The organism is Acinetobacter guerrae (genome assembly GCF_009372255.1).
In the GTDB taxonomy this organism is placed as follows: Bacteria; Pseudomonadota; Gammaproteobacteria; order Pseudomonadales; family Moraxellaceae; genus Acinetobacter; species Acinetobacter guerrae.
Map to the genome: position 1 here is coordinate 115343 of NZ_LXGN01000001.1, position 57671 is coordinate 173013.

The window sequence follows — 57671 nt, forward strand, 5'->3', positions numbered from 1 at the left end:
ATCACGATGGTTGGTACGTTCAGCAATAAATTCATTAATTAAATAACCTTCTGAACCCATGATCTCAACACCATCATAACCCGCGTATTGCGCAAGTTTGGCGCAATTGGCAAAGTCATCAATGGTTTGTTGCACTTCGCTTGAACTGAGTACTTTAGGTTTAACTGGATTAATAGGTGCTTGAATTGCGGAAGGTGCAACATTATTTGCCTGATATGAATAACGTCCAGTATGCAAGATCTGCATCGCAATTTTGCCACCTGCATCATGCACAGCTTGAGTAATTACTTTGTGTTTTTCAGCTTCTTCAAGGCTATCGAGTTTAGAACCGCCAGCAAAAGTCACACCATCGTCATTTGGTGAAATACCACCTGTTACGATTAATCCCACATCACCTTTAGCACGTTCGGCATAAAATGCAGCCATACGCTCATAACCATGCGGTGCTTCTTCCAAACCAATGTGCATAGACCCCATCAGTACACGGTTTTTTAAAGTCGTAAAGCCCAAATCAAGGGGTTTTAATAAATGTGGATAAGCTGACATATTTTCTCCTTTGGCTCGCAATCTGCTTGCTTAATGCAACTTGTTGCATAAATATATAATCAAATTTTATTTTTTATGCAACTTATTGCATAATCTTATCAGTCACAAAATGTTTGGATTGCCATGTCACTGTCTCACGTTTTACTCACCAGCTTATTGGAAAAACCAAGTACAGGTTTTGAGTTAGCACGTCGTTTTGATCGTTCCATGGGCTTTTTCTGGAATGCAAGTCATCAGCAAATTTATCGTGAGCTGAATAATATGTTAGGCAAAGGCTGGATTTCGACAATTGAAGAAGAAAACGAACATAGTCGTAAAAAAACTTATCAGGTTGAGCAACCAGGACGCGTTGAACTGGCAGATTGGTTGATTCAAAAAAGTGAACCTGCCCAATTACGTGAAGATCTTATGGTTCGATTACGTGCCGAAGCACAGTTAGGTGGAAATCAAATTATTTTAGAACTAGAACGCCATTTATTCTTACATAAAAATAAACTGGAAATTTACCAAACTATGTACGATAAAGACTTCAAAAATCAGACTAAGCAAGATCGAGTTTTATTTATTCATAAAAAAGTGCTAGAACTTGGAATAAACTTGGAAAAAGGCTGGATTGACTGGCTTGAAGATGTTATTCCACAACTTAAACAATTTGAAAATATTTAAATTCGATTTTTAAATACGAGGAATGCAATATGCCTTTTTACACCATGCCTGATCAGGAACAGTTATTCGTGCGCCGTATTGGGCGTGGAGAACCTGTTTTGGTATTATCTGGGCTTGGCATGGTCAGTTGGCAGTGGCTGCCTTTTATTTTCACCAATTTAAATAAATACGAATTTATTATTCCTGACTGGCGTGGTTTCGGACGCTCTAAAAATTGTGCTATTCCACAAAATCTTGATGCTATTTCCAGTCATTGGCGAGATATTGAAGCATTAATAGAACAATTAAATCTTCAACATTTCATTTTAATTGGATACTCCATGGGCGCAACCACAGCCATGCATGGTATGCAACATGGCAATCTGGCACAGCATTTGAAAGCGTATTTACATATTGATCAAACACCCAAAATTGCAGTTGACGAATCTTGGCAATTTGGTCTTTTTGGATCAAGACATGATAATTTTAAATCATTATTGAGTGCCTTAAATGACTTGCTAAATCACTATCCAGATGCGATTTATTTAAATGATCTGCCTTTTGCGCATCGTCAGCAATTGGTTCAGCTCTGGTCAAAATTTATTGAACTGCAAAGTAGCAATAAATACAGCCCGATTGTCTTTAAAGTTGCCTTAAACAAGCCACCTTTACAAAAGTATCTACTGCCAATTCAGCGCATTGATTATTTACACTGGTATGTAAAAAATTATCTGAATCACCAAGAGGATTATCGTCAGGCACTTGCCCGACTTGATTGCCCAACCACATTTTTTATTGGTCAAAACTCTAGTCTGTATCCTGAGACTGGTCAAACGATCATTGCCAAAAGCGTTAAAAAATCTCGCCCCGTTTATTTTAAACGTTCGGGTCATACGCCCTTACTTACTGAACCTAAAAAATTCAGTCAGGAAATCCGTAACTTTCTGAATAGACTGGAAACCTCTTAAAAAAGCGATGCCGATTAAAATCTAAATCGATGTATTCAGAGTCTCATCCAAATCATTTATACAAAGCTTTACCTTTAGTTAATTCTAAGCTAAACATTCAACACGATGCTTTATTATTCAAATAATTTGTGATTAAAGAAAATTCATAAATTAACTTAAGATTTTGTTTTTTATTGACTATTTTTACAACAACCACCCCGTTTTATTTTGAATCCATTTAAATTGTAATTTATTACTATGGATTGCAACTCTGTAACAGGAGTATTCTTAAATAGCTATCTATATATATTTTTATTTTTTAGGGCAGAAGCTTTGTTTACAAAGTAAATGATATTAGGAATAAATGGACATAGGATATTTATATGAGCGAAGTCGTTTATACCAAAGAAGAGAAGAAAAAACGCGTTTTAGGGATTGTTGGTGCATCCTCTGGTAATTTAGTTGAATGGTTCGATTTTTATATCTACGCTGTATTTGCCATGTATTTCCAGCATGCATTAACAGCACCAGACATGAGCTCCACTGCGCAAGGCATTTACGTATGGGGTGTATTCGCCGCAAGTTTCTTTATGCGACCAATCGGTAGCTGGTTATTTGGTCGAATTGCAGATAAACATGGTCGAAAGCAGTCTATGGTTATTTCGATTGCTCTCATGGCAATCAGTTCATTTCTATTTGCATTACTACCCACCTACGAGCAGGTTGGTATGATCGCACCATTCTTATTACTGTTGGTTCGATTGTTACAAGGCTTATCCGTTGGTGGTGAGTATGGAGCCGTTGCCACTTATATGAGTGAAATTGCACTTAAAGGTCAGCGTGGGTTTTTTGCATCTTTTCAGTACGTGACCCTTTCAGGTGGTCAATTACTTGCCAGTTTAGTAGGCGTAATTTTACTTGCGTTTATGAGTGAGCAACAACTCATGGATGGTGGATGGCGTATTCCTTTTGTGATCGGTGGTATTGCCGCCATTATTTCTTTATTAGCTCGAAGTAAACTTGAAGAAACGCTTTCCCATGAAGACAGTGAAAAGAAAGAATCAGGTTCTTTGCGCGAGCTTTTCAAAAAGCACTGGGGTACGTTTTTACTTGTTGTTGGCTATACTTCAGCAGGTTCACTCACCTTCTATGTTCTGACTGTTTATTCAAAAACTTATATTACCAGTTTAGGAATTGATGGTAAGACTGTTGGCTACATGATGACCTGTGCACTGTTTGTCTACATGATTGCCCAGCCTGTATTTGGTATGATTTCAGATCGAATTGGCCGCCGTGCATCGATGTTGGCTTTTAGTGCGGGCAGTGCAATTTTGATCTATCCTGTCATGGTCATTGCGATGCGCCATTTTAGTTATTCACCTGTAATCGTGACTTTGCTACTCATCTTCCTAATGATGTTCTTGAGTTTCTATACCTCCATCAGTGGTTTGATTAAAGCTGAAATGTTCCCTCCTCATGTACGTGCGCTAGGTGTTGGTTTCTCTTATGCCGTGGCTAATGCGATCTTTGGTGGTTCAGCACCTGCCGTTGCCTTACAGTTTAAACAGGCTGGTGTTGAAAATGAATTTTTCATTTATGTCATTGTAATGCTAATCATCTGTTTCTTCTGTAGTTTTAGACTTCCAAAAGAACCTGAATATTTACATCATGACAAATAAGTGATTAAGTAGGTGACTAAAATCCGCCTTATTGGCGGATTTTTTCTGCATAAAATCTGACTTGAATATTCATCTTCTTCTTTATACCTTTATATATTCCAATTCAATGTGGATACAGAGGAAAGAAATATGAAAAAATTGGTCGTTTTCTCTGGCGCAGGCATGAGTGCAGAAAGTGGCATTAGCACCTTTCGTGACAGTAATGGACTTTGGGAAAATTATCGGATTGAAGATGTTGCAACACCTGAAGCATGGCAACGTCATCCTGAAATCGTCCAGCGCTTTTATAATGAACGACGTAAAAGTATTTTAGATGCCGAACCTAATACGGCACATCTATATATTGCCCAACTTGAACAGTATTATCATGTTCAGGTCATTACACAGAATATTGATGATTTACATGAACGTGCAGGCTCAAGAAATGTACTACATTTACATGGCAATATTCGTTTAGCAAAAAGTTCTGGGCCAACAGCACAATTTACTCAAGATTATTATCCAATTGAAGGTTGGCAACTTGATTTACAGCGCGATCAATGCCCTGAAGGTTATCCGCTTCGCCCTCATGTTGTGTGGTTTGGTGAAGCTGTTCCCGCTTATGAGGATGCGATTCAAAGTTTACAAGACGCTAATATTTTTATTGTGATTGGTTCGACTTTAAGTGTTTATCCTGTGGCAGGTCTCATTCATGAAATTCCAACCAACTGTGAAGCATTTTATATTGATCCCAAAGCTGATTATTCGAGAGTGCCATCTCAGTATCATTTAATTGCAAAAACTGCATCTGCGGGAATGAAACAACTTTATGATCAACTCAAATAGGGTTAATTTCTTTTTTTTAATGAAAATTACCTTCTATTTTCAATTTTCATACACCTTTTGACTATTATTTCAGCAATACAAAATAACATTATCGTTCATATTATCGGCACAATGATGGAAATTTATACTATCTCTGCTTAATTGATCATCTATTCTTAAAACACAATCAAGAAAAATTTTCTAATATATTGAAATTTAAAAGATATTAAACAAAAAATTTAGACAAGTTATTTTTACACAAAATTACATAAAATATACTTAAAATTAACAGTTATTATTTTGGCATCCATGTTTGAATCAACGCCTTATTTTTAGGCAACCAAATTTTTTGATCGGACTGGTTGATTACTCGCGTAAATGCACATAAGGATAGGTCCCCACACATGAATTCTATCAATCCAACCATTATCACGTTTATATTCTACATCGTGGCAATGGTCTGTATTGGTCTCTATGCTTACAGAGCAACAAGAGACTTTTCAGATTATATTTTAGGTGGTCGAAGCCTCGGTAGCTTCGTTACTGCATTATCAGCTGGCGCGTCAGATATGAGTGGCTGGTTACTCATGGGTTTACCAGGCGCGATTTACCTGTCTGGACTTTCAGAAGCTTGGATCGCCATTGGTTTAATTATTGGTGCATGGCTCAACTGGTTATTTGTCGCGGGTCGCTTACGTGTACACACAGAAGTTCAATTCAATTCATTGACTCTCCCAGATTATTTTACCAATCGTTTCAATGACACCAAAAAATTATTACGTGTCTCTTCTGCTCTCATCATTTTGATTTTCTTTTCAATTTACTGTGCTTCAGGCATGGTTGCAGGTGCGCGTTTATTTGAAACCATTTTTGGTATGGATTATCACACCGCTTTGTGGGTCAGTGCGATTGCAACAATCAGCTATGTCTGTATTGGTGGCTTTCTGGCGATTAGCTGGACGGATACTTTTCAGGCTGGCATGATGTTTTTTGCATTGATGCTCACTCCTATTTTTGCTTATCTCGCTATTGGTGATGGTCAGCAACATGTTGCTCAGTTGATTGATGCCGCTCGTCCTCATGCTTTTAACATGGTTTCAGGGGTGAGTTTTATTGCCATCATTTCTGCAACTGCTTGGGGCTTAGGCTATTTTGGTCAACCACATATTCTGGTTCGCTTTATGGCAGCAGACTCGGTGAAATCTATTCCAGCGGCACGCCGTATCGGCATGTCTTGGATGATTTTATGTCTAGGTGGTGCAGTTGGTGCAGGCTTCTTTGGAATCGCTTTTTTTCAGGCCCATCCAGAGCTTGCAGGCAATGTCGGCAAAAACTCAGAACTTGTATTTATGGAGCTAGCACAGATTTTATTTAATCCGTGGGTCGCAGGCATTATCATGGCAGGTATTTTATCTGCGGTCATGAGTACGCTAAGTTGTCAACTTTTGGTGTGTTCAAGCACCCTAACCGAAGATTTTTACAAAGCTTTCTTGCGTAAAAATGCCTCTCAAAAAGAATTGGTTTGGGTCGGTCGTTTGATGGTTCTGGCGATTTCAGTGTTTGCCATTATTTTGGCAAGTAACCCTGAAAGTAAAGTTCTCGGTTTAGTGGCTTATGCATGGGCTGGTTTTGGTGCTGCATTTGGCCCATTGATTATCTTGTCATTGTTCTGGAAACGCATGACTTTAAACGGCGCTTTAGCTGGCATGATCGTTGGTGCTGTTGTGGTTATTGGCTGGAAAAATCTATTTGCTTCAACCGGTATTTACGAAATTATACCTGGATTCATTTTAGCAATGATTACGATTGTCGTGGTGAGCTTGTTAGGTAAACAACCTGGCAAAGAAGTCACTGACCGCTTTGAAGAAGCAGATCGTCTGTACCATGAATCCACATAATCTTTAAATTTTTTATATTAAAATCAAGGGACTTTAGACAGTCCCTTTTTTTATATTGCGTTTGGGCAATTTGATTTTAGAGGTTTCTTTGACGACTTGCATTACAGGATAACTGCGAGTTTCCTTCACCCCTGGTAACTGCCACAGTGTTTCTCCTGCGAACTTTCGATATTCATCCATGTTGGCACTACGGACTTTCATCAAAAAATCAAAACCACCACTGGTCATATGACATTCCACAATTTCAGGATATTCCAATACGGCTTCAATAAATTCGTTTAAGCCATTGGAAGTTGTTTTATCCAGTAAAATTTCTACAAACACGAGAAAGCTTGCATTGAGCCTCTCTGGATTGAGTTTTGCCTCATAACCAATGATAAATTCTTCTTTGGTCAGTTTTTGCACCCGTGCCATAACCGCCGTTGCAGAAAGATTGACCATTTCAGCCAGTTTTGTATTAGAAATTTTTCCATCTTCTTGAAGAATATCAAGAATTTTCAAATCCACGCGATCCAGCGACATAAACCCTCCTCAAGACAAGATATTTCACTAAAAAATAGCAATATTATAGTGAGTTATTCGGTAATTATTTTGCAATGATAAATTATCTAAACCTATCTCACAATATTGGAGTGAGATCGTCATTGGAATTTGACATGAACATCATGGATACCGACCCTAATATGGACACTGCAAAACCTCATTTCGGATATATCACTGAATTTAAAGAAAAAAGTGAAATAGAAGAACAGATTAATACTGCATGGCGTCGTCCTGAACCTGAAGCTGTAGAAACGCTATTTAAAGCGGCAGCTATTTCAGATGAACTGGACCATAAAATTTACGAGTTGGCGTTCGATTTGGCCAATGCTTTACGTGAACGCAAGACTTCCTCAGGCAAAGCAGGTATCGTTCAAGGTTTATTACAAGAATTCTCGCTTTCTTCTCAGGAAGGCATCGCCCTCATGTGTTTGGCTGAGGCTTTGTTACGCATTCCTGATGCCGCAACACGCGACTTACTCATTCGTGACAAAATCAATCAAGGCAACTGGAAAGACCATGTTGGTCAAAGCAGCCTGATGTTTGTCAACGCCGCAGCGTGGGGTTTAATGCTCACAGGCAAACTCATGGAAACGCCGAAACAAGGGAGCTTGTCTGGTTTACTCACCTCAATTCTTGCGCGTAGTGGTCGTGGTGTGATCCGTAAAGCTGTGGACGTTGCCATGCGGATGATGGGCGAACAGTTTGTCACAGGTGAAACTATCGAAGAAGCCTTATCCAATGCCAAATCGCTTGAAGATAAAGGTTTTCGTTATTCATACGATATGTTGGGTGAAGCCGCACTCACTGAACATGACGCCGAGCGCTATTTTAAAGATTATACGCAGGCAATTCATGCCATTGGAAAAGCTTCCAATGGTAAAGGTGTATATGATGGCCCTGGTATTTCCATCAAACTTTCTGCACTACACCCGCGTTATCAACGTTCACAAATCGCTCGTGTGCATGATGAACTCTATGGCAAAGTATTAGAACTGGCACAACTTGCAAAAAAATATGACATTGGTTTAAACATTGATGCTGAAGAAGCAGATCGTCTTGAAATTTCACTGGAATTATTAGAGCGTCTTTGCTTTGAGCCTGAACTCTCGGGATGGAAAGGCATTGGTTTTGTGATTCAAGCCTATCAAAAACGCTGTTTCTATGTGGTCGATTATGTCGTTGATCTAGCTAAACGTAGCGAAAAACGCTTGATGATTCGTTTGGTGAAAGGTGCATATTGGGATAGCGAAATTAAGAAAGCTCAAATCGATGGTATGGATGACTACCCTGTCTTTACTCGTAAAGTGCATACTGATTTGTCTTATATTGCTTGTGCTAAAAAATTACTGGCTGCACCTGAGCAAATTTATCCGCAATTTGCCACCCATAATGCACAATCGCTTGCGACCATTTATCAACTGGCAGATCCAAGTAAATATTATGTGGGTCAATACGAATTTCAGTGCTTGCATGGTATGGGCGAACCTTTATACGAACAAGTTGTTGGCTCACGTAGTGACAAAAAACTGGGCATTCCATGTCGAATCTATGCGCCTGTAGGCAACCATGAAACTTTGCTTGCATATTTGGTTCGTCGTTTACTAGAAAATGGTGCAAATACTTCATTTGTAAACCGTATTGCAGATCAAAATCTAAAAATAGAAGATTTGATTCAATCACCATTTAAAGAAATTGAACATATTGAAGCACGTGAAGGCCAGATTGGCTTAAAACATCCTTCAATTCCATTACCGCATGATTTGTATGGCAAGTTACGTCAAAATTCTAAAGGTTTCGATCTTGCCAATGATGCAACTTTGACCGCGTTAAATGAAACCGCGCAGCAGCTTGAAAATAAAGTTTGGGAAAGTAAGCCATTACTTTCGCATCAAGTTGAACAAATCGAGCTAAGTCCTCAACCTATATTAAATCCCGCCATACATCGTGATATTGTCGGTTATGTTCAGGAAGCAACGCTTGAGCATGTTGAAGTCGCTTTAAATTCGGCAGTTCTAGCTCAATCAAATTGGTCAAATACAGATAAAAATCAACGTGCAGCGGCACTGAAAAAAGCTGCCGATTTGATGGAATCACGCATGCAGGAGTTAATGGTTTTACTGTGCCGTGAAGCAGGTAAAATCTATGCCAATGCAATTGCTGAAGTCCGTGAAGCGGTTGATTTTCTACGTTATTATGCCACCCAAATTGAAAGTCTGAATCCCAATATTCAAATTCAGCCTTTGGGCACAATATTGTGTATTAGCCCGTGGAACTTTCCGTTGGCAATTTTTACAGGTCAAATTGCAGCAGCTTTAGTTGCAGGAAACTGTGTAATTGCGAAGCCTGCGGAACAAACACCTCTCATTGCAGCGCAAGCAGTTCACATTTTACATCAATCAGGTATCCCGACTGATGTATTGCAACTCATGCCAGGTCGTGGTGAAACTGTTGGGGCTAAGTTAAGCGCTGATGATCGTATTCAAGGCATCATGTTTACAGGTTCTACTGAAGTTGCCAAAATTTTACAAAAAACCGTTGCTAAACGCCTATCACCAACAGGTCAACCTATTCCGCTGATTGCGGAAACTGGCGGTCAAAATGCCATGATTGTTGATTCATCAGCATTGACTGAACAAGTAGTCATTGATGTAGTCAACTCAGCTTTTGACAGCGCAGGTCAACGATGCTCTGCCCTACGTATTTTATGTGTACAAGAGGACAATGCCAAAACGCTGGTCACCATGCTCAAAGGTGCAATGCAACAATTGATCATGGGCAATCCGTTTATCTTAAAAACAGATATTGGCCCAGTGATTGATTTAGATGCGAAACAAACCATTGATCAGCATATTCAAAAAATGGGCAACAAAGGTTATCCAGTACATCAGCTTATTTTAAATAATGATATATCAAGTCAAATTGAATTCAATCAGGGAACTTTTGTAGCTCCAACACTGATCGAACTCCCAAATCTTGATGATCTTGAGCGTGAAGTATTTGGCCCTGTTTTGCATGTGATTACGTATAAACACGGCGAAGTACAACAACTACTTGAACGTATTAATGCCAAAGGTTATGGGCTCACCATGGGCTTGCATACGCGAATTGATGAAACCATCAATACTGTGGTGCAAAATGCAGAAGTGGGTAATTTATATATCAACCGTAATATCGTCGGTGCAGTGGTAGGTGTACAACCTTTTGGTGGCGAAGGTTTATCGGGTACAGGGCCAAAAGCGGGTGGTCCACTTTATCTTTATCGCCTCATGGCAGATTGCTCGGAAAAAGCGTTACAGACTCCATTTGGCGTAAAGGCAGAAAAGATTGCTGAACCATTACCACAGTTAGCATTATTCCGTGAATTTTTTGCATGGGTGAAACAGCACTATCCAGAACAAAAGTTTCCAAATGTCGTTCCGATGAATGTGGGTCATGCTTTTGACTTACAAGGCCCGACAGGTGAAACCAATCGCTATATGATGCTACCTCGAAAACGTGTCTTGGCACTTGCACAAAATGAACTAGATTTGATTCATCAAATGTTAGCAATTTTTTCAGTCAACAGTCAGGTTGCATTACTTGAAGGTCATATGTTCTTGCAAAAATTTGCACAGCAGTTACCAACAGCAGTTCGTCAAGCGATCTTTGAAATTGGTCATGTCGAGCATGGTGATTTTGATGCAGTCCTTCATCATGGTTCAAATGAGGAATTACAAACATTACAAGCTCAAATTGCCAAACGTAAAGGTGCAATTGTAGGCATTACCCATATGCAAAACTCTGAACAAGTTATCCCCCTTGATCGGCTTGTCATTGAACATGCGATTAGCGTGAATACGGCTGCTGCTGGTGGTAATGCGAGCTTGATGACTATGTCTGAATAAAATCAGAGCTGTATCAACACCTTGTATAAATGCCCTAAATGTTTAACATTTGGGGCATTTTTATTTTAGAAAATATAAACATGTAAGCTAAAACAAATGCTAAAATTTGCAACATGCCATTTTATGGCATAAAATGGCTTTAATTTTCATATTTTAACGGAGGTCGCTTATGTCTGTACTTATCAAAAAAAGAATCCAGTACACAGTTGATGAAGCCATTTCTGAGTCGGCAGAATATATTATGTCAAAAGTTGGGCTTACCCCTGCAACTGTATTAAGCATGGTCTATGCAGAAATCGCACGTACAGGAAAAATACCTGTAAGTACTGAAGTCAGTGAGGATGATTTAAATACCGCAAAGTTGATCGCACTTAGCCATAATATTCCAAGTGTCAAAGTGTCAGATACTCAATCGACCAACGATTTTTTAGAAGATGATGGCGGGTATTAATGTCAAAAGCACTTTATTGGGCTTATGTTGGCTTTACTGATCTAGCCGATGGCAAAACTCGCCCTATTTTATATATTCGTCAAACAGATTCGGACTATATTGTTTTTCGTTTGAGTAGCCAATATCAAAACAAATCTGACTTCATCAAAAGCAAATATGTTGAAATTAAAGATTGGCAACTTGTCGGATTAACTAAACCATCGTGGATTGATACAGTACAAACCTATCAACTTCCGATTCATAAAACAAAATTAACCTATATCGGTCAACTTTCTGCACATGATTATCAACGATTAATTCAACATCTGATAGAAAATTAACAATATCCATCGCTGAACTACATCTAAGTTTTCTCCCTGTATATTGGTTTTTTTGCTACTATTTGCGCTTTGATTAATCTTGTTATTTTTTTGTTTATGTCTCAAAATTATCAGCAACAGCTTCAAAGTAAAATCGAACGAATCAAGCAGCAATTTGCCGAATTTAACGCACCTGAACTTGAGGTGTTTGAATCTCCCGAGCAATATTATCGTATGCGCGCAGAGTTTCGTCTTTGGCATACCCATGAAGATTTATTCTATGCCATGTTTGAACGCGCTGAAGACGGTAAACAAAAAGATGTGGTACGTGTGGATGAGTTCCCAATTGCAGACAAAAGCATTAATGAACTCATGCCAAAGTTATTACAAGAATTAAAAGCCAACGCTGTTTTATCACAACGTATTTTTGAAGCTGATTTTCTGGCAACACTTAGTGGTGAAATGCTCGTGACCCTCATTTACCATCGCAAACTGGATGCTGAATGGGAAACTCAGGCAAAATTGCTTGCAGAAAAACTCAATATCAAAATTATGGGACGTAGCCGCGGTCAAAAAGTCATTATTGGTGATGACTTTGTGGTTGAGCAACTTAATGTGCATGGTCGTACTTTTAAGTACAAACAAATTGAAAGTAGTTTTACCCAACCTAATGCACACGTCTGCCAGAAAATGCTAACGTGGGCATGTGATGTCATTCAGGGTTCAAATCAGGATTTACTGGAGCTGTATTGTGGTAATGGTAACTTTACCCTGCCATTGTCATTACATTTTCATCGAGTGCTTGCTACAGAACTAGCCAAAAGTTCAGTATATGCTGCGCAGTGGAATATCGAACAAAATCAGATTGAAAATATTCAAATCGCACGGCTATCAGCAGAAGAATTTACACAAGCTTATCAGGGCGAACGTGAGTTTAGACGATTACAGGAAGCCAATATCGATATTCAAAGCTATGACTTTGATACGATCTTTGTTGATCCTCCGCGCGCAGGGATTGATGATGAAACTCTTAAACTTTTGACAGGATTTAAACGTATTCTTTATATTTCCTGTAACCCCGATACACTGTATGACAACTTAAAAACATTAAGTAAAACGCACCGTATTACTCGCTTTGCTTTGTTCGATCAGTTTCCATTTACTCACCATGTTGAATCTGGTGTATTACTTGAATTAATTTAAACAAATTATTGCAATGTAACTTTAAAAACAAAGGGTTCTGACATAACCCTTTATTCTTTATAAATATTTAAATTTAAAATATGATATAAATCAAAGATCAAGTCCCTCAACCTGTCATAATTTCGTTAAATCTGAGTGTTATGATCGGAAAATTTAGGGTCTGTTTGTTGCTTTTATCACTTTAGTTGACTTGTATTTTATTTTATTTTGGCTATATTTCGAGCTATGTTAGGTTGAATGTGAAGGCTCTATGAGTTTTTGGCAAAAGCTGTTTTCAGCAGATGAAATCAACAACGAGCATAAGAACCAAATTGCTTGTGTTGAAAATGATTGTTCATGTAAAACAAACGAGCAGTTAGTCTCTGCGTTAGCAAAAGCGACTGATGAAGATATCATTAAAGGTATAAAGAAAGTACTGGTATCTCGTGGGTACAGCCGCAAAGAGTTGAATGAAATCAATCATCACCCTGTACAGTAAAATAAAACCGCCATCAGGCGGTTTTTTGTTATCCACAACTCTCAGAATCAAGTAACGCGATCATCGGCCCTAACTGATAACGCTGATCTTCCCAATAAATTTTGGGAAAATATAAACTTGAAATCGAACCATCTAAATAAAGCGCATTGTCTATCATCAGCTTATCTTTAAAGAAAGCCGCAAATTGATAGAAATTGACGCGATTCCGTGTAATAACAAAATACAGCGTATTATCTTTTACACCGACACCATTTCTAATTTTTAAAGAATTAGAGTCTACTAAAAACTTCGAATTAATCATTCCATCTATCACTAACATCGGCCCAGACTGAGTCGCATAATTCGCTTTAAAGTGGCTGTTTTTAAAATCCTGTGTGGTTTCAATGACTGCATGCTGTCGATTCCATGCCAGTACACCATTGGGCTGCATAAAAAAGTTTCCAAAACCCTGTTGCTCATTCAGTGTGGTCAATTGTTTGCCGTTTTCTATATACAGCCCAACTGGTGCATAATCTGAATGATACATCCCTGCATTCATCGCAAATTCTAATGTCTGGCAGGCGTTAAGCTGTTTTTGAATATTTTTGAATTTGAGTAAGGGCTTTTGTGACTGATCATTTAAAAATAATTTAAGACTGGATAATTTTTTGATCTGTATAACATCCGCATCAACTCCTTGAGCAAGTTGAATTCGTTGATAACTGATAAAGTCATTTGCAAATGCTGACTGAGCCAATAGAGTCGATAAACCTGAAAAAATAACCGTAGATTTTAATATTTTTACCCACATAGACATATCGCTACTCTTTTACTTGCTCGATCATTTATAAACGATAACAAGCAAAATAGGCTGAATATTGGTATTTTTGCACTTTTATAGAACACTTTCACACAATAATCGCTATAATTAGGACTGTATCATCGCAATACAATACAGTTGCCTACTTTATTGGATCTGGTGAATATGCAGCATTCAATCAAACGATTTCCAATAGGTTCTCATCTTATTGTGAAACATTTGGGTTATAGCCATCATGGTATCTACGCGGGTCGTGGACGTGTGATCCATTATTCAGGTTTGGCACATCTTTTTAAAAAGAAGCCCATTGAGATCACTACGCTCGAAAATTTTGCGCATGGCAAAAAAATTCATATACGTTATTACCATAATCCCAAATATAAAGGTCGTTTAGTCGTAAGACGTATGCGCTCACGGATGCATGAAAACTATTACCACCTAATTATTAACAATTGCGAACATCTATGTAGCTGGGCAATTACAGGGGTTGAAAATAGCCCTCAAGTGGTAAAAATGATGAACCGACTTACAACACTGGGCTATATCAGTTCAATTATGAGTTATATGAATAGTTTTTATCTTACGATCGCAACGACATGTTTTGCATTAGTACTTTACATCAAGAAAAAATTGCGTGATAAAGCCAAAATGCAAATGCCCACCTATTTATTTTATAAACAGGATCATAAAGAATAAAAAAAGTTCATTATTTGATCATACGCATTGGAACATCATAAAAAAGCCTCTACATGTAGAGGCTTGATTAAGCTGTAAAAATAAATATTACTTTTCACGATCTAGCACTAACATCACCGTAAGTCATGAAAGACTAAAGTTCATCTGCTTTGGAGCCTTGCGAAAAATAAGGCATTAATCACATTTCCCTGCGGGGCCTTGCGAAAAAATAAGGCGTTAATCATATTTCCCTGCGGGGCCTTGCGAAAAAATAAGGCGTTAATCGCATTACCCTGCGGGGCCTTGCGAAAAAATAAGGCGTTGCCTTATTTTTTCTCAGGTTTGAAGCTGTCTTTGAGATCCAAGATACGGTTAAACACAGGTTTTTCTGAACGATGATCGTATTGATCAGCCACGAAATAACCTTCGCGTTCGAACTGGAAACGATCTTCTGGATGAGCCTGAGCCAACGCAGGCTCAATATACGCCTGTACCACTTTTAAAGACTCAGGATTAAGGTGTGCCAAAAAGTCATCATCCGCATCTGGGGCAGCTTCTGTAAATAAACGCTCATAAATACGGACTTCCGCAGGAATGCCCTGATTTGCAGATACCCAATGGATCACACCTTTGACTTTGCGTCCCTCTGGATTTTTGCCTAAAGTCTCTGGGTCAATTGAACACTTCAGCTCAATCACTTCACCATTGGCATCCTTAATTACTTCGTCACATTTAATGACATACGCATGACGTAAACGCACTTCACCCTCTGGAACCAAACGCTTAAAGCCTTTTGGCGGCACTTCTTCAAAATCTTTACGGTCAATATAGATTTCACGTGTCAAAGGAATCACACGCTCACCCATGTCTACATTTGGATGACGTGCATGTTTTAAATCCAATTCTTCTGGCAAATTGGTCAAGGTGACTTTAAGTGGATTGAGCACAGCCATACCACGCGCTGCGGTATTTTCCAAAGACTGGCGAATACAAAACTCAAGCATGGCAACATCGACAATACCATCGGTTTTAGAGACACCGACACGGCGACTAAAATCACGCAATCCTTCTGGTGTAAAGCCACGACGACGCATTCCGACCACAGTTGGCATACGTGGATCATTCCAACCATTGACATAACCACCTTCAACCAAACGGCGTAATTTACGCTTAGATGTAATGGTGTAATCAATGTTTAAACGTGAAGATTCGTATTGACGTGGCACAGCTTGTGAATGCACTTTTTCCACCACCCAGTCATAAAACGGACGGTGATCCTGAAACTCTAATGTACAAAGTGAATGTGTGACTCCTTCAATTGCATCTGACAATGGATGTGCGTAATCGTACATCGGGTACATTTTCCATTTATCACCTGTTTGGTGATGTTCAGAATGCAAGACACGATACAAAATCGGATCGCGCATATGTACATTGGTACTTGTCATATCAATCTTGGCGCGAAGAACAGCTTCTCCTTCTTTAAACTCGCCATTGCGCATCTTTTCAAAACGCTCAAGGTTTTCAGCAATGCTTGCATCGCGATACGGAGAGTTTTTGCCAGGTTCAACAAAATTACCACGATTCAGCTTAATTTCTTCAGGGCTTTGCAAATCAACATAAGCATCGCCTTGTTCAATCAGTTGAACCGCCCAAGCATACAGTTGATCAAAATATCCCGATGCATAACGAGGCTCGCCTTGCCATTCAAAGCCAAGCCATTTAACGTCATTTTCAATACCATCGACATATTCTTGTTCTTCTGCATCTGGATTGGTATCGTCAAAACGCAGGTTACAATAACCATCAAATTCTTCTGCAACACCAAAGTTTAAACAAATCGCTTTGACATGGCCAATATGCAAATAACCATTTGGCTCTGGCGGGAAACGAGTCACCACTGTTTTAGTTTTGCCACTGGCTAAATCATCAGTAATTACCTGACGTACAAAATCTAAGCCCGCCTGTTGTTCTTGCTGCGCAGAATCGACAGATGCATGAGTATTCGATGTCGGAGAATTGGGCAGAGTTGAAACAACATCATTTGGCTTCATATAAATAATTCACTTCTTTAGCGTTAAAATTTGGCTGAATGAAACGCAATCTTTGTTTTTTAACAAAGAAATTTACGTTTTTTACTTGCTATGTAGTTTACAGTTTGCTTATGCTTCTCTCAACCAAAAAACCCATGGCTTTCATGTCCATGATTAGGAGATTATGTAATGAGTTTTCCTCAAGTCGAATTAAACACCAACAAAGGTCGTATTGTTCTTGAGCTTAACACTGAAAAAGCGCCTAAAACAGTTGCTAACTTCTTGGAATATGTTCGTGATGGTTTCTATGATGGCGTAATTTTCCATCGTGTGATTGATGGTTTTATGATCCAAGGCGGCGGCATGGATGAAAACTTCAAAGAAAAAGCCACTCGTGACTCGATTGAAAACGAAGCGGATAACGGTCTAAGCAATGACGAAGGTACAATTGCGATGGCGCGTACCCAAGCACCTCACTCTGCATCTGCTCAATTCTTCATTAATGTGAAAAACAACTCATTCCTTAACCATACAGGCAAAACAGCTCAAGGTTGGGGTTATGCTGTGTTTGGTAAAGTTGTTGAAGGAATGGATGTGGTAAGCGACATTAAAAATGTTCGTACAGGTAACCGTGGCTATCACGCTGATGTTCCTTTAGAAAATGTTGTCATTGAATCTGCTAAAATTATTTCTGAATAATTTTAAACGGAATCTTTTGTGACTTATCTGTTTATCTCAGATTTACATTTGTCACCTGAACACCCTCGATTGATTCGGGGGTTTTTAGATTTGTTACGCCATTATCAGTATAAAAACACCCAACTCTATATTTTAGGTGATTGGTTTAATGCCTGGATTGGTGATGACTTTACCGCCCCATGGTTAGATGAAATTATTGATGCATTAAAAAAATTTGATGCTTCAGGTAATCAAATTTATTTCCAAGTAGGCAATCGTGATTTTGCCTTAGGTCAAGACTTTTTAAAGCAATTTCATGGAATTTTACTTCCAGATATTTACACGCTTGAAATTGCAGGTCAGCAGTATCGACTCGAACACGGTGATGCTTTATGTACCGATGACGTAGCCTATCAACGCTTTAAAAAGATTATTCGCAATCCTTATTTGGTTGCATTTTTAAAAAAAACGCCGCTCAGTTTTAGACAAAAGCTCGCCAATGGCTTTCGCAAAAAAAGTCGAGAAAATAAACAACAAAAAACTTATGAAATCATGGATGTGAATGATCAAGCGGTCATCGATGCGTTGGAAAATATGGATTATTTGATTCATGGACATACGCATCGCCCTGCAATTCATCCTAAGCAAGAGAAACTCAGGATTGTTTTAGGTGACTGGCGAGAACAAAGTGGAGAAGCCATGATTCTTGAAATTAATGATCAAGGACAACAACACTTTATAAAATGGGTAATTGCTTGAATCCTATATTACATTTAACTTATTATAGTTAAAGAGTTATTTTACCAGACCTGTGAAAAATGAAAATTTCTTATAAAAAAACGAATGCTATCTTTTTAATTTTTCTTAGCCTCATCTTTGTGGCATCAGCATTCGGTAATGATGAGAAATTAACAAATTTTATTCATGAATATTTTACTTTTATATTTATTATTTTTTTATTGAGTTTATCCATTTGTATTTATGATGTAATCATGAAAATAAAACAAATCACAAAAGAAAAATTTAACTCAATTCATCAAGAAAAAGAGTTTGTAAATATAATCAAAAACTTATCTTACGAAGAAAAAAATATTTTATCTTTATTTCTTGAAAGCAAATCAGATGAAAAAGCATTAAATCCTAACGATCAAGCAGTTGCATGGTTAGAGTCTGTAAAATTAATATTTAATACTGGTAAAATAGAAGGAAATAAAAAACGATTTAGAATTCACCCTTCTGTATCAAAATATTTAGTACAAAATCCAAACGCATTATATTAAATTTAAATTATTATAAGATATTATACACCCTTACACCTTAGAGATATTGATCATGAACTTATTAGATACTGCAAAAAGTCGCTATACCACTAAAGCTTATGATCCATCAAAAAAAATATCTGGCGAAAAGTTTGAGCGTTTGTTGGAAGTTCTACGCTTAACTCCATCTTCCGTAAATATTCAACCTTGGCATTTTTTAATTGCTGAAAGCACAGAAGCGAAGCAACGCGTTGCTAAGGCCATGACTGGACGATACGCCTACAATGCCCCTAAAGTCTTAGATTCATCACACACAATTATATTCTGTACCCGTATTGATGCCACACCTGAGCATTTGGAACAACTGCTTGAGCAGGATGATCTCAACGGTCGTTTTAAGGACGAAAAAGCCAAACAAGGTCAACGTGAAACACGTGCAGGTTATGTCGATTTTTATCGTAACGAACAAAAAAATCTGTTTGGTTGGATGGAAAATCAAACCTTTATTGCCCTCGGCCAGTTACTCCTCGCAGCGGGACTTGAAGGCATTGATGCGACCCCAATGGGTGGGTTTGATGAAGATGTGCTAAATGAAGAGTTTGGCTTAACAGAAAAAGGTTTTCGTGCTTCAGTGGTCGTTGCCTTGGGTTATCGAAGTGAAACTGACTTTAATGCCAAATTACCAAAATCGCGTTTAAGTGATGAAGTCATTTTTACTCAGCTTTAATATTTATAATTCCGTCATCATTGGCTTAATAAGCGCTGATGATGACATTTAATAAATGTATAATAATGAAATATAATCTTGAAATTATTAAAAAATCTATCTTAATTATCCCAATTCCACTTTTGTTTTTTCTGCTCATTTATTTAATTTTATCCAACCCTCCATATACACTACAAAATATTGGATTTTTTTTGATGGGTACAATAATTGTTTACTTCATTTATTGTATTATCGTCGTACCGATTGCTTTTTTGATTTCCGTCACTTTAAATCATTATTATATTTTAAACTTATTGATAATCTTAATCAGTGCTTTCGTTGTGGCTACACCTTTTTATTTATTTATCAACTTTTTGCATGCAGCAAGCATTCCAGATCCATGGTGGAAAATGTATAGTCACTTTTCCACCATTTTACTGACTATTGTTCCTGCATTTTTCTATTGGATTTGTTTGAAATGGTTTGCAAGAAAAATATGAGATTATTACATTGCTTGCGCTAAACAAATCACACCAGCAATTCCTAAAACCAAACCTAGCACTGTCATCCAGTTTGTTTTTTCTCTAAATAGAATCATGCCACTCAAAATACCAAATACTACGACTAAAATATTCATGCCAGCAAAAACAATCGCAGGAGAATCTTTCAGCAACATATGTGCTTTAACATATAGCGCAATATTACTAAAGTTTAAAACACCTAAGACTAAACCAGCCATTATATTCTTGGTCAGCCATGGCTGTTTTAAAATAAAACCCACATAAATAAATGAAAAAATAAATGATGTAATAAAAATTAAATTTAGCGTGACTGAAAATTGTAAACCTAAACTACTGGTATATTTAAGAAGAATATCGACCAGCGCATAACCTAACCATACGCCGATTAAAGCCATGATCGATTTATTATAATGACTAGAATTTTGGGTTTTCCCTTTTGCCAAAATAATACTTAGAACTGCGGCTAAACCTAAACCAATACCCACAACTTTTAAATGATTAAAATTTTCTTGAAAAATAAAATATGCAGCCAATAACGACAATACAACAGATAAACGTTGTGCAAGTTCTGTTTTTATAATTCCTGCAAATTGTAGAGATTTTGCCAAACATAGAAAGATACTGGGTAAGACTAAACCTAATATAACCACCAACCACCACGGCGTACGTTGTAAAGACAAATGACTCAAATCAGGCTTAAACCAGAAAAAGCAAAGTAGACTTGCACTGAGGTAGTTCCAGACAATCATTTGAATCGGCTCAAAACCTTTTTCTTTTAGCCATTTCAGTAAAATTGAAACAGATACACTGCATAGTGCTGAAAATACAATCAATTCCATTTTGCTCTCGCGGTTTTTATCTTTTTGTTGATAAAAGAAAAGCCCAACGTATGGGCTTTTCCAGAATCGAATTAATAACTGATCAATTATTTATAACGATCAACCATAACTTCCAAAGAAATTGGGCGAATCTTATCGGCATTACCCGCTGTACCAAATGCTTCGTAACGATCGATACAAATTTGTTTCATTGCATCAACAGTTTTAGCAAAGTATTTACGTGGATCAAATTCAGCTGGATTTTCCGCCATAAAGCGACGAATTGCACCAGTCGAAGCTAAACGTAAATCGGTATCGATATTGATTTTACGTACACCGTGCTTGATTGCTTCTACAAGCTGATCAACAGGTACACCATACGTTTCACCAATATTACCACCGTGCTCATTAATGATTTTTAACCATTCTTGAGGTACTGAGCTTGAGCCATGCATAACCAAATGCGTATTTGGCAAAGCGGCATGGATTTCTTTAATACGGTCAATCGCTAGAATGTCGCCTGTAGGCGGACGCGTAAACTTGTACGCACCGTGAGAAGTACCAACCGCAATCGCTAAAGCATCGACGTTGGTATCAGACACAAACTGCTTTGCTTCATCAACTGAAGTTAAAAGCTGAGAATGATCAAGTACACCTTCTGCACCCACACCATCTTCTTCACCAGCCAACCCAGTTTCAAGGCTACCTAAACAGCCAATTTCACCCTCGACTGATACACCACACGCATGCGCTAATTGTACAACACGGCGAGTGACATCAACGTTATAGTCATAATCTGTTGGTGTTTTACCATCAGCAGCCAATGATCCATCCATCATTACTGAGCTAAAGCCCAACTGGATTGAACGCTGACAGACATCAGGGCTTGTACCATGATCCTGATGCATTACCACTGGAATATGTGGCCATTCTTCAACGGCAGCTAAAATAAGATGACGTAAAAATGGCGCACCTGCATATTTACGAGCACCAGCCGAAGCTTGCACAATTACAGGTGAATTGGTTGCATCCGCGGCCAACATGATTGCGCGCATTTGTTCTAAATTGTTTACGTTAAACGCTGGTACGCCATAGTTGTGTTCTGCGGCGTGATCCAAGAGCTGGCGCAGTGAAATAAGTGCCATAATATCCTCCCAGGTAGTGCGACATATTCTACCTTGTCATTTGTTTCAAATCAGCAACAAATCACAGTAATTCAAAAAAAATCCCTGCATTGGCAGGGACTTTTAACAAAAGCCTACACAACTTAATGAGCTTCGCCTTTTTTCTGTTCAATTGTAGCGGCTTCTTCGTCAGTTGCAGGTGTTGCAGGATCAGCAGCAGCGTTAGCGACAGATTCAGGAATATCTGTATTTTTCTCATCCATTACAGGTTTATCTAATGCATCAATTGCTGCTTGTTGTTCAGAAGTTACTTTTTCTTCAACTGGTGTAGTTTGACCTTCATGAGATGCAGGTGCATCATCTTTTTTAGCACAGGCAGTCAAGGTTAAAGGGATCATCACTAAAGCAGCCAAAGCAAATTTCAATTTCATCATGTCTTCCTAAAACTCTGATTACTGAATTTGATTTAGTTTATTGCAACTTTGTGACAGTTATATGAATCAATAATGAAAAAACAGGCCGATATAAATCGACCTGTTTCAAATATATGACAGTACATTTAGAGACGTTTAAGCACGTTCTAGTAATACTGCAACCGCAGGAAGTGTTTTGCCTTCTACAAACTCAAGAAAAGCACCGCCACCTGTGGAAATATAACCAATTTTGTCTGCAACTTCATATTTATCAATTGCAGCTAAAGTGTCACCACCACCCGCAATAGAGAATCCTTCAGATTCAGCAATTGCCAATGACAGTGTTTTTGTCCCTTCTCCGAATTGATCAACTTCAAACACGCCTACTGGACCATTCCAAAGAATGGTTTTAGATGATTTAATAATTTCTGCAAAGGCTTTTGCCGTTTCAGGGCCAACATCCAAAATCATGTCATTGTCTGCAATATCTTCAACTTTCTTCACGACTGCTTTCGCTTTCGCTAATGAGCCAAGGAAGTCAGCAAAATCAATTTCTGCTGCATCAGCAACCACAACGTCTGTTGGAAGTGGAACGGATACTTTGGCTGCAATTGCTTTTGCGGTATCGATTAAATCAATTTCACAAAGTGATTTGCCAACATTGAATCCTGCTGCTGCCAAGAAGGTATTGGCAATACCACCACCCACAATCAATTGACCGCAAATATCAGAAAGTGAAGTTAAGACATCAAGTTTGGTTGAAACTTTTGAACCTGCAACAATCGCAACCATCGGCTTTTCAGGTGTTTGAAGTGCACGACCTAAAGCGTCTAATTCAGCAGCAAGTAATGGCCCTGCCGCAGCTACTTTTGCGTAACGTGCTACACCTTCGGTGGATGCTTCTGCACGGTGCGCCGTACCAAATGCATCCATCACAAATACATCGCAAAGCGCAGCGTATTTTTGTGCCAATTCAGCATTGTTTTTCTTTTCGCCGTGGTTAAAACGTACATTTTCAAGCAAAACCACCTGACCAGCTGCAACTTCAACGCCATCCAGATAATCTGTATAGAGTTTTACATCCTGACCCAATGCTTTGCTTAAGTATGCAGCAACAGGTGCAAGTGATTGTTCTGGTTTTGGTTCACCTTCCACTGGACGGCCTAAATGAGAGAACACCATGACCGCAGCGCCTTTTTCCAAAGCAGCCTGAATCGTTGGCAATGCAGCACGTAAACGTGCATCGCTGGTAATTTCCCCATTTTTAACAGGCACGTTTAAATCTTCACGAATAAGGACACGTTTGCCTGCTAAATCTAGGTCAGTCATGCGCTGAAAATTCATGTATTGCTCTCTTTATAGATTTAAAAACGCGCCAATTTTAAATGATTACACTAAAAAAAGTTAGTTTTTTTGTAGAAAAGCTGTAGAAAGCTAAACTTTTGATTATGATAGTTTCAGTGTTTTACGACTAAGTCCCTATGTCTATTCATCCAGATCCAAAAATTAATCGCCTCAACGTACTAGGCGAACCATTAGCAAGCTGTTGTTTTGACCCAATTACAGGTTATTTTCGTAATGGCTTCTGTCATACCGCGGTCAACGACCTTGGTCAACATACTGTATGTGCTGAAATGACTTCCGAGTTTTTAAGCTATTCGCAAAAAGTGGGGAATGATCTCATCACACCACTTCCAGAAGTAGACTTTCCTGGCGTTAAACCGGGTGACTTTTGGTGCATTTGTGTAACGCGCTGGGTTGAAGCCTATCAAGCAGGATTTGCGCCGCCAATCAAGTTACAAGCCTGCCACCAGTCTGTTTTAAGCTATGTACCGCTTGATGTTCTTATGGAATACGCAGTTTGATGATTCATCCTGATATTATATTGGCATCTAGTAGTCAAACACGTAAAACTCTAATGGATCGGCTTGGAATTGTTTATCACTGTATTTCCCCAGATATTGATGAATCTGTTCAAGGTGAAAAACATGCTGATGATCTCGCTAGGCGGTTAGCTTTTGAAAAGGCTAAAGTGATTGCAGAACAATATCCAGATGCGATTGTGATTGGTTCTGACCAAGTCGCGTGGCGCATTCATTCTCCACAGGATTTTATTGGCAAACCCTTAACCACTGAGAATGCCATTACACAGCTTATGGCGAACTCTGGTCAAAGCGTATGTTTTAGTACTGGACTCAGTATTCAGCATTTACACAGTGGGTTTGAAAAAACACTTGTTGAACATTATCAGGTTAAATTTCGTCAACTGAATCTTGCTGAAATTGAGCGATATGTTGCGCTTGAACAACCTTTACAATGTGCAGGTAGTTTTCGCTGTGAAGGCTTAGGCATTAGTTTGTTTGAGTCGATGTCGGGTAATGATCAAACCACACTGATGGGGCTTCCATTAATTCAAGTCTGCCATTTACTTCGTCAACTCGGTTTGACAATTCCATAATTTATTGAAATAGGCGTTTTATGTCGCAATCTTTAGACGTATTAGGTGGAATCACCGCAGAACAATTTTTAAATGAGTATTGGCAAAAAAAACCATTACTGGTTCGCAACGCGATGCCAGAAATTATCAATATTCTTGAGCCTGACGATGTTAAGGAATTGGCATTAGAAGAAACCGTTTCTGCACGTTTACTCAAACAAAAAGATAAGGACCCAAATCAATGGACTGTAAAATCTTCTCCATTGGTCAAAGGGGATTTTCAGAAGATGCCAAAACTTTGGACGTTATTGGTTCAAGCGGTGGATCATTATTCTTTTGATCTGGCAGAACTCTGGAAGAAATTTCCATTTATTCCGCAGTGGCGACGCGACGACATTATGGTGTCTTATGCACCTAAAGGCGGTTCTGTAGGTAAGCATTTTGACTTTTATGATGTTTTTCTAGTTCAAGGTTATGGTCATCGCCGTTGGCAACTTGGGCAAATGTGTGATGCTTCAACTGAGTTTGTGCCAAATCAGCCATTAAAATTATTGCCAGATATGGCGATCCATTTTGATGAAGTCTTAGCTCCAGGTGATTTACTTTATGTTCCACCAGGTTTGTCACATTATGGTGTAGCAGAAGATGACTGTCTGACCTTTTCCTTTGGCTTTCGTATGCCCAATATTGCAACCATGATGGATCGGGTCAGTGACAAATTTGCAGACAACACTTTATTAAAAAATCCATTATTGGATATTGTTCGCGATCGAAGTTCTGCTATTGGAGAAATGACTGCCAATGAACTCGCCTATCTAAAAGCCAAAGTACTTGATCAATTGCAACATTCTAGTGATTTTGAACATGCACTCATGTCGCTGATGTCCGAACCCAAATATCCTGACAATATTCCAGAAGCAGATGAAATTGAAGCAGATGACTTGCTAGAGATTCTGGATACTGGTTACGAATTACGTTTGGAACCCGCTTCACGCCTTTTATATACCCAAGAAGATGGACAATTATTATTTTGGGCGAATGGCGAAGAAAGCTGCATTTCCGAAGACTTTGAATCAAGTTTAAAAAAACTTGCGGATGGTGAAAGCCTACAATTCGATCAGACCTTTAATCAAGAAGAAATACTTGAGGACATTGCACAATTACTCAATGAATCTGTTTTGATGTTGCTTCCTCCTGAAGAAGAAACCAATTAAGTCATTTTTTGAGCTGGGAGTTTAGAATAATTCTCAGCTCTAACAATTCGTTACTTGAGCTAAAGCGGGTGAGTTGGCTACTTTAGATAGCAATAAAAAAGGAATATTGTTTTAATGGCTAACATCACACAAAGTATCCGTCACAAATTTTTAAACACCTTTTTTTCGCGGCATTCCATCTGGTTTCTGTGCATTATTATTGCTATCAGCATTAGCTGGTTTCGAATTTCCTATGCACCTCATTATATTTATTACTTTATTTCAGATACTGTGCTGAATGGACTGTGGCTCCTTACCAGTTTACTTAGTCTAGTGGGTCTTTATGATGTTTTACAAAGCAAACATTCTATTTTAAGAAATTATCCGATCATGGGGCATTTTCGGTTTTTCTTTGAAGATTTTCGCCCTGAAATTCGCCAGTATTTTATTGAATCGGATCAGGATGCCCTACCTTTCTCTCGGATGCAGCGCAGTTTGGTGTATCAACGTGCCAAAAATGAAAATGCTGACAAACCTTTTGGTTCAATTATTAATGTCTATCAAGATGATTATCGCTTCATGGTGCATTCGATTACGCCATGCGAACCAGCCGATCCTAAAAATTTTCGTATAGAAATTGGCAACCATCAATGTCATCAGCCTTATAGCGCATCGATCATGAATATTTCAGCCATGAGCTTTGGAAGTTTGAGTGCCAATGCGATTCGTGCGCTAAACAAAGGTGCGAAAATGGGAAATTTTTATCATGATACTGGTGAAGGAAGTCTTAGCCCTTATCATCTGGAAAATGGCGGCGATATCGTCTGGGAAATTGCCAGTGGCTATTTTGGTTGCCGTACACTGGATGGAAAATTTGATCCTGAAAAATTTAAAAAACAAGCGGCACTTCCCCAAATAAAAATGATTGAAATTAAGCTTTCACAAGGGGCTAAACCGGGTCACGGCGGCATTTTACCCAAAAATAAAATTACCGAAGAAATTGCGGAGATTCGTGGCGTACCTCGCGACCGAGATTGTATTTCTCCACCAAAGCATTCTGCATTCAATACACCTATTGAAATGATGCATTTTATTCAGCAATTACGTGAGCTTTCTGGCGGCAAGCCTGTCGGTTTTAAACTATGTATTGGTCAGCCATGGCAATTTATGGGTATTGTTAAAGCCATGCTTGCAACCCAAATTATTCCAGATTTTATTGTAGTAGATGGCTCTGAAGGTGGTACGGGTGCAGCACCTGTCGAATTTAGTGATTTCATTGGGACACCGCTGCGTGAAGGCTTACAGTTTGTGCATAACACTTTAATTGGAGCAGGATTACGAGATCAGATTAAGTTAGGTGCCAGTGGTAAAATTATCAGTGCTTTTGATATTGCTAGCACGTTTGCACTAGGTGCAGATTGGGTCAATTCTGCTCGTGGATTTATGTTCGCTGTCGGTTGTATTCAAGCACAGAGTTGTCATACAAATCAATGTCCTGTCGGTGTTGCAACACAAGATAAAGACCGCCAAAAAGCAATTGATGTACCTACCAAAGCCGATCGTGTTTTTAATTTCCAGAAAAATACCTTACATGCACTTTCTGAAATGATTGCAGCAGCAGGCTTACAACACCCATCAGAAATTAAAGCGCATCATTTGGCACAGCGTTTGAATGATCGTGAAATCAAAAATTATGCTCAACTACACTTTTTCTTTAAAGGTGGTGAACTTTTAGATTGTCATGAAAAAGATGATGAAAATTTTTATTATCGGATGTGGAACATGGCAATGGCTGAACGATTTTAGTTTTTAAATTGCTTAAAAAAACCCAAGTGGATCATTCACTTGGGTTTTTTATTTAGATGAATAAATCTATTATTCATCACCTAAATCGTCTAGAAAATCGACTGTTGGCACAAAAAATAAAGTTCCTGTTTGGGCAGTACTAAAATCTAGCAGACGATCTAAATGTCCTTCGGCATTGCCCTGAAACATATGTTCCACCATCTGACGTGTGGTACTAAATTTATTGGCATAACCAATAAAATAAGTTCCATATTCACCCTTGCTTGGATTGGAAAACGGCATATTGGCACGCATAATTTTCAGTTCATTGCCTTCATCATCATAGGCTTTGCTGACATTATTATGTGCAGTTTCGGGTTTAACATCATCACCCAGTTCAACATCATTAAACTTTTTACGCCCAATGACTTTTTCCTGCTCTTCATCACTTAGACTTCGCCATTTATCCATATCATGCATATATTTTTGTACAAAAGCATAGCTACCACCTGTAAACAGTGGATCTTCCGTCCCCACTAATGCATATTCAGCCGCAATTTCAGGCTCTGGATTTTCAGTGCCATCCACAAAACCAATAATGGCACGTCCATCGAAATAACGAAAACCGTGTACTTCATCAATTGGATGGGTAATATCTTTAAGTTGCTGATGAATAATACTGGCTAACTCATAACATAAGGTCTGACGGTTTGCGCGAATATGGAAGAATAAGTCTCCGGGCGTCGAAACAGCTGTATATTTAGGCCCTTTAATCTCTTTAAAGGTTGTCAGCTCATGTGGTTTCGGCTGTCCATCAAAAAGCATATCCCAAGCATTTGAACTGAATCCTAAAACAGCATTGAAGTCATCATCAGGATATCGCGCCCTTAAACTGCGTGTTAGTGCTGAAAAGTTTGCTGCGAAATCGATAACTTTTTCTTTTACACCATCTGTTAGAGAGAGTCCCAATACAATAAATAGCGCGTTTTCACCTGGACGACTGGTAACAGGTTGAACTCGAGTCAATGTCATAAACCTCTGCCTTGTCTGAGCATTTTATTTTGTTGCTAATTTAACATATTGTATTTAAAAGTATAAAAGAGCTTAGCATTGCCAGACCGACAAAACGAACAGACGGATAAAATATAGACAAAAAAACAGACATACATTCGATTAAAAATGATGCCTGCCTAGAATAAAGAATTACTTAAGCTTTTCCGTACTGTTTCTTCAGATATTTCCCAATTTTAGCAGACTCAAATAACTTAACCCCAGTATTTGGATCAACTAAATAAGGCACCTGCATTCTTCCTTGCATTTCTGGCAACATTTTTTCACGCTTACCACCCGCCAAAGGCACGTATTTCCCTGGCTTTAAACGTAAGATCGCAGGTCCCTGATCTTGCCAACGTTCTTTTGGCACATTATGTAAAATGTAAGGAATTTCAAGTTCACTTAGTTCTGCACGAACGATACGTGAATATGGACTCGCTTCAAAGCTCCATAATTCAAGCAATTGCTTAGGTGCAGCACGATTTATAATTTTTTTATCGACCCATACGCCACGCGCCATATTTAAAAGTGTTCCCGCAAACTCAGCTACAGGTATTTTTGCATAATGCTTATATTTGGCAGGAGTCTTGCCTGTTTTTCCATAATATTTAAATAAATGATGAACAATTTGCTCGGATTCATACAACTGATCCCCTGTATTTTCATCAATCAAAAAAGGAAACTGTAATTTACCGCCCTTTTCTTTTACGATCTGGCGATATTTCTTGCCACCTTTAGGACACGGGTAAATTTCAACGTCCAGATTAAGCAAAGTGAAGACTTCACGAACACGACGGCAAAATGGTGATCCCTCAAACTCATACAATTTAAGCGGCTTTATAGGCTGAGAAGGAAATGGTGTACCGCTTACACCACGCCCACCTCCTGCAAGTGTTGATGCAACAGATTGCAAGACTTTTATTTGATGAATCACCATAAACTTATCCTGTTTTATAAAGCTACCAGTTGTTCTTTTGCAACCACAATCCCATTGTTATCAGCATAAATGAAATCACCTGACTGGAACGTAACACCTCCAAAATAAAGATTTATATCAACCTCGCCTATGCCTTTACGGTTACTTTTTTGAGGAATTGCAGCCAATGCATGTACGCCTAGATCAAGTTCAGCGATTGCATCAACATCACGTACACAGCCATAAATCACAACGCCATTCCAGTGATTTTGAACGGCTGATTCAGCAATCATGTCTCCCATTAATGCACAGCGCATCGATGCTCCCCCATCAACCACTAAAACTTTATTGGTTCCATCTGTTGCTAGTAATTCTTTAACACGTGAATTATCTTCAAAGCATTTTACAGTGACGATTTGCCCACCAAAGCTTTTCCGTGCGCCGTAACTTTTAAAAAAGCGGCCATCCAGTGATGGCGTAACAACCTGAATGTCTTTATCAGGATTGTCATCAAGTAAATCACAGGTTACGAAAGGCACTGTTGTCATGTTGCTCTCCATTATGAAGTGGTTTGTATGCTTAAATTATCATAAATTTTAACGGCTTCCATTTGCGTTTTTGCTGCTACAAGCATTGTATAAGCCAACTGCTCTGCCGTTACAGGCCTATATAAAAATGGTGTCTTCCAAATATTCTCAAGATTTAAAAATATTTTTTGCGCAAGTCCTTCAAATATGCGCTGTTCGTCCCGTTGTCCAATCAGTAAAGAAGGATGAAATATAGAAAGTTTGCTTAATGTCAGTGTCTTCAAATAATCTTCAAGCTGGCCTTTCACTCGATTATAAAAAAAGATGGAAGAAGAATTTGCACCCATTGCACTCACCAAAAGCAAATGCGTTTCTTTATCTTGCAGCAAATCTGCAAAGTGTGCATTAATCTCATAATCAATCGCATAAAAATTTTGTTTGCTGCCTGCTTTTTTAATCGTTGAGCCTAAACAGCTAAAAGCATGTGTATAGCCACTGACATCTTGATCATTAAGTAACAAAAAATCTTCGATTACAAATTGACTGACTTTGGAGAGAGATTTAAATTCGCTGAGTTCTTTGCGTACAATTACATTCACAAAATCAAATTCTGACGACGCTTGTAATTGTTTTATCAATGCTTTTCCGACAAGTCCCGTTGCGCCGATAACCAACGCCTTATTCTTCATATTTGCCATATTTTAAGCAGCCTAAGTACTTTTATTTTAATTTAGCCTGTTCTTGTGAATTTATCACCATCAAAAACGTTACAAAAACGTCTCAAGGCTTGACTTAGCCGCACCAATTCATCAAAATATGGCACTTGTTTACGGGCTGGTGATAGTTTTAACTATAACCAGTGAAACTTCAGCCCGCCCAGACCAATCAAATTTCAAGGAGTGCAAGAGTGGCAAACTCTGCTCAGGCAAAAAAACGTGCGCGTCAAAACGTTAAAGCGCGTAAACACAACGCAAGCTTGCGTTCTATGGTTCGTACTTACATCAAACGTACTGTAAGTGCAATCGCATCTGGTGATTATGCTGTTGCTACAGAAGCTTATAAAAAAGCTGTTCCTGTAATCGACCGTATGGCTGATAAAGGCATCATCCACAAAAACAAAGCTGCTCGTCATAAGAGCCGTTTAAACGCTCAAGTTAAAGCTCTAGCTTCTAACTAAGTAGCAAATAAAGAAAGCCCTACTGGGCTTTTTTTATTGCCATCAAAATAATAATTTTTAACACCATCTTATCTTCCCCATGCGTGATACCAGTCTGGATAAAGCCAAAGGTTTACTGATCTTTCTGGTTGTATTTGGTCATATTTTAGAACGTTTTATTGGCTGGAATGATTTAAGCGGCATATTACTGACATTCATCTACAGCTTTCACATGCCTGCCTTTATCTTCATTTCAGGTTTATTCTTCAAAAATCATAAATTATTTGAAAAAACTTTATTTTTTATCGTACTTGCTGTGTCATTTCAGCTGCTATATTTAGGTTTCAATCTTATTTTTATAGATCATCAGAATTGGCTAGGCTGGGTGATCAAACCGTATTGGATCTTATGGTATTTATGGGGAATGGTGGCTTGGAGTCTACTCACATCTTTACTCATAAAAAGTCGCTATCCCTTACTCATCGCTATTCTGGCAAGTTTAGGGATTGGATTATCACCATTTAATAATTACCTATTTTCAATCGGACGAATTTTTGTCTTTTTACCATTTTTTGTAATAGGTGCAATTTATGGCAAATCTTTTTTAAATACCTTTCAAAAATCAAGTTATTGGTTGTGGATTACCAGCGCAAGTTTGATGATATTGATCATAGCACTGGCTTTCTTACAACCAAATCATTATTGGCTCTATGGAAGTTTGTCCTATCAACAATTACAGATGAACCCGCTCAATGGGATCGTGACACGCTTGATGTTATTCTTTCTTGCAATTTGTGGGACTATTTCTTTACTTGCTTGTGCCTCAAAACTCCCAGAATTTTTTAGAGCTCTGGGTGAACAGACCTTAGCCATTTATTTACTGCATGGTTTTTTTATTATTGCTTTGTCGCACTTTGCGTTTATAGCAACGACACACCCTGTTTTAAATATTATATGTTGTCTAGTCATCAGCAGCATGCTTTGTATTATTTTAAAAGCTAAGTTTCTATCCAGAATTATTCAAAAAAATGCAATGAACTTGACTCAACTATTGCTAAAACCCATACATTATTTTTATAAACGTTGATCAGGCTGAATAAAATCACTGACATTTAATTGATGTACTTCTCCACGCCAGATCCATTTAAGCTGGCTATTAATAAAGTCATCACCTTCAAACCAGACAAATAATCCTTCCATCATTGCAGGCCAGTCTTTTTTATCAATTTGACTGCGACCAGAAATCACAGCAACAATGGCTGCAATAATCGTGTCATGGCTCACAGCCAAGCTTAAACCCTGAGAAGTATTTGGGTGGGTGTTATAGATCAGTTCTAGTACATCAAAGACACCAGTAATAGGATGCTTCATTCCGGGTAAGGCGTTATTCACAAAACTATTAATAAAACCAAGCGCACCTTGTTCACGAAAATAAGGCGCAGCTTTCTTTATATCCAGTACAAAACTACCTGGTTCAACCAATAAACCCTGCTCAACAATTTCAATCGTATGTGTGTTGGTTTTAGGAGTAACACGATCTGCACCCTCAATCATCAATGCGGCTGTGTCAATACAGCGTTGAATTGGGCTTGAAATACAATGTTGAATCATACGACCTGTGTTTTGTATCAAACAGGCTCCCCATTCTTCTGCCAATACACGACCTGATTCAGTAAGTTGTAAATCATAACCAGCCAAACCCTGCCCATTCACAATTTCACGAATCGAATGCCGTGTAAAAAGTGTTACAGGAACATTGCCATCGGGCAGTAAATCAATTGCCTGTAGCATACTGGGAGGTAATAGCTTAAGTGCCATATATCATCTTATATTGTCATTTTCATTACCTGCTCACTATACCATGCAGGCAAAAACTCTCAATCTGTAATCTGCAATTGCTTTAGCGCATTTAATGCTAACTGTTTTATTTCAGGTGTCGTAAAAGCCAAAAAACCCTCATTTAAAACAGTATCACGCCTGTTATATTCAAAAGGTTTTCCTGACAGTGTAATCAGCCCACCACCTATACTTTCTAGTAAGCCCTGACCTGCACTCGTATCCCATTCTGAAGTTGGATGAAATCTCGGATAAAGATCAATCTCATCTTCAAGCATCATACAAAACTTATAAGCACTGCCCGCTTCACGATGTATCACTGTATGATCATCGCGTTCAATATACTCAATGAACTGCTTATACTTCGGATTTTTACTGTTATGACTTAAACCAACTTGCAACTCATGCGGCTTTCGGTTTTCAACTGTTTGATAACGCCACCATTGCCCATGATTAAATTGATATTTATATGGCAATTCATTGATATAACCCAAGTACACTTGCTGCTCACAAGGCACGACAATCACTGAAAATATAGTTTTTGTTTTTTTTATTAAACTTAAATTAATCGTAAATTCATCTCGTTCATGGATAAACTCTTTTGTACCATCTAACGGATCAAGCATCCAACAGGTTGACCATTCATGCCGATCAGAATTATCACTTTCTTCGGATAATACAGGATATACAGGCTGAATTTTCGCTAAAGCTTTGATTAAAAAATCATTTACTTTCAAATCTGCCTGTGTCACAGGAGATTGATCACTTTTTTGGTGAATATTAAACTCGCTTCCTGCGGTATAACTTTGGTATTCTTCAAAAAGAATTTGACTCGCTTGCTGTAACACAGGCAATAATTGCGTGATTAACGCATCCTGTGGTGCATGAGTTTTAATAAACATAGACTATCCCGTATGCCAAATTGTAATTCTTCGACTTTACCTATTGTCCTGTTTGATATGGATGGTACGCTACTCGACTTAAGTTTTGATGATTTTATCTGGAATCAGTGTTTGCCCGAACGCCATGCGCAAGCTCATCAATGCACTTTGCAGCAAAGCCAAGAAACGTTATCTCAATTTTACCAACAACACAAGCACACATTATCTTGGTACTCATCGAAATATTGGACAGCAAAAGTTGGTGTTGATGTATTAAAACTACAGCAAGAATTTCAACATAAAATTCAACCCAGATCGGGCTGTTTTAAACTATTGCAACAACTTAAAGAACTTGGTTACCGCTGTTGGCTGGTCACCAATGCCGATCAACCAAGCTTAAAACTCAAACTTGAAAATGTTGCTCTTCGCCCTTATTTTGAACTAATGGTTAGCAGCCAGCAGCTAGGCTATGCCAAAGAAGATATTGGCTTTTGGCAAAGTTTACAACAGCTGCACTCGTTTGACCCTACGCAAGTCGTTTTGGTTGATGACACAGCACAAGTACTGGCAGGGGCTAAACAGTTTGGTATTGAACAACTCATTACCATTACTCAACCCTCAAGTTTAAAACCTGTGCGTGAGTTATCCAGTTTAAACTACCCTGCAATCAATCATTTAGTAGAATTACTTTCTTTTTTACCTCAATCTCAAGTTAAGGATGTTGATGTCAAAACAGCTTGAACAAAATGTAAGTGACTCAATGCGTGTTGATAAATGGCTTTGGGCAGCTCGTTTTTTTAAAACACGTTCCATTGCTAAAGCCGCTATTGAAGGTGGCAAAGTTCACCATGATAATGAGCGGGTCAAGGTTTCTAAAGAAATCCGTGTAGGTATGGAGCTTACCATTATGCAGGGATTTGAAAAGAAAACCGTGGTGATTAAAGCTCTGTCATCAACACGTGGTCCCGCACCTGTGGCGCAATTATTGTATGAAGAAACCGAAGTCAGTTTAGCGCGAAGGGAGTTGATTGCATCACAAAGAAAATTGCATAATCTAGCCCGACCTGATCATCGTCCATCTAAAAAAGATCGTCGACAAATCAGCAAGTTTAAACAAGAAAATGATCAGCAGTTTGACCAATCGTGGTCTTATCATGATGATTGATTGAGGTACTTTTTATACACGTCATATTGTGTCGTACTGACATGATCTTGACATGGAATATTAAAAATAAATCTGTCACTATACACAGGTGGAACGAGGTTAAAATTCGATACATCCACTTTGAATGATAGTGATATTACACAGTTTTGAGGTTGTGAGATGGATGATAATAAAAGCAAGGCATTAAACGCGGCCTTGAGCCAAATTGAAAAACAATTTGGTAAAAATACAGTGATGCGTTTAGGCGATAACACTGTGCAAGCTGTTGAAGCTGTATCTACAGGCTCTCTAACACTCGATATTGCACTCGGTATTGGTGGCTTACCAAAAGGCCGTATTGTTGAGATTTATGGCCCAGAATCATCGGGTAAAACCACCATGACCTTACAAGCCATTGCCCAATGTCAAAAAGCGGGCGGTACTTGCGCTTTTATCGATGCTGAGCATGCACTCGATCCACAATATGCCCGTAAACTTGGCGTAGACATCGACAATCTATTAGTTTCACAACCTGACAATGGTGAGCAGGCACTTGAAATTGCAGATATGTTGGTTCGTTCAGGCGCAATTGATCTTATTGTTGTCGACTCTGTGGCTGCACTAACTCCACGTGCTGAGATTGAAGGTGAAATGGGCGACTCACACATGGGCTTACAAGCTCGTTTAATGAGTCAGGCATTACGTAAAATTACAGGTAATGCCAAACGTTCAAATTGCATGGTGATCTTCATTAACCAGATTCGTATGAAAATTGGTGTGATGTTTGGTAGCCCAGAAACCACCACAGGTGGTAACGCGCTCAAATTCTATGCTTCTGTACGTTTAGATATTCGTCGTGTTGGTCAGGTTAAAGAAGGCGATGAGATTGTTGGTTCTGAAACCAAAGTTAAAGTCGTAAAAAATAAAATGGCACCTCCATTTAAAGAAGCACTTTTCCAAATTATGTACGGTAAAGGCACTAACCAACTTGGTGAAGTGGTTGATTTAGCTGTACAACAAGAAATCGTGCAAAAAGCAGGTGCTTGGTATTCTTATCAGGGCAATAAGATTGGTCAGGGTAAAAATAACGTAATTCGTTATTTTGAGGAAAACCCTCAAATTGCTCAGGAAATTGAAAAACAAATTCGTGAAAAGTTACTGACCAGCACCCCAGTTGCTCAAAGCACCGAAGACGATGAAGAAGAACAACCTGACTTTTTAGAAAGCTAATCGAGCTACAATTAAACGCCCTTCGGGGCGTTTTTCATTTGGAACAACTTTTATATGTATTCAAATTCAGATGATCAACCCAATAAAGCAAAACTCACAGGCGCTCGTCTGCGTTCTTATGCTTTTGCACTGCTAACACGTAAAGAATATGCAAAGGCAGAATTGATTGAAAAACTGAGCCTTTATGCTCAGGATCACAATGAAGTCTTGGCATTGGTTGAGGAGCTATCAGAACGTCAATACCAGAGCGATCAACGTGTTGCTGAAATGATCTTGTCTAGCCAAATTCGTAAAGGCAAAGGCCCAAACCGAATTAAACAAGCACTTAAACATAAACAAGTAGATAGTCATTTAATTCTAGAAGATATTCAGGAAGTTGACTGGTTTGAGCAGGCATATCAATTAAAAGTTAAAAAATTTGGAAACGATGTAGAAAAAGATCCAAAACAAAAAGCCAAACAGATTCGTTTTTTGCAATATCGCGGGTTTGATATGAATGTAATTATGAAAGCAATTAGTCGAACGACTGAAGAAGAATAAATGGTGGCAGCCCTACTAGCAAAACCTCGGCACATCGTAGATCTGTTACCGTTGCTACCTTCCGGTCCTGGCGGGGTTCACAGAGTACAATTGCGAAGCCACCAGCAGGGCTACCATTGCAAGAACAGAGTATAGAGATTTTTAAATGTGTTGCAAGTGCTATCTCCTCTTTTCCTTCAGTTTTCATTTCAATTGACTAAATCATCAACAAATTTAAAGATTTGATTGTCTTTTTTCTTTTCCTATTTTTAAAAAGACCCGCTTATTATTAAAGATCATGAAACACTACGAGCTAATTTTAGCTGTAAAAATTGCTGTGATTCCTCCAGACTTTCTTTTGTCCGTTTTTATCTAAAAGGATAAATGCTAAATTATTGTAATTACTTATTGCAATTCTATGGCGGGGTGTTTTTAATGGCATTTGCTTTCAATTTGTTTTTTATTAGTGAATGAGTAAAAAACAACTGCTTGACGTTATATTTAAAATTATGGATTGTGGCTTATGCTAAAAAAGCATTCTTTATTCGCGATTACCCTGCTCTGCGGCTCTTCTATTTATGCCAATATTCCAATTGAATCACGTGGCTTAAGCCAATCCGACTCTGGATCAATGTCAGTTGCAAATGATCAACCTGTTGCGACCAATCTTAACTGGCAGTTAATGCAGAAAAATCAGCAACTCGAAAATGATATACGTGTATTACGCGGCCAATTAGAGGAACAAACTCACGCGATTGATCAACTGAAAAAAGACTTAGCAAATCGATACACTGATCTGGATCAACGTCTAGAGTTATTGAATCAGAAAGTTGATCCAGATAGTGTTGCAACAGATGAAAATGCTGCTACCGATCCGAATAGTGCAACTCCTAACATCAGTAACAATGCACAAGCTCCTGTAAATGCCGATCCTCAGCAGACAACAGCTACGCCTGCTGTAGCTCAAACCAATCAACAAGCAAACGCAAGTACAACTAACAACACCAATACTGCTCAAGCACCGACACAAAATAAGGATTCAGCAGAACTCGATAAAGCTGCTTATACCGTTGCTCTTGATGCTTATAAACAAGGAGGTGCAAAAAAAGCGATTGCACCAATGGAAAACTTTATTAAAAATCACCCAAACAGCATTTACACGCCAAATGCTTACTTTTGGCTAGCTGAGTTTCATTTAGCATCAGATCCTGTAAATTATGCTCAAGCAAAAAAGAATTATCAAACCGTAGCAGATAAGTATCCAACCTCTAGCAAAGCACCACGTTCTTTATATCAACTATATAGCATCGCAAAAGATGTAGATCATAAGACTGCTGTAGCCACACAATATAAAAACAAGCTTCTTGCTAGCTATCCACAATCTGAAGAAGCGGGTTTTGTTAAAAAGTAACACCCCGCAGAAAAGAAAAAGACACATATTAAATGTGTCTTTTTCTTTTCTAGAATATACAAAATTAACGAATAATTCCGCGCTTTGATGATTCAACTGAATCAATCAGCAACTGAACTTCAGAAATTTCTGGCAAAATCTCAGCACGAATTTTTTCAAGTGCTTGTTCAGTCGTTAAACCTGATTTATAAATAATTTTAAAAGAATCTCGCAATCCATTGATCACATTTTTTGACCAACCCTTCCGACGCATACCTTCAACATTCATTCCAAATGCATGTGCTGGATTGCCTGAAACCATTACATAAGCAGGCACATCTTTTAAAATTAAAGACGCTCCACCCACCATGCTATAAGAATCAATTTTGCAAAACTGGTGAATACCTGAGTTTCCACCTACAACCACATAATCACCAATATGAACATGACCAGCAACGCCCACATTATTAGCAAAAATATTGTTGTCACCAATCACACAGTCATGTGCAATATGGGTATTGACCATCAACAAATTGTTATGGCCAACTTTTGTCAGACTATTGTCCTGAACAGTACCTCGATGCAAGCTACAATGCTCTCGAATACGGTTATTGTTTCCAATTTCTAGCCAAGTTTCTTCACCATTATATTTTAAATCTTGGCAAATCTCACCAACACTAGCGAACTGAAAAATTTCATTATGTTCACCAATACGAGTAAACCCCCCAACCACCACATGTGAATGAAGCTTTGTACCTGTAGCAATGCTTACATTAGGTCCAATTACACAAAAGGGGCCAATTTGGACATCTGGGGCAATTACTGCAGATGAGTCAATAATAGCGGTAGAATGAATTAGGTCTTTATTACTCATGCCTGCTCTGTTATCTGGTGCGAAATCATAATTTCAGCGGTCGTTGCCACAATGCCATCCACTGTGGCTGTACAATTATATTTGTAAATGCCACGTTTTTGCATGACTAACTCAGATTTTAAGACAAGCTGATCACCTGCAACAACTTGTTTTTTAAAACGCACTCTCTCTGCACCCGCAAAAAGGAACAAAGAACCTGCTTTTGGCTTCTCATTATTCATGATAAAACCAAGAACACCTGAAACTTGAGCTAATGCTTCTACAATTAACACACCAGGCATAATTGGATATTCAGGAAAATGTCCTTGTAAAAATTCTTCGTTGATTGAAACATTTTTATAACCAACGATTGAATTTTCAGTTACTTCAACCACACGGTCAACCAGTAAAAATGGATAACGATGTGGCAGGTATTCACGAATAGTTTGAATGTGCATAGGCAATTCAGGGATCGTAAACGCGGGAGTTTTTGACTCAGTCATCATATTTCTATTTACGCAATTTAAAGGTTGATTCAAGAGACTCTATTTGAGTCTGCATATGATCGAGTCGTTTGAGTATTTGGGTCAATGGCACATCTGCTAATTGTCGAAAGCGAACAATCGTACGTTTCCACTGACTATTTTCAAAAAGTCCTGTTCCAGAAGAATATGTTCCAGCTTCAAAAATACTTTTTGTGACCATTGACATTCCTGTAAGTGTCACATTATCAGGGATGCTAAGGTGTCCTGCAATACCACAAGCCCCACCGATGATACAGTTTTTGCCAATTGTAGTACTCCCCGCAATTCCTGTTTTTGCAGCAATTGCAGTATTTGCACCAATATGAACGTTATGTGCGATTTGCACAAGGTTATCAATAATGACGCCATCTTCCAAAATTGTATCGTCCAAAGCACCACGATCAACACTACAATTTGAACCAATTCGAACATCATTGCCAATTTGAACTGAGCCTAATTGCGCAATTCGATGCCATTTCCCCTGATAAGGTGCAAAACCAAAACCTTCTCCACCTAAAACCGTATTGGCATGAATACGAACACGATCCTTAATTTTAGTTTCACCAGATAAAGTCACGTTTGAATCAATAAAACAATCTTTACCCACTTCGACAAAATCACTTAGTGTAGAGTTCGCTAAGATAACTGTACGATCACCTATGATACAATTCTCACCGATCACCACATAATGACCAATGTATGCACTTTCAGAAATGATGGCCGATGGATGAATTTGTGCAGTACTTTCAATCCCCACTGTTTCAACTTTTTTTTCAAAAACATGTGTTAATTGGGCAAAAGCAAGATAAGGATTATGAACAACGATCAAATTTTGATGCTGGGTCAATTGATCTTTTAATTCAACAGGAATGATCAAAGCACCCGCTTGCGAATTTTGTGCAGCTTCTAAATATTTATCGCCATTCACAAATGAGATCTGATTTGGATTTGCACGTTCGAGACTTGCTAGTCCAGTAAGAAAAAAGTCGCTACGACCAAAAGACTCACCTTGAACAAGGTGAGCCAAATCTTCTAAACGATAACTGCGTGCTTTCATTGATTATTTAATTGCATTAACCTTTTGAATCATTTTATCAGTTAAATCATTCTTAGCGTCATAGGCAACCGCAGCATTTTTATTCAAAATGAAGTCAAAATTGTTTTCTTGGCGCAATTGTTCAGCAGCTTGTTTGACGCGAGTCTCAAAAGTGTTATTCATGGTTTGTAAAGTACCCTGAACACGAGACTGTAAACCTTGCTGGGTTGAGTTAAATTCACTCAATTTAGTCTGATATTGCTGATTAAGCTTTTGCACGTCAGCTTCTTTCATATTACGGCCTTCAGTTTCCGCTTTTTGGCGTAAACCATCCAACTCTTTGCCAAGCTGTTCAAGTTTGGTTGTTGTCGGTTTTACCGATTGATTTAAGCTTGCATTTTGTTGTTTAAGATAGGTACTGCTATCTACAACTTTTGCCAAATCCACAAAACCCACACCCGCAGCCTGCGTTAAGCCAGACACTGCTAAACCAAGACCCAATACAACTGTTGCTAATTTATTCATTTTCACTTCCCTATACACAGGAGTATTTTAACAATTAATCATCCGAATAAAGACCGTACTAGAAAGTACGGCCAATTTCAAACTGAATTTCCTTGGTTTCATCGCCATCTTTATCATTTAATGGGAATGCATAACTTAATGATAGAGGACCAATCATGGTAATCCACGTAAAGCCAACACCCACACTATAACGAAGATTGCTTAAATCCAGATTATAATTATCTTTACAGTATTGTTTTGCATCTATAGGTGTTTTAGAACCATCTAAATATAAGTTACCTGAGGCGGTCTTACATTGAGTATCAAAAACCTGCCCACCTTCTGCAAAGAGTACAGGACGAACCTGACGCGTCCAATCACCCTTAAATGGTAAAGGCAATGCAAGTTCAGCACCAAATTGTACTAAGGCATTACCACCTACTTCTTCAGGATCCCAATCACGTGTTTTACTTTCGTTATAAGTCACACCTGGATATTTAGGCCCCAACGTGTTGACATCGTAGCCTCGTACCGAACCATAACCACCTGCGAAGAAGTTTTTATAGAATGGTAAATCGTTACCATAGCCCAATTTACCATAACCACGAAGTACAAAATCATGGCCTAATGGGAAATAAGCCTGCGTATCATACGTGGCTTTTTGGTAGTCGACATCCCCACCAGGCAAACCAATTTCAACATTTAAACGATGATACATACCCGAAGTAGGGAAAATCGGACGATTCAAGGTATTGTATGACCAACCCAAATTCAAGTTGTAGGTAAAGAATTCACCCTCGAATGCATTATCAAATGGAGTCATCTCAATTACAGTACCATTGGCATCTTTACATTCGTATGCGTTCGTATCTGAATTCAGCTCATACGTACCACTACAATATGACCCCTGACCAGTTGCCTTACCACCATTTTTAAGCAAGTAATCACGCACATAGGTCGAAACGTACGGGCCTGTGGTAACTTTGGTATTATCTACACCAATCGATGCACTTAAGTTTTGGTTTTCATCAATTGGATAACCAAAGCTCAAACTACCACCAATACTGTCTGTAACATAGTTACTTACGTTATAGTCATCATTCAGCTTGGTTTTACGATAATAGACGTTATAACCACGGCTTACGCCATCAATTGTGAAATATGGGTCAGTCACACTCAGGTTGTAGTAATCCTGTGTTTCCGAACGAGATAAATCAATTGCAACACGGTTACCTGTACCCAAGAAGTTAGTTTGGCTCAAACCTGCCTGGAATGTTACACCACCACTTTGAGAATATCCTACCGCTAATGTTGTTGTTCCTGAATGCTGTTCTTCAACATTCACGTTCAAATCCATCTGATCTGGAGAATTCGGTACACGAACTGGTTTAACATCAACCGTTTTAAAGAAACCTGTACGCTCTAAACGCACCTTTGAAAGATCAATTTTCTCGTTACTTGCAAGAGCGCCTTCCATTTGACGCATTTCACGACGTAATACTTCATCAGATGTTTTGCTGTTTCCAGAGAAGTTGATTCGGCGTACTGTGACTTGCTGACCTGGGTTGATATAGTAGTTCATATCAACCATACGAGTTTCATTATTAATTTGCGGAACCACGTTTACATCAGCAAAGTAATAGCCTGCATTTCCATATTTACGCAACAATAACTGTTTTACCGCATTTACTTTTTCTTGCGAATAAGTGTCACCGTCTTTATAAATTTTTAATGCCTGTAACTCCTCAGGCTTATACAGCGCATCACCTAAGAACTTGGTTTCACCAAATTTAAATTGTTGCCCTTCATCTACAGAAACTTCAATAAAGATATGTTTTTTATCTTCACTGATATTTAACTGAGAGTTATTAATATTGAAGTTGATGTAACCTTTATTGAGATACAACGCGCGTAATGCTTCAAGACTAGCCGCCATTTTTTCACGTGCATAGCGGTCATTACGTGTAACTACTGAAGCCCATCCAGACTCTTTTACCGCAAACACCTGCTTAATATCATCATCATTAAATACTGTGTTACCAATGATATTAATATCAAAAACTTTTGCAGGCTTACCTTCATAAAATTCGATGGTTAAGTCAACACGGTTATTTGGACGTGCGGTTGTGGTTACCTTGATATCTGCATCGTAACGCCCTTGCTGAGTATATTGTTGCTCAAGCTCTGTTTCTAAAGTCTGCAAAGAAGATTTTTTAAGAACTTCACCTTCAGCAACACCCATCTTCTTTAAGCCATCCTGTAAGGCTTCTTTCGGAATAAGTTTATTGCCTTTAAATTCAATTTTTGAAATAACAGGACGTTCTACAACCTTGAAAACCAAAACATCATTTTGCTTATATGTTTGAATATCATCAAAAAGACCAGTCGCATAAAGCGTACGAATGGCATCAGCAATGGTTGGATCGTCTACACGATCGCCACTGTTTATCGGCAACATAGTATAAACATTTGCAGGAGTTAAGCGAACTAAACCTTCGACTTTAATATCTCGTGCAATGAAGTCATTCGCTGCATATGCTTGTTGTACTGCCGCCATAGCACTAACAAGTGCCAAAGGCATTAATAAATGTGTGTGCCGCATGCCAGATTTTTCCAGTAAGTTAATTTTTCCATCTAAACGTTATAAACGCATAAAATCATTAAAGAGAGCCAAGAGCATCATACTGCCGAGCAGTACCATACCAATTTTTAGACCCATCATTTGTATTTGTTCGGAAACAGGTTTACCGCGAATTGCTTCGATAAAATAATAAACCAAATGTCCACCATCCAACATAGGAATCGGTAATAAATTCAAAATTCCAAGACTTACACTCATCAATGCCATAAACGAGATAAAAGTTTGCCATCCCATTTCAGCACTTTGCCCTGCAACTTTAGCAATTGTAATGGGGCCAGATAAATTTTCTAGTCCAATGAGTCCTTTAAACATTTTTACAATCGAATTCAAAATCATGCCAGAAATTTGAGTGGTTTTGTCCACTGCCATGACTAATGCCTGAGCTGGATTATATTGAATTGTTTGCTTATAGTCGGCAGGAACATTAACTTTACCTGGGTTGCTCTGCACACCTAACATGCCAGTTGTATTGCCCATATTGTCACGTTTACCTTGCGGCATAACTTGTAAGTGAACCGTTTGTCCATCACGAAGCACATCGATATTAAGCAACTTTTCAGGAGATTTCTGCACCACATCGACAACATCAAACCAGTCATTCATTTTGATGCCATCAATTGAAAGAATTTGATCGCCGACTTTCATACCTTGACGAATTGCAGCGCCATCTTCACTCATCTGATGAATGACCGCAGGCATGGCAGGTCGATAAGGTAAAAAACCCAATATATCTAAGGCAGATTGGGATTGATCTTTTAGAAAGTCATGAATAGGAAGCACAACACTCTTTTGAGTTCCATCACGATCCACAGTCATCTGGATTTGACCAGTTTCACCTGCACGGTCTACCAAGGCAAAATTTAGTTTTTCCCATGTTGGTGTTTGCTGCCCATCTACAGTTAATACTTTATCACCAGCATGCAAATCCACCTGAGCAGCAGGTGTATTAGGCAGGATTTTACCAATTCGAGTATTTAATTGTTCTTGGGAAGGAATAAACAAAATCCAGAACAAAACAATTGCAAACAATAGGTTAATCACTGGGCCAGCAGCAACGATTGCGATTCTTTTCCATGGTGACTGCCGATTAAACGCATATGGTAAATCAGCTTCTGATACATTTCCCTCACGTTCATCGAGCATTTTGACATAACCACCTAGTGGCAAGGCAGAGAGCTGATACTGGATGCCTGATTTTTTTGAAGTCCACTTGAGTAAAGTCGGACCAAAACCAATTGAATAAACTAAAACTTTAACACCGAGCCTACGTGCGACCCAGTAATGTCCAAACTCATGAATTGCAATCAGTGGACCAAGTAACAGAATTGCTGCAACAATGATAAAAAGAATATTCATTTTCAGCCTCCTGTTTTTGCGACATATTGATGTGCAACATCGCGAGCTAATCTATCCATATCCAAAATCGTTTCAATGCTATGTGCTGCACCATTTTGCACGTGATTTAAGCTATGCTCAACCACTTCTGGAATCATTGTAAATTTTATTTTCAAATCTAAAAAAGCCGCAACTGCAATTTCATTAGCAGCATTTAAGATTGTGGGTGCAAGACCACCATCACGCATCGCTTGACGTGCTAAATTTAAAGCTGGAAACTTTTCATTATCTGGCTGCTGAAAATTAAGGTGTGAGTGTGTAAATAAATCAAGTGCAGGAACATGGGTATCCAATCGCGCTGGCCATGCTAATGCATGAGCAATTGGAGTACACATATCAGGATTTCCCATTTGTGCCAAAGTTGAACCATCAATATATTGAACCATTGAGTGAATAATACTTTGTGGGTGAATTACAACTGTAACAAAATGTTCAGATATTGAAAACAAATGACATGCTTCTATCAATTCCAAACCTTTATTCATTAAAGTTGCAGAATCGACAGAAATTTTTTGTCCCATTGACCAATTTGGATGTTTACATGCTTGCTGTGGCGTTACTGTATGTAATTGATCACGAGTATGGTTTAAAAATGGGCCACCTGAAGCGGTAAGCAAAATCTGTGAAACACCAAGTTGAGGTTGCCCATTACGCTCTATATTTAAATAATTCTGCGGTAAAGACTGAAAAATTGCATTGTGCTCAGAGTCGACAGGGAGTAATAACGAGTTGTGATCACGTGCTGCCTGCATCATGATTTCACCAGACATCACCAAAGCTTCTTTATTGGCAAGTAGTACTCGTTTACCTGTTTTTATCGCAGCCAAGGTAGGCAATAGCCCTGCTGCTCCAACAATTGCAGCCATGACGATATCAACCTGAGAACTTTCAGCAACAGCAATTAAGCCTTGTTCCCCAGCCAATATCTCAATATCAAAAACACCTAATGCAAGCAAGTCGGCGCGCAGTTCATCGACTTTTGATTCAGGTACAACTGCAATTTTAGGCTGATACTGTTTGCATATTTGAGCCAATTCCTTGATACGACTATGAGCAGTTGCTGCATAAAGCGTATATTTATCAGGATGACGGTCTAATATTTTCAAAGTACTTTGACCAATTGAACCCGTCACGCCAAATATACAAACAGATTGAGTCATTTATAAATCTACGCCAATAAGTTTCAGTAAATACATACCCGCCGCAAAAATTGGAGCTGCTGCAAGTAAAGAATCAATGCGATCTAGTACGCCACCATGACCTGGTAAAATGCGCCCAGAATCTTTAATACCTGCGCGACGCTTAATCATGGACTCAAACAAATCGCCCAACACAGAGGCAAACACAGTAATGACCGATAAAATTAGAAATAATAAATGCTGAGCAAATGTTAAGTTAAGATAATTGACCTGCACCACAATAATAATGATGATTGCAAGCCCAACACCACCGACTAACCCCTCAACCGATTTATTTGGACTGACTGTAGGCGCCAACTTATTTTGACCAAACTTACGCCCAACGAAATAGGCACCTGAGTCTGCTCCCCATACCAACAGGAATAAGTACATCAACCACCACGGGGAACTTTGCCAAACTTCAAAAATTGCAGTAACAGCAGCACCGACCAATATCACGCCCACGATATAAAGTGTACTGTTATACCATCCATCATATTCAGGATAAGATTTTACCCAGAAACTACTAACCAACCATGTCAATATAGATGCACACCATAATAAAATTGCAATTTCATTATAATAGAGTGCCAATGCAGAAAGCAGAGCAACGACTAATCCATAAGCCCATGCTTTGGGTTTAAATAACGCAACCGCACGTGGCATTAATTTAAACCACTCATAGCCAGCTACCCCAGCCGCTATAATCATTAACCCAAACATTGGATAGTGTGAACTGGTCGCAAACATACAGGTGAGTACTACAGCTACCAGTACCAATGCGGTAATTATCCGCTCTAACATTTATTAATTCTCAATTTTCTCTTGGTGGATTTGTTCAGAAGTCTTACCAAAACGACGTTCGCGTCCTGCAAATACGTCCAAAGCATGATCAAATTCTTTTACAGAAAACTCAGGCCATAATGTTTCAGTAAAATAAAACTCGGCATAAGCAGCCTGCCAAAGCAGGAAATTAGACAAACGGTAATCGCCGCCTGTACGAATCAGCAAATCGACAGCAGGTAAATTATTGAGACTTATACGCTGATTAAATAGCTGAGCATCAATCTGTTCAACATTTAACACACCTGCTTTTACATCTTGTGCAATTTGTTTTGCAGTATGGGCAATATCCCACATCCCACCATAACTAATGGCAATGGTTAATGTCATACTATCAAAACTAGCAGTCTGCTGTTCTGCATGCAACATCAATTCTTGAAGCTGCGAAGATAAACGTGATCGATCACCAATAAATTGCAAAGCAATATTAAACCGCTCCATTCTTGGTAATTGTTCATGAATCGTTTCTTCCAACAGCTTCATTAACAAATTGACTTCAAATTGAGGACGGTTCCAGTTTTCACTGGAAAAAGCAAACACGGTCAGTGCTCGTATTCCTTTTGCACGACAATGCTCTACAATCGGATCAAGACTATTTTTTCCTTCCCGATGCCCATCTCCCTGTTGCATTTGATTTTTTTTAGCAAAACGGTTGTTGCCATCCATAATAATGGCAACATGTTCTGGAAGATGAAGCTCTTCTGAAACGGTCATAAAATCAGACCTTCATCAATTCAGCTTCTTTTGCTGCCAAACGCTTATCGACTTCGGCAACATATTTATCGGTAATTTTCTGAATATCATCACCTGCACGACGATCATCATCTTCAGAAATTTCTTTGTCTTTTAGAAGTGATTTGATATCACCCAATACATCACGACGAATGTTGCGAATTGCGACTTTGGCATTTTCCGCTTCTGAACGTGCAACTTTTTGCATATCACGACGAGTTTCTTCTGTAAGCGCTGGTAAAGGCACACGAATAGCATCAGCTGTAATTGGGTTTAAACCTAAATCACTTTCACGAATTGCTTTATCAATTGCAGACACCATTGTACGTTCAAATGGCTGAACAATGAGTGTACGTGAATCTTCTATACCGACGTTTGCGACTTGATTTAAAGGCACATCAGATCCGTAATAAGAAACCATTACACCGTTTAGAATGGATGGATGAGCACGGCCGGTACGAACTTTTGCAAAACCCTGTTCAAGTGATTCAAGGGTTTTTTGCATACGTTGTTCGCTGTCTTGTTTGAGATCGTTAATCATATGATCTTCCTTACTTATTCATTCAAGGTGTAATTACTAAATTAGTCGAGTAGTATAAAGAGCTTTAAACGTTACGTACATTATTTCGTAACGTGAGTTCCTTCTTTTTCACCCATCACAACTGATAATAATGCACCAGCTTTATTCATATCAAAGACTTGAAGCGGCACATTGTGGTCACGGCATAGGCAGATTGCGGTTAAATCCATCACACCTAACTTTTCATCGAGTACCTGATCAAAAGTTAAATGGTCATATTTAACTGCATCGTCATATTTGCTTGGGTCTTTGTTATACACACCATCAACTTTAGTTGCTTTTAAAATCAGATTCGATTCAATTTCAATACCGCGAAGGCAAGCTGCGGTATCTGTGGTAAAGAATGGATTACCTGTACCCGCAACAAACACACAGACCTCACCTTGACTGAGATGGCGAATAGCATCACGACTTGAATATGATTCAACAACTGTACCAATTGGAAGTGCAGACATTAAGCGAGTTTTAATATTACGGCGCACCAGTGCATCACGTAAAGCCAGACCATTCATCACGGTAGCCAACATGCCCATTTGGTCACCTGTTACGCGTCCCACTAGACCATCTTTTTGTAATTGGCTACCACGATATAGATTTCCACCACCAACAACGATACCGACCTGAACACCCAAACCAACTAAATGGGCAATCGACAACGACATTTGATCAAGCACTTGTGCATCAATCCCCATGTCTTTATTGCCCGATAAAGCCTCACCTGAAAGTTTAAGTAGAATACGTGAGTAACGAGGGCTGTTAGAATCCGCCATGGTAAGCTCCAAAAAACAATGTGTTAAAAATAAATTTTGTTTGCTACAACACAAATCATCAAGCTGATTTAATTTTAATCAACTTTGCAAATAAATCGTATTCATCTGCATCGGTTATTTCAACTTCTAGTAAATCACCTGCCTGAATTTTTGATTTATCAATATCTTCAACAAAGACATTACCATCAATCTCAGGTGCATCGGCATAAGAACGCGCAACTGCGACAGGATATTCTTCTTCAAGACTATCTACTAAAACAGTCATGGTTTGACCAATGCGATTTTGTAATTTTGCCGCAGAAATTGCCTGTTGCACTTGCATAAAACGTTCATAACGTTCTTGCTTGATTTCTTCTGGCACATGATCAGGTAAGTCATTAGCTGTCGCGCCTTCAACTGGCGAATAAGTAAAACAACCTACTCGATCAAGCTGTGCTTCTTGCAACCAATCTAAAAGAATTTGAAAATCTTCTTCGGTTTCACCCGGAAAGCCCACTACAAAAGCAGAGCGAATCACCAAATCTGGACATTTTTCACGCCATGTTTTTAAGCGTTCAAGTGTATTTTCACTATGAGCTGGTCGCTTCATCAATTTTAAGACGCGCGGACTGGCATGCTGAAAAGGAATATCTAAATAAGGAAGAATTTTACCCTGAGCCATTAAGTCGATTACTGCATCGACGTGTGGATATGGATAAACATAATGCAAACGCACCCAGATTCCTAATTGACCGAGTGCTTCACACATATCATAAAATTTGGTTTTTACAGGCTGACCATTCCAGAAATCTAGCTTGTACTTGGTGTCTACACCATAGGCTGAAGTATCCTGAGAAATCACCAAAACTTCTTTGACACCTGCACGCTTAAGCGCAGCAGCTTCTTCAAGCACTGAACCGACAGGACGTGAAACTAAATCGCCACGCATGCTTGGAATGATGCAGAAAGTACAGCGATGATTACAACCTTCAGAAATTTTTAAATAGGCATAATGCTTTGGTGTTAATCGAATTCCTTGTTCAGGTACCAGATCAACATAAGGATTGTGTTTTGGTGGCGCAGGTACATATTCATGTACAGCTTCCATTACATCCTGATATGCAGCCGCGCCCGTAACTTTTAAAACATTCGGATGCATTTGACGAATTTTATCTTCGTCTTTACCCAAACATCCCGTCACAATTACACGGCCATTTTCGCTCATGGCTTCACCAATCGCGTCTAATGACTCTTGTACCGCAGATTCAATAAAACCGCAGGTATTTACCACTACCAGATCAGCACCATCATAATCCGATGCAACCTGATAACCTTCAGTACGTAACTGAGTTAAAATTCGTTCAGAATCTACCAATGCCTTAGGACAACCTAAAGATACAAAACCGACTTTGGGGGACTTCATGAATCTGCACTCCACTTGAATCCGCGTATTGTATGACGTTTCTCGCAATAAAAACAGGTGGAATATGAACAGTTCGTTTAATGCACCAAAATACAACCAATATTTTTATTAAAAACAACTATTGCACCATTATGATTCAATTTAAGATGTTATCTGACAATGCCTGTTTTTAAATTGATCATATTTTGATGGTTTTGCTCATTTTTAATACAGACTCAGCAACTCGTTCTTTCCAAGATAAAGTTGGCGTGTATTTTGCTTAACTTATGTCCCATTACAGGGAAAAACTGGATTAAATGAAAATGTCATTGCGCTATTTTAAGACAGGAAACATTTTCTAATGGATCAAAGAGAGACCATTGACTATCGACTTTTAGTTGATAACCTTACGACTGCGATATTATTGGTCGATAGCGACCTCAATATTTTTTATCTTAATTCTTCTTGTGAAGCATTATTTGATATTAGCTTATTTCGTGCATCGGGTTTGCCTGTCCTCAATTTATTGCATTCGCCAGATGATACCTTTAATACTCATGAATCACTTTTAAATACTCTACACTCAGGTCAACATTACACGCGTCGTGAAGCGACAATAAATGTTAACTTTAAAGACATCCACGTTGATTATTCTGTTTCTGCATTAAATACAGGCAAAAATTATCATCCGCTACTTTTAATAGAACTAAATCCGATTGATCGAATGCTCAAAATTTCTAAAGAAGAAAATTTGATACAACAGCATCAGGTTGCCCGCCAGCTCATCCGCGGTATTGCTCATGAAGTAAAAAATCCATTAGGTGGTATTCGAGGCGCGACTCAATTACTGGCACGTAGTTTAAATGACCCAAAATATACAGAGTTTACCGATGTCATTATTAATGAAGTCGACCGCTTAAGAAATCTGGCCGATACCATGCTTGGTTCGCGTCAGCTTCCAAGCTACGAAGACGTTAATGTGCATGAACCTCTGGAACGGGTACGCTCGCTTATTGTCAATCAGACCAAGAAAAAAATTAAAATTACGCGTGACTATGATTTGTCATTGCCTGATGTAAAAGCAGACCGTGATCAGTTAATTCAAGTCATGTTAAATATTAGCGTGAATGCAATTCAGGCAATTACCGAAAATAAAGAATTTTTTATAGACCACGAACCAGAACTAATTTTAAGAACTCGTATCCAACGCTTAGTCACGATTAATGGTTTATTAAATCGATCCGCAGTACGCATTGATATTGAAGATAATGGTCCAGGCGTACCACAGGATATTTTAGAATCTGTATTTTACCCATTAGTCACAGGGCGAGCCAAAGGAACAGGACTTGGCTTAAGTATTGCACAGAATATTATGCATCAGCATAACGGAATGATCGAATGTCAATCCGTAGCAGGAAAAACCACATTTAGCTTATATTTACCTTGGGAGTCAGACCGTGTCGCGAAATAAAATATGGGTAATAGATGATGACCGCGCCATGCGCTGGGTGTTGGAAAAAACTTTTAAAGAAGAAGGTTTTGATGTCACCAGTTTTGAAGAAGCGCAAACCGCTTTGGATCAACTTCCCGATGATGCCCCAGACGTTATCCTGACCGATATCCGTATGCCAGGTATCGATGGCTTGACCTTCTTAGGCAAAGTAAAAAATAATTATCCAGATTTGCCAGTCATAATTATGACTGCACATTCCGATCTGGAATCAGCAGTTTCGAGCTATCAAACAGGTGCTTTTGAATATCTTCCAAAACCTTTTGATATTGATGAAGCATTAGCACTGGTTCACCGTGCCATTTTACATGTCAATAAACTCCAGCAGCAAGAAGCAGCAAAAACCACTGCTCCTGTTCAGTCGACTGAAATTATTGGTGAATCCCCTGCCATGCAGGAAGTTTTCCGTGCTATTGGACGATTGTCACAATCCCATATTACCGTACTGATCAATGGTGAATCAGGTACAGGTAAAGAACTGGTTGCACATGCATTACACAAGCATTCACCGCGCAGTAGTAAGCCTTTTATTGCGCTAAACATGGCAGCCATTCCAAAAGATCTGATTGAAACAGAACTATTTGGTCATGAAAAAGGTGCTTTTACTGGCGCGAACACTCAGCGCCAAGGTCGTTTTGAGCAAGCCAATGGCGGCACACTGTTTTTAGATGAAATTGGTGATATGCCATTTGAAACTCAAACACGCTTGCTTCGTGTACTTGCAGATGGCGAATTTTACCGTGTCGGTGGGCATATCCCTGTACGGGTTGATGTGCGAATTGTTGCTGCAACCCATCAAGATCTGGAAAAACTGGTCAATGAAGGACGTTTCCGCGAAGACTTATATCATCGTTTAAATGTTATTCGTATCCATATTCCGAAACTTGCACATCGTAGCGAAGATATTCCGATGCTAGCTCAACACTTTTTAGCTCGTGCGGGTAAAGAGCTAGGTGTTAGCCCTAAAATTCTGCGTCCTGAAACGATAGATTATATGCAACAACTGCCGTGGCCAGGCAACGTTCGCCAACTTGAAAACACCTGTCGCTGGTTAACAGTCATGATTACAGGTCGTGATGTTTATCCAGAAGACTTACCTTCTGAACTAAAACAAATTCCGATCCATAAATCGGGTGAACAAGCAGCCATAACAGCAGGTGTAGACCGTATTTCATTGCACCACTGGGATGAATTATTGGGTCAATGGGCGATTCAAAAATTAAAAAATGGTGAAATGAAGATTCTGGATATGGCTACGCCAATGTTTGAACGCACCTTAATCAATGCCGCGTTACAACAAACTCGTGGTCGTAAACGTCATGCAGCGGAACTACTTGGCTGGGGGCGTAATACACTAACCCGTAAACTGAAAGAACTTGGTATCGCTGCTGAAGATGATGCCGAGGAAGAAGCTGAAACCTAAATTCTTTTATTTATCATACATACTAAGGGCAGTCACATAGACTGCCCTTTTACTTTAATCTAAATACTTAAGCAACTTTTGGATATTGAATAGATTTACCCGCAACTAACTCATTAATTGCATCGACATTGAAATCAAGCTCAAGAACATGATTTTCGGCAACAATACGATATTTTGAAATCAAGGGCTTTACACCTGAAGCTGTTTCGATGACATATTCGTCTGCAATATTTAAAATCCCTTCAAGATTTGTGCTTGTTGAAGCAAAATCATGATTGAAAAGATCATAAATTTCCTGAAGATTATATGTTTCATGCAATTGCTCTGGGTGTTTTTTCACTTCACCTTCAAGAAACAAAACGAGTTTATGCGCAAAGAAATAATAATTCGGTTTATGGCTATACTCGAGATTCATCTTGATCAACTCCTTAAAGGTTATCATTCATTGTTATGTCACCATTTAGTTTTAAAAATATTAGCTTAATTTTTTCTTAAGAAACATGATTGTTTATACAAATTCTCACAATATGAAAAATCGATAAATTTAATCCAACTGTTTTAGTTGGATTAATTCCATTAAAAAACAGAGAGATAATTTTTCTCTTACATATTTGCAATTTAATCAATAAATACGGCTGCTTACAATTAAGTAATAAATTTTAGAAGCACAATTCCATAATGAAAAATAATTTTTATCCCTTGGTGATTTTAGGTAGTGCCAATGTTGATCATATTTTGAACGTCAATGATTTTCCTTTGTCAGGACAAACGATTACAGCAAAAAATTATAAAGTTGCTTTCGGTGGTAAAGGCGCTAATCAAGCTGTTGCTGCTGGTCGTAGTGGTGCAAATGTCTCTTTTATTGCCTGTGTTGGAGATGATGATGCAGGTAAGAACATTAAAGCGCAATTGCAAAAAGATCATGTTGATGTACAGGCAATCCAAAACACGACTGGACAACTGACGGGTGTCGCCTTAATTTTTGTTAATCAACATGCAGACAACTTTATTGGCATTCACGCGGGTGCAAATGCAGCCTTAAATGCTGAATACGTCAAACAATATACAGATCTTATTCAACATGCCCGCATATTATTATTACAACTTGAAACCCCTATGGCAAGTGTGATCTGTGCAGCAACTATTGCGAAGCATTCTGGCGTAAAGGTTATTTTGAATCCCGCACCAGCTCAAACACTCTCACCCGATCTTTTAAAAATGATTGATATCTTGACACCTAATGAAACTGAGGCAGAAATTTTAACAGGCGTAAAGATTAACAATCTGAAAGATGCAAATAAGGCTGCACAAGTGCTTCATGATTATGGCATTGAAACCATCGTGATTACCTTAGGCGCACAGGGTGTTTGGTTAAGCGACAAAGGTTACGGACAATTGATTCCTGCTCTTAAAGTGAATGCAATAGATTCAATTGCTGCTGGCGATACTTTTAATGGTGCTTTTGCAACAGCTTTGCTTGAAGGCAAATCAAATAAAGAAGCTGCCGAATTTGCTAATGCAGCTGCTGCAATTGCAGTCACTCGGCACGGCGCACAACCTTCTATTCCCTACCGCTCTGAGATTGACGCATTCTTATAGATCCAACTAAAAATTTAAGCATAAAACTTCAATTTTTATATGCAGGATAAAAGTAATCTATGAAAACTCAATTACATCGTGGGCGACTTATTGATCACATCCAACTTGTTGTTCATGACTTAGAATTAAGCCAAAATTTTTATAGTGCTATCATGAAAGTTTTGGACATTCCAATTATCACAACATCTGAAGATTTCTTTTGGGCTGATGAACTGGTGGTATCTTCAATACACAGTCCTGCTGCCCAAGGCATATTGACTGGACGACATCATCTCGCTTTTCAAGCGAAAGATCGTGCTAGTGTAGATGCTTGTTATCTAGCTGCCCTTGCGCATGGAGGCAAAGATAATGGCAAACCAGCTGAACGTACTTACCATTCAGAATATTATGCAGCGTTTGTCATTGACCCAGATGGGAATAACATAGAATTTGTGCATCACGGCGAAGCTCAACGCAATACACCTTCTGTCATTATTGAATTTTAAAATTTAAAATAAATAAAAAAGCAATGAGCATGTTTAAAGTCACCCTTACTTGAAACATACTCATTGCCTCATCAAAGCCATCACCCTAATGCCTTTGATTTATAAAATAATTTTATCTTTAATTGATAAGAAATAATTCCTTAATTGTTTCAAATTTTCTATGTTAGTCGGCATAAAATTCCTTTATATTGAACTTTAATAGAATATTTTCCTTTGGTTTAAGTTTTGAACAGTACAAAATACACACTAGATCGTATCGATCGGAAAATTTTATCTGCGTTACGTCAAAATGGCAGACTGACGATTGCGCAACTTTCAGAACAGGTTGGTTTATCTTCCTCTCCTTGTTGGACACGTTTAAAACGGCTAGAAAGTTTAAAAATCATCGATGGATATACGGCTAATATTAATCCAAAAGCAATTGGGATTAAGGATTTATTCTTTATTGAAATTACCCTAGAACGTCATGATGATGAAATGCTTGAAAAGTTTAGTCAGGCGTTAGCAGATATTCCCGAAGTTATTGAAGCGCATTTGGTAACAGGTGAATATGATTATCTGGTCAAAGTCGCGGTAAAGGATGCTGAACACTATGAGCGTTTCTTAAGAAAGAAACTTTACTCAATCAAAGGAATACGCCATACCCGCTCTACCTTTGCCTTACGTCCGCTTAAATCTGCAAACTCGGCAGATTTTATGATGATTGAATAAGTTTAAGATATTTACTGCAATGCCTTCAAAGTTATGATTTAATACACCCAGTTTGAGATGAGCCTCATACAGTATATGACTTGATTCATATACGACTAGCCTCGCAATGCGGGGCTTTTTAATATGTAAGCTATGATAACTTCAATAAAATAAAAAATTTCATAATTAATTTTTTTATTTAAAACTCAATATTTAGATTGAATCAGAGTATAAATTAATTGTTTAAGTTGGTTTTGCAGATCAGGAGAAAGTTGAATAAATAATGCATCTATAGGCATGTGCTGCCAATCTCGCGTCAATTCGTCATTTTCATCCAGATACTCAGCCAATAAAAAAATTTGGGCAACAGAGCAACCGAAAGCTGTTGCTAAATATTGGAGTATTGCAGGACTGTATCCTTGATTTCCATTTTCAAGATTAGAAATATTACTTTTTGAAGTATGAGAAAAGTCTGCAAGCTGTTGTTGAGTCCAACCCTGCCTTTTTCTTAAATAACGTATTGCATGCCCTATATCCATAAACTGATACTATCTAGATATAAGAAAAAATGGATATTTTCATACAATACTAAAAACAAAAAAAATATTGTTTAGCAAAACAATTGTTTTGTATTACAATACCCAGATGATCAATAAATAGAACCTATATGAGCGAATTAAGTGTGTGCAACACAAAACTAGCTACACAAATGAAAGTTGAACTTGAAAAGATGCTAAATACATTAGGCATTACGGTTGTTAATAGTACGGAATTAAATATTTTTATTGCTTCACTGTTATGTTTTAAAAAAAGTGAAATAGAAAAAACATTACTCTTTTCATTTTTAGATTCTGAATATGAAAAAATGAAACTAAAGTATTACATTGATTGTTTCTCGCTTTATCTTACAACGAATCAATTACATGAACGAGATAAGATTATTTGTATTTTAGCTACGGTATTTATAGATTCAATTGATCCAGATTTAAGTTTCATAGATCTAAACGAATATGTCTTATTATTTTCTTTCAAAAATTTTATAGAACTTATTTTTCTT

The 57671-nt window shown here is 38.4% G+C and carries 60 protein-coding genes and 1 other RNA gene (2 of these 61 running past the window's edge); 32 read left to right on the forward strand and 29 right to left on the reverse strand.

Annotation, left to right across the window (positions count from 1 at the left end; genetic code table 11):
- Window positions 1–546: the 5' portion of an NADPH-dependent 2,4-dienoyl-CoA reductase gene (locus A7A69_RS00510; RefSeq protein ID WP_152875950.1), read on the reverse strand. It extends 1479 nt beyond the left edge of the window; only the first 546 of its 2025 coding nucleotides appear in the window; the start codon lies at window positions 544–546; its stop codon lies off the left edge, out of view.
- Window positions 547–669: 123 nt separating this feature from the next.
- On the opposite strand from A7A69_RS00510, the gene A7A69_RS00515 reads away from it, so the two are divergent.
- The 5 genes from A7A69_RS00515 (at window position 670) to putP (ending at window position 6519) form a co-directional block, all read left to right on the forward strand.
- Window positions 670–1212, forward strand: a complete 543-nt coding sequence (locus tag A7A69_RS00515; protein ID WP_120369158.1) for a PadR family transcriptional regulator — start codon at window positions 670–672, stop codon at window positions 1210–1212.
- A 29-nt stretch (window positions 1213–1241) separates the two neighbouring features.
- Window positions 1242–2159, forward strand: coding sequence for an alpha/beta fold hydrolase (locus A7A69_RS00520; RefSeq protein ID WP_152875951.1), 918 nt, complete (start codon window positions 1242–1244; stop codon window positions 2157–2159).
- Window positions 2160–2521: 362 nt separating this feature from the next.
- Window positions 2522–3817 carry an MFS transporter gene (locus A7A69_RS00525; protein ID WP_120369160.1) on the forward strand — a complete coding sequence of 432 codons (1296 nt, stop codon included), beginning with the start codon at window positions 2522–2524 and terminating at the stop codon, window positions 3815–3817.
- A gap of 129 nt (window positions 3818–3946) precedes the next feature.
- Window positions 3947–4642: an SIR2 family NAD-dependent protein deacylase gene (locus A7A69_RS00530; RefSeq protein WP_152875952.1), complete on the forward strand. Its 696-nt coding sequence runs from the start codon at window positions 3947–3949 to the stop codon at window positions 4640–4642.
- A 383-nt stretch (window positions 4643–5025) separates the two neighbouring features.
- The gene (gene putP, locus A7A69_RS00535; protein ID WP_152875953.1) at window positions 5026–6519 is read left to right on the forward strand and encodes a sodium/proline symporter PutP; all 1494 of its coding nucleotides are present in this window, start codon (window positions 5026–5028) and stop codon (window positions 6517–6519) included.
- A gap of 33 nt (window positions 6520–6552) precedes the next feature.
- On the opposite strand, the gene A7A69_RS00540 is transcribed toward putP, so the two are convergent.
- Window positions 6553–7041 (reverse strand): Lrp/AsnC ligand binding domain-containing protein, encoded by a 489-nt coding sequence (locus A7A69_RS00540; protein ID WP_120369163.1) that lies wholly within the window; start codon window positions 7039–7041, stop codon window positions 6553–6555.
- Window positions 7042–7175: 134 nt separating this feature from the next.
- Here A7A69_RS00540 and putA point away from each other — a divergent pair, with 134 nt between their 5' ends.
- The 5 genes from putA to A7A69_RS00565 all read left to right on the forward strand — a co-directional run bounded on the left by putA (window position 7176) and on the right by A7A69_RS00565 (window position 13377).
- Window positions 7176–10946, forward strand: a complete 3771-nt coding sequence (gene putA / locus A7A69_RS00545) for a trifunctional transcriptional regulator/proline dehydrogenase/L-glutamate gamma-semialdehyde dehydrogenase (protein WP_152875954.1) — start codon at window positions 7176–7178, stop codon at window positions 10944–10946.
- 169 nt (window positions 10947–11115) lie between these two features.
- Window positions 11116–11397, forward strand: coding sequence for a type II toxin-antitoxin system RelB/DinJ family antitoxin (locus A7A69_RS00550; protein ID WP_120369165.1), 282 nt, complete (start codon window positions 11116–11118; stop codon window positions 11395–11397).
- Window positions 11397–11717: a type II toxin-antitoxin system PemK/MazF family toxin gene (locus tag A7A69_RS00555; RefSeq protein ID WP_152875955.1), complete on the forward strand. Its 321-nt coding sequence runs from the start codon at window positions 11397–11399 to the stop codon at window positions 11715–11717. Before A7A69_RS00550 ends, A7A69_RS00555 begins: the two co-directional genes overlap by 1 nt.
- Before the next feature lie 96 nt (window positions 11718–11813).
- Window positions 11814–12899: a tRNA (uridine(54)-C5)-methyltransferase TrmA gene (gene trmA / locus A7A69_RS00560; protein ID WP_152875956.1), complete on the forward strand. Its 1086-nt coding sequence runs from the start codon at window positions 11814–11816 to the stop codon at window positions 12897–12899.
- A gap of 250 nt (window positions 12900–13149) precedes the next feature.
- A complete protein-coding gene (locus A7A69_RS00565) occupies window positions 13150–13377 on the forward strand; it encodes a hypothetical protein (RefSeq protein WP_004924955.1) in 228 nt (75 codons plus the stop codon).
- A gap of 28 nt (window positions 13378–13405) precedes the next feature.
- On the opposite strand, the gene A7A69_RS00570 is transcribed toward A7A69_RS00565, so the two are convergent.
- Window positions 13406–14173, reverse strand: coding sequence for a phosphodiester glycosidase family protein (locus A7A69_RS00570; protein WP_152875957.1), 768 nt, complete (start codon window positions 14171–14173; stop codon window positions 13406–13408).
- 168 nt (window positions 14174–14341) lie between these two features.
- Between A7A69_RS00570 and A7A69_RS00575 the strand changes: the two genes are divergently transcribed.
- Window positions 14342–14872 carry a lecithin retinol acyltransferase family protein gene (locus A7A69_RS00575; RefSeq protein WP_120369169.1) on the forward strand — a complete coding sequence of 177 codons (531 nt, stop codon included), beginning with the start codon at window positions 14342–14344 and terminating at the stop codon, window positions 14870–14872.
- Between the two features lie 305 nt (window positions 14873–15177).
- Here the strand turns inward: A7A69_RS00575 and A7A69_RS00580 are convergent, their stop codons facing one another.
- A complete protein-coding gene (locus A7A69_RS00580; RefSeq protein ID WP_120369170.1) occupies window positions 15178–16905 on the reverse strand; it encodes a glutamine--tRNA ligase/YqeY domain fusion protein in 1728 nt (575 codons plus the stop codon).
- Window positions 16906–17073: 168 nt separating this feature from the next.
- On the opposite strand from A7A69_RS00580, the gene A7A69_RS00585 reads away from it, so the two are divergent.
- From A7A69_RS00585 to nfsB, 4 genes are read left to right on the forward strand one after another with little or no spacing between them, the layout of a single operon-like run.
- A complete protein-coding gene (locus A7A69_RS00585; RefSeq protein ID WP_004987932.1) occupies window positions 17074–17583 on the forward strand; it encodes a peptidylprolyl isomerase in 510 nt (169 codons plus the stop codon).
- A gap of 18 nt (window positions 17584–17601) precedes the next feature.
- Window positions 17602–18321 carry a UDP-2,3-diacylglucosamine diphosphatase gene (locus A7A69_RS00590; RefSeq protein ID WP_187349139.1) on the forward strand — a complete coding sequence of 240 codons (720 nt, stop codon included), beginning with the start codon at window positions 17602–17604 and terminating at the stop codon, window positions 18319–18321.
- A gap of 59 nt (window positions 18322–18380) precedes the next feature.
- Entirely contained in the window at window positions 18381–18842 is a 462-nt protein-coding gene (locus A7A69_RS00595; protein ID WP_152875958.1) for a super-infection exclusion protein B, read from the forward strand.
- A 52-nt stretch (window positions 18843–18894) separates the two neighbouring features.
- Window positions 18895–19548: an oxygen-insensitive NAD(P)H nitroreductase gene (nfsB, locus tag A7A69_RS00600; protein ID WP_152875959.1), complete on the forward strand. Its 654-nt coding sequence runs from the start codon at window positions 18895–18897 to the stop codon at window positions 19546–19548.
- A gap of 484 nt (window positions 19549–20032) precedes the next feature.
- Here the strand turns inward: nfsB and A7A69_RS00610 are convergent, their stop codons facing one another.
- The 4 genes from A7A69_RS00610 to A7A69_RS00625 form a co-directional block, all read right to left on the reverse strand.
- Window positions 20033–20887: a DMT family transporter gene (locus tag A7A69_RS00610; RefSeq protein ID WP_152875960.1), complete on the reverse strand. Its 855-nt coding sequence runs from the start codon at window positions 20885–20887 to the stop codon at window positions 20033–20035.
- An 86-nt stretch (window positions 20888–20973) separates the two neighbouring features.
- The gene (gene fba / locus A7A69_RS00615) at window positions 20974–22011 is read right to left on the reverse strand and encodes a class II fructose-bisphosphate aldolase (protein ID WP_120369175.1); all 1038 of its coding nucleotides are present in this window, start codon (window positions 22009–22011) and stop codon (window positions 20974–20976) included.
- Window positions 22012–22133: 122 nt separating this feature from the next.
- Window positions 22134–22421, reverse strand: coding sequence for a hypothetical protein (locus A7A69_RS00620; protein ID WP_151980688.1), 288 nt, complete (start codon window positions 22419–22421; stop codon window positions 22134–22136).
- A gap of 138 nt (window positions 22422–22559) precedes the next feature.
- Window positions 22560–23747 (reverse strand): phosphoglycerate kinase, encoded by a 1188-nt coding sequence (locus tag A7A69_RS00625; protein ID WP_120369177.1) that lies wholly within the window; start codon window positions 23745–23747, stop codon window positions 22560–22562.
- Between the two features lie 137 nt (window positions 23748–23884).
- On the opposite strand from A7A69_RS00625, the gene A7A69_RS00630 reads away from it, so the two are divergent.
- From A7A69_RS00630 to A7A69_RS00645, 4 genes are all read left to right on the forward strand, one after another.
- Window positions 23885–24268 carry a DUF2237 family protein gene (locus A7A69_RS00630; protein WP_120369178.1) on the forward strand — a complete coding sequence of 128 codons (384 nt, stop codon included), beginning with the start codon at window positions 23885–23887 and terminating at the stop codon, window positions 24266–24268.
- Window positions 24268–24861: a Maf family protein gene (locus A7A69_RS00635; RefSeq protein ID WP_152875961.1), complete on the forward strand. Its 594-nt coding sequence runs from the start codon at window positions 24268–24270 to the stop codon at window positions 24859–24861. Before A7A69_RS00630 ends, A7A69_RS00635 begins: the two co-directional genes overlap by 1 nt.
- 20 nt (window positions 24862–24881) lie before the next feature.
- Entirely contained in the window at window positions 24882–26054 is a 1173-nt protein-coding gene (locus A7A69_RS00640; RefSeq protein WP_152875962.1) for a ribosomal protein uL16 3-hydroxylase, read from the forward strand.
- Between the two features lie 114 nt (window positions 26055–26168).
- Complete coding sequence (locus A7A69_RS00645; protein WP_120369181.1) at window positions 26169–27839, forward strand: FMN-binding glutamate synthase family protein; 1671 nt, start codon at window positions 26169–26171, stop codon at window positions 27837–27839.
- 69 nt (window positions 27840–27908) lie between these two features.
- Here A7A69_RS00645 and A7A69_RS00650 read toward each other — a convergent pair whose 3' ends face one another.
- The 4 genes from A7A69_RS00650 to A7A69_RS00665 all read right to left on the reverse strand — a co-directional run bounded on the left by A7A69_RS00650 (window position 27909) and on the right by A7A69_RS00665 (window position 31012).
- Window positions 27909–28850, reverse strand: coding sequence for a Dyp-type peroxidase (locus A7A69_RS00650; protein ID WP_120369182.1), 942 nt, complete (start codon window positions 28848–28850; stop codon window positions 27909–27911).
- Between the two features lie 175 nt (window positions 28851–29025).
- Complete coding sequence (locus tag A7A69_RS00655) at window positions 29026–29808, reverse strand: glutathione S-transferase N-terminal domain-containing protein (RefSeq protein ID WP_152875963.1); 783 nt, start codon at window positions 29806–29808, stop codon at window positions 29026–29028.
- A gap of 14 nt (window positions 29809–29822) precedes the next feature.
- Window positions 29823–30335, reverse strand: a complete 513-nt coding sequence (rraA, locus tag A7A69_RS00660) for a ribonuclease E activity regulator RraA (RefSeq protein WP_152875964.1) — start codon at window positions 30333–30335, stop codon at window positions 29823–29825.
- Window positions 30336–30346: 11 nt separating this feature from the next.
- Window positions 30347–31012 (reverse strand): Rossmann-fold NAD(P)-binding domain-containing protein, encoded by a 666-nt coding sequence (locus A7A69_RS00665; RefSeq protein ID WP_152875965.1) that lies wholly within the window; start codon window positions 31010–31012, stop codon window positions 30347–30349.
- Window positions 31013–31221: 209 nt separating this feature from the next.
- Here A7A69_RS00665 and rpsT point away from each other — a divergent pair, with 209 nt between their 5' ends.
- Both rpsT and A7A69_RS00675 read left to right on the forward strand, forming a co-directional pair.
- Window positions 31222–31491 (forward strand): 30S ribosomal protein S20, encoded by a 270-nt coding sequence (gene rpsT / locus A7A69_RS00670; RefSeq protein WP_004987979.1) that lies wholly within the window; start codon window positions 31222–31224, stop codon window positions 31489–31491.
- 79 nt (window positions 31492–31570) lie between these two features.
- Window positions 31571–32557, forward strand: coding sequence for an acyltransferase family protein (locus A7A69_RS00675; RefSeq protein ID WP_152875966.1), 987 nt, complete (start codon window positions 31571–31573; stop codon window positions 32555–32557).
- On the opposite strand, the gene A7A69_RS00680 is transcribed toward A7A69_RS00675, so the two are convergent.
- Together A7A69_RS00680 and A7A69_RS00685 are read right to left on the reverse strand one after the other, a co-directional pair.
- Window positions 32545–33288 (reverse strand): histidine phosphatase family protein, encoded by a 744-nt coding sequence (locus A7A69_RS00680; RefSeq protein WP_120369187.1) that lies wholly within the window; start codon window positions 33286–33288, stop codon window positions 32545–32547. The two genes, A7A69_RS00675 and A7A69_RS00680, sit on opposite strands and share 13 nt — an antisense overlap.
- 59 nt (window positions 33289–33347) lie before the next feature.
- Window positions 33348–34208 (reverse strand): 3'(2'),5'-bisphosphate nucleotidase CysQ family protein, encoded by an 861-nt coding sequence (locus A7A69_RS00685; protein WP_152875967.1) that lies wholly within the window; start codon window positions 34206–34208, stop codon window positions 33348–33350.
- A gap of 12 nt (window positions 34209–34220) precedes the next feature.
- Between A7A69_RS00685 and A7A69_RS00690 the strand changes: the two genes are divergently transcribed.
- The 4 genes from A7A69_RS00690 to A7A69_RS00705 all read left to right on the forward strand — a co-directional run bounded on the left by A7A69_RS00690 (window position 34221) and on the right by A7A69_RS00705 (window position 37101).
- The gene (locus tag A7A69_RS00690; protein WP_152875968.1) at window positions 34221–34928 is read left to right on the forward strand and encodes an HAD-IA family hydrolase; all 708 of its coding nucleotides are present in this window, start codon (window positions 34221–34223) and stop codon (window positions 34926–34928) included.
- Window positions 34912–35352 (forward strand): RNA-binding S4 domain-containing protein, encoded by a 441-nt coding sequence (locus A7A69_RS00695; RefSeq protein ID WP_152875969.1) that lies wholly within the window; start codon window positions 34912–34914, stop codon window positions 35350–35352. The genes A7A69_RS00690 and A7A69_RS00695 overlap by 17 nt, the downstream gene beginning before the upstream one ends.
- Before the next feature lie 159 nt (window positions 35353–35511).
- Entirely contained in the window at window positions 35512–36561 is a 1050-nt protein-coding gene (gene recA, locus A7A69_RS00700) for a recombinase RecA (RefSeq protein ID WP_120369191.1), read from the forward strand.
- 54 nt (window positions 36562–36615) lie between these two features.
- On the forward strand, window positions 36616–37101 hold the full coding sequence (locus A7A69_RS00705; RefSeq protein WP_120369192.1) for a regulatory protein RecX: 486 nt from the start codon (window positions 36616–36618) through the stop codon (window positions 37099–37101).
- Window positions 37102–37111: 10 nt separating this feature from the next.
- Here the strand turns inward: A7A69_RS00705 and ffs are convergent.
- Window positions 37112–37208: signal recognition particle sRNA small type (gene ffs, locus A7A69_RS00710), an RNA gene on the reverse strand.
- A 395-nt stretch (window positions 37209–37603) separates the two neighbouring features.
- Between ffs and A7A69_RS00715 the strand changes: the two genes are divergently transcribed.
- Entirely contained in the window at window positions 37604–38491 is an 888-nt protein-coding gene (locus A7A69_RS00715; RefSeq protein WP_152875970.1) for a YbgF trimerization domain-containing protein, read from the forward strand.
- A 64-nt stretch (window positions 38492–38555) separates the two neighbouring features.
- Here the strand turns inward: A7A69_RS00715 and lpxA are convergent, their stop codons facing one another.
- The 12 genes from lpxA to rimO all read right to left on the reverse strand — a co-directional run bounded on the left by lpxA (window position 38556) and on the right by rimO (window position 50928).
- Window positions 38556–39344: an acyl-ACP--UDP-N-acetylglucosamine O-acyltransferase gene (gene lpxA, locus A7A69_RS00720; protein WP_120369194.1), complete on the reverse strand. Its 789-nt coding sequence runs from the start codon at window positions 39342–39344 to the stop codon at window positions 38556–38558.
- Window positions 39341–39826: a 3-hydroxyacyl-ACP dehydratase FabZ gene (gene fabZ / locus A7A69_RS00725; RefSeq protein ID WP_120369195.1), complete on the reverse strand. Its 486-nt coding sequence runs from the start codon at window positions 39824–39826 to the stop codon at window positions 39341–39343. The genes lpxA and fabZ overlap by 4 nt, the downstream gene beginning before the upstream one ends.
- Before the next feature lie 7 nt (window positions 39827–39833).
- On the reverse strand, window positions 39834–40904 hold the full coding sequence (gene lpxD, locus A7A69_RS00730) for a UDP-3-O-(3-hydroxymyristoyl)glucosamine N-acyltransferase (RefSeq protein ID WP_152875971.1): 1071 nt from the start codon (window positions 40902–40904) through the stop codon (window positions 39834–39836).
- A 3-nt stretch (window positions 40905–40907) separates the two neighbouring features.
- Entirely contained in the window at window positions 40908–41408 is a 501-nt protein-coding gene (locus A7A69_RS00735; RefSeq protein ID WP_120369197.1) for an OmpH/Skp family outer membrane protein, read from the reverse strand.
- Between the two features lie 58 nt (window positions 41409–41466).
- The gene (gene bamA / locus A7A69_RS00740) at window positions 41467–43989 is read right to left on the reverse strand and encodes an outer membrane protein assembly factor BamA (protein WP_152875972.1); all 2523 of its coding nucleotides are present in this window, start codon (window positions 43987–43989) and stop codon (window positions 41467–41469) included.
- A 39-nt stretch (window positions 43990–44028) separates the two neighbouring features.
- Window positions 44029–45384, reverse strand: a complete 1356-nt coding sequence (gene rseP / locus A7A69_RS00745; protein ID WP_152875973.1) for an RIP metalloprotease RseP — start codon at window positions 45382–45384, stop codon at window positions 44029–44031.
- Between the two features lie 2 nt (window positions 45385–45386).
- Window positions 45387–46583 carry a 1-deoxy-D-xylulose-5-phosphate reductoisomerase gene (gene ispC, locus A7A69_RS00750; RefSeq protein WP_152875974.1) on the reverse strand — a complete coding sequence of 399 codons (1197 nt, stop codon included), beginning with the start codon at window positions 46581–46583 and terminating at the stop codon, window positions 45387–45389.
- Complete coding sequence (locus A7A69_RS00755) at window positions 46584–47405, reverse strand: phosphatidate cytidylyltransferase (RefSeq protein WP_120369201.1); 822 nt, start codon at window positions 47403–47405, stop codon at window positions 46584–46586.
- 3 nt (window positions 47406–47408) lie between these two features.
- Window positions 47409–48158, reverse strand: coding sequence for a polyprenyl diphosphate synthase (gene uppS, locus A7A69_RS00760; protein WP_151980701.1), 750 nt, complete (start codon window positions 48156–48158; stop codon window positions 47409–47411).
- Window positions 48159–48162: 4 nt separating this feature from the next.
- Window positions 48163–48717: a ribosome recycling factor gene (frr, locus tag A7A69_RS00765; protein ID WP_120369203.1), complete on the reverse strand. Its 555-nt coding sequence runs from the start codon at window positions 48715–48717 to the stop codon at window positions 48163–48165.
- Window positions 48718–48797: 80 nt separating this feature from the next.
- On the reverse strand, window positions 48798–49526 hold the full coding sequence (pyrH, locus tag A7A69_RS00770; protein ID WP_120369204.1) for a UMP kinase: 729 nt from the start codon (window positions 49524–49526) through the stop codon (window positions 48798–48800).
- A gap of 58 nt (window positions 49527–49584) precedes the next feature.
- Window positions 49585–50928, reverse strand: a complete 1344-nt coding sequence (rimO, locus tag A7A69_RS00775) for a 30S ribosomal protein S12 methylthiotransferase RimO (protein ID WP_152875975.1) — start codon at window positions 50926–50928, stop codon at window positions 49585–49587.
- A 340-nt stretch (window positions 50929–51268) separates the two neighbouring features.
- On the opposite strand from rimO, the gene glnL reads away from it, so the two are divergent.
- Window positions 51269–52378 carry a nitrogen regulation protein NR(II) gene (gene glnL, locus A7A69_RS00780; protein ID WP_120369206.1) on the forward strand — a complete coding sequence of 370 codons (1110 nt, stop codon included), beginning with the start codon at window positions 51269–51271 and terminating at the stop codon, window positions 52376–52378.
- The gene (gene glnG, locus A7A69_RS00785; RefSeq protein ID WP_187349140.1) at window positions 52365–53840 is read left to right on the forward strand and encodes a nitrogen regulation protein NR(I); all 1476 of its coding nucleotides are present in this window, start codon (window positions 52365–52367) and stop codon (window positions 53838–53840) included. Before glnL ends, glnG begins: the two co-directional genes overlap by 14 nt.
- Window positions 53841–53907: 67 nt before the next feature.
- Here glnG and A7A69_RS00790 read toward each other — a convergent pair whose 3' ends face one another.
- Window positions 53908–54255, reverse strand: a complete 348-nt coding sequence (locus A7A69_RS00790; protein ID WP_120369208.1) for a hypothetical protein — start codon at window positions 54253–54255, stop codon at window positions 53908–53910.
- Window positions 54256–54518: 263 nt separating this feature from the next.
- Here A7A69_RS00790 and rbsK point away from each other — a divergent pair, with 263 nt between their 5' ends.
- The 3 genes from rbsK to A7A69_RS00805 all read left to right on the forward strand — a co-directional run bounded on the left by rbsK (window position 54519) and on the right by A7A69_RS00805 (window position 56635).
- Window positions 54519–55439 carry a ribokinase gene (gene rbsK / locus A7A69_RS00795; RefSeq protein ID WP_152875976.1) on the forward strand — a complete coding sequence of 307 codons (921 nt, stop codon included), beginning with the start codon at window positions 54519–54521 and terminating at the stop codon, window positions 55437–55439.
- Window positions 55440–55498: 59 nt separating this feature from the next.
- Window positions 55499–55924: a VOC family protein gene (locus A7A69_RS00800; protein ID WP_152875977.1), complete on the forward strand. Its 426-nt coding sequence runs from the start codon at window positions 55499–55501 to the stop codon at window positions 55922–55924.
- 225 nt (window positions 55925–56149) lie between these two features.
- On the forward strand, window positions 56150–56635 hold the full coding sequence (locus A7A69_RS00805; protein ID WP_152875978.1) for an Lrp/AsnC family transcriptional regulator: 486 nt from the start codon (window positions 56150–56152) through the stop codon (window positions 56633–56635).
- A gap of 185 nt (window positions 56636–56820) precedes the next feature.
- Here the strand turns inward: A7A69_RS00805 and A7A69_RS00810 are convergent, their stop codons facing one another.
- Window positions 56821–57153 carry a helix-turn-helix domain-containing protein gene (locus A7A69_RS00810; RefSeq protein WP_152875979.1) on the reverse strand — a complete coding sequence of 111 codons (333 nt, stop codon included), beginning with the start codon at window positions 57151–57153 and terminating at the stop codon, window positions 56821–56823.
- Window positions 57154–57281: 128 nt separating this feature from the next.
- Here A7A69_RS00810 and A7A69_RS00815 point away from each other — a divergent pair, with 128 nt between their 5' ends.
- Window positions 57282–57671, forward strand: partial view of a hypothetical protein gene (locus A7A69_RS00815; protein WP_152875980.1) — the 5' portion only. 3 nt of this gene lie beyond the right edge of the window; only the first 390 of its 393 coding nucleotides appear in the window; it begins with the start codon at window positions 57282–57284; the stop codon falls past the right edge of the window.

Bases quoted from the DNA above. Each gene is read 5' to 3' on its own strand.
- A7A69_RS00810 (WP_152875979.1), bottom strand. From the start codon at position 57,153: ATGGATATAGGGCATGCAATACGTTATTTAAGAAAAAGGCAGGGTTGG.
- A7A69_RS00575 (WP_120369169.1), top strand. From the start codon at position 14,342: ATGCAGCATTCAATCAAACGATTTCCAATAGGTTCTCATCTTATTGTG.
- trmA (WP_152875956.1), top strand. From the start codon at position 11,814: ATGTCTCAAAATTATCAGCAACAGCTTCAAAGTAAAATCGAACGAATC.
- fba (WP_120369175.1), bottom strand. From the start codon at position 22,011: ATGGCACTTATTTCACTGCGCCAGCTCTTGGATCACGCCGCAGAACAC.
- rbsK (WP_152875976.1), top strand. From the start codon at position 54,519: ATGAAAAATAATTTTTATCCCTTGGTGATTTTAGGTAGTGCCAATGTT.
- rraA (WP_152875964.1), bottom strand. From the start codon at position 30,335: ATGACAACAGTGCCTTTCGTAACCTGTGATTTACTTGATGACAATCCT.
- rseP (WP_152875973.1), bottom strand. From the start codon at position 45,384: ATGAATATTCTTTTTATCATTGTTGCAGCAATTCTGTTACTTGGTCCA.
- pyrH (WP_120369204.1), bottom strand. From the start codon at position 49,526: ATGGCGGATTCTAACAGCCCTCGTTACTCACGTATTCTACTTAAACTT.
- putA (WP_152875954.1), top strand. From the start codon at position 7,176: ATGAACATCATGGATACCGACCCTAATATGGACACTGCAAAACCTCAT.
- A7A69_RS00565 (WP_004924955.1), top strand. From the start codon at position 13,150: ATGAGTTTTTGGCAAAAGCTGTTTTCAGCAGATGAAATCAACAACGAG.
- recA (WP_120369191.1), top strand. From the start codon at position 35,512: ATGGATGATAATAAAAGCAAGGCATTAAACGCGGCCTTGAGCCAAATT.
- A7A69_RS00735 (WP_120369197.1), bottom strand. From the start codon at position 41,408: ATGAATAAATTAGCAACAGTTGTATTGGGTCTTGGTTTAGCAGTGTCT.
- A7A69_RS00685 (WP_152875967.1), bottom strand. From the start codon at position 34,208: ATGTTTATTAAAACTCATGCACCACAGGATGCGTTAATCACGCAATTA.
- A7A69_RS00570 (WP_152875957.1), bottom strand. From the start codon at position 14,173: ATGTCTATGTGGGTAAAAATATTAAAATCTACGGTTATTTTTTCAGGT.
- nfsB (WP_152875959.1), top strand. From the start codon at position 18,895: ATGAACTTATTAGATACTGCAAAAAGTCGCTATACCACTAAAGCTTAT.
- A7A69_RS00610 (WP_152875960.1), bottom strand. From the start codon at position 20,887: ATGGAATTGATTGTATTTTCAGCACTATGCAGTGTATCTGTTTCAATT.
- A7A69_RS00695 (WP_152875969.1), top strand. From the start codon at position 34,912: ATGTCAAAACAGCTTGAACAAAATGTAAGTGACTCAATGCGTGTTGAT.
- lpxD (WP_152875971.1), bottom strand. From the start codon at position 40,904: ATGAAAGCACGCAGTTATCGTTTAGAAGATTTGGCTCACCTTGTTCAA.
- A7A69_RS00755 (WP_120369201.1), bottom strand. From the start codon at position 47,405: ATGTTAGAGCGGATAATTACCGCATTGGTACTGGTAGCTGTAGTACTC.
- ispC (WP_152875974.1), bottom strand. From the start codon at position 46,583: ATGACTCAATCTGTTTGTATATTTGGCGTGACGGGTTCAATTGGTCAA.
- A7A69_RS00640 (WP_152875962.1), top strand. From the start codon at position 24,882: ATGTCGCAATCTTTAGACGTATTAGGTGGAATCACCGCAGAACAATTT.
- putP (WP_152875953.1), top strand. From the start codon at position 5,026: ATGAATTCTATCAATCCAACCATTATCACGTTTATATTCTACATCGTG.
- fabZ (WP_120369195.1), bottom strand. From the start codon at position 39,826: ATGACTGAGTCAAAAACTCCCGCGTTTACGATCCCTGAATTGCCTATG.
- A7A69_RS00650 (WP_120369182.1), bottom strand. From the start codon at position 28,850: ATGACATTGACTCGAGTTCAACCTGTTACCAGTCGTCCAGGTGAAAAC.
- A7A69_RS00625 (WP_120369177.1), bottom strand. From the start codon at position 23,747: ATGAATTTTCAGCGCATGACTGACCTAGATTTAGCAGGCAAACGTGTC.
- A7A69_RS00675 (WP_152875966.1), top strand. From the start codon at position 31,571: ATGCGTGATACCAGTCTGGATAAAGCCAAAGGTTTACTGATCTTTCTG.
- glnL (WP_120369206.1), top strand. From the start codon at position 51,269: ATGGATCAAAGAGAGACCATTGACTATCGACTTTTAGTTGATAACCTT.
- lpxA (WP_120369194.1), bottom strand. From the start codon at position 39,344: ATGAGTAATAAAGACCTAATTCATTCTACCGCTATTATTGACTCATCT.
- A7A69_RS00520 (WP_152875951.1), top strand. From the start codon at position 1,242: ATGCCTTTTTACACCATGCCTGATCAGGAACAGTTATTCGTGCGCCGT.
- A7A69_RS00790 (WP_120369208.1), bottom strand. From the start codon at position 54,255: ATGAATCTCGAGTATAGCCATAAACCGAATTATTATTTCTTTGCGCAT.
- A7A69_RS00705 (WP_120369192.1), top strand. From the start codon at position 36,616: ATGTATTCAAATTCAGATGATCAACCCAATAAAGCAAAACTCACAGGC.
- A7A69_RS00635 (WP_152875961.1), top strand. From the start codon at position 24,268: ATGATTCATCCTGATATTATATTGGCATCTAGTAGTCAAACACGTAAA.
- A7A69_RS00515 (WP_120369158.1), top strand. From the start codon at position 670: ATGTCACTGTCTCACGTTTTACTCACCAGCTTATTGGAAAAACCAAGT.
- frr (WP_120369203.1), bottom strand. From the start codon at position 48,717: ATGATTAACGATCTCAAACAAGACAGCGAACAACGTATGCAAAAAACC.
- A7A69_RS00665 (WP_152875965.1), bottom strand. From the start codon at position 31,012: ATGGCAAATATGAAGAATAAGGCGTTGGTTATCGGCGCAACGGGACTT.
- A7A69_RS00655 (WP_152875963.1), bottom strand. From the start codon at position 29,808: ATGGTGATTCATCAAATAAAAGTCTTGCAATCTGTTGCATCAACACTT.
- A7A69_RS00690 (WP_152875968.1), top strand. From the start codon at position 34,221: ATGCCAAATTGTAATTCTTCGACTTTACCTATTGTCCTGTTTGATATG.
- A7A69_RS00680 (WP_120369187.1), bottom strand. From the start codon at position 33,288: ATGGCACTTAAGCTATTACCTCCCAGTATGCTACAGGCAATTGATTTA.
- A7A69_RS00645 (WP_120369181.1), top strand. From the start codon at position 26,169: ATGGCTAACATCACACAAAGTATCCGTCACAAATTTTTAAACACCTTT.
- A7A69_RS00800 (WP_152875977.1), top strand. From the start codon at position 55,499: ATGAAAACTCAATTACATCGTGGGCGACTTATTGATCACATCCAACTT.
- A7A69_RS00550 (WP_120369165.1), top strand. From the start codon at position 11,116: ATGTCTGTACTTATCAAAAAAAGAATCCAGTACACAGTTGATGAAGCC.
- A7A69_RS00630 (WP_120369178.1), top strand. From the start codon at position 23,885: ATGTCTATTCATCCAGATCCAAAAATTAATCGCCTCAACGTACTAGGC.
- bamA (WP_152875972.1), bottom strand. From the start codon at position 43,989: ATGCGGCACACACATTTATTAATGCCTTTGGCACTTGTTAGTGCTATG.
- uppS (WP_151980701.1), bottom strand. From the start codon at position 48,158: ATGACCGTTTCAGAAGAGCTTCATCTTCCAGAACATGTTGCCATTATT.
- A7A69_RS00595 (WP_152875958.1), top strand. From the start codon at position 18,381: ATGAAAATTTCTTATAAAAAAACGAATGCTATCTTTTTAATTTTTCTT.
- A7A69_RS00540 (WP_120369163.1), bottom strand. From the start codon at position 7,041: ATGTCGCTGGATCGCGTGGATTTGAAAATTCTTGATATTCTTCAAGAA.
- rimO (WP_152875975.1), bottom strand. From the start codon at position 50,928: ATGAAGTCCCCCAAAGTCGGTTTTGTATCTTTAGGTTGTCCTAAGGCA.
- A7A69_RS00580 (WP_120369170.1), bottom strand. From the start codon at position 16,905: ATGAAGCCAAATGATGTTGTTTCAACTCTGCCCAATTCTCCGACATCG.
- A7A69_RS00715 (WP_152875970.1), top strand. From the start codon at position 37,604: ATGCTAAAAAAGCATTCTTTATTCGCGATTACCCTGCTCTGCGGCTCT.
- A7A69_RS00585 (WP_004987932.1), top strand. From the start codon at position 17,074: ATGAGTTTTCCTCAAGTCGAATTAAACACCAACAAAGGTCGTATTGTT.
- A7A69_RS00555 (WP_152875955.1), top strand. From the start codon at position 11,397: ATGTCAAAAGCACTTTATTGGGCTTATGTTGGCTTTACTGATCTAGCC.
- A7A69_RS00525 (WP_120369160.1), top strand. From the start codon at position 2,522: ATGAGCGAAGTCGTTTATACCAAAGAAGAGAAGAAAAAACGCGTTTTA.
- A7A69_RS00530 (WP_152875952.1), top strand. From the start codon at position 3,947: ATGAAAAAATTGGTCGTTTTCTCTGGCGCAGGCATGAGTGCAGAAAGT.
- A7A69_RS00620 (WP_151980688.1), bottom strand. From the start codon at position 22,421: ATGAAATTGAAATTTGCTTTGGCTGCTTTAGTGATGATCCCTTTAACC.